Origin of the sequence: Deinococcus sp. Leaf326, assembly GCF_001424185.1 — a bacterium.
GTDB lineage: Bacteria > Deinococcota > Deinococci > Deinococcales > Deinococcaceae > Deinococcus.
Genome location: NZ_LMOM01000054.1, coordinates 1 through 56,633, shown reverse-complemented (window position 1 = coordinate 56,633; position 56,633 = coordinate 1). Strand labels below are relative to the sequence as shown.

At 69.7% G+C, this 56,633-nt stretch carries 53 protein-coding genes (1 of these 53 running past the window's edge); 30 read left to right on the top strand and 23 right to left on the bottom strand.

Annotated elements, in window-relative coordinates; all coding sequences use genetic code 11:
• From uvrA to ASF71_RS15665, 4 genes are all read left to right on the top strand, one after another.
• A protein-coding gene (uvrA, locus tag ASF71_RS15680) for an excinuclease ABC subunit UvrA (RefSeq protein ID WP_056302059.1) crosses the window boundary here: on the top strand, positions 1–2,109 show its 3' portion. Its footprint begins 942 nt before the window's first position; the window shows 2,109 of its 3,051 coding nt (coding positions 943–3,051); the start codon falls outside the window, past its left edge; it ends in the stop codon at positions 2,107–2,109.
• Positions 2,106–2,927, top strand: a complete 822-nt coding sequence (locus ASF71_RS15675) for a hypothetical protein (protein WP_056302055.1) — start codon at positions 2,106–2,108, stop codon at positions 2,925–2,927. Before uvrA ends, ASF71_RS15675 begins: the two co-directional genes overlap by 4 nt.
• Positions 2,928–3,032: 105 nt before the next feature.
• A complete protein-coding gene (locus tag ASF71_RS15670) occupies positions 3,033–3,746 on the top strand; it encodes a thioredoxin domain-containing protein (RefSeq protein WP_056302276.1) in 714 nt (237 codons plus the stop codon).
• Positions 3,747–3,753: 7 nt separating this feature from the next.
• Positions 3,754–4,218 (top strand): disulfide bond formation protein B, encoded by a 465-nt coding sequence (locus ASF71_RS15665; protein WP_056302053.1) that lies wholly within the window; start codon positions 3,754–3,756, stop codon positions 4,216–4,218.
• Between the two features lie 109 nt (positions 4,219–4,327).
• On the opposite strand, the gene ASF71_RS15660 is transcribed toward ASF71_RS15665, so the two are convergent.
• The gene (locus ASF71_RS15660) at positions 4,328–5,107 is read right to left on the bottom strand and encodes an SDR family NAD(P)-dependent oxidoreductase (RefSeq protein WP_056302051.1); all 780 of its coding nucleotides are present in this window, start codon (positions 5,105–5,107) and stop codon (positions 4,328–4,330) included.
• 107 nt (positions 5,108–5,214) lie between these two features.
• On the opposite strand from ASF71_RS15660, the gene ASF71_RS15655 reads away from it, so the two are divergent.
• A complete protein-coding gene (locus ASF71_RS15655) occupies positions 5,215–6,126 on the top strand; it encodes a carbohydrate kinase (RefSeq protein WP_056302049.1) in 912 nt (303 codons plus the stop codon).
• Here ASF71_RS15655 and ASF71_RS15650 read toward each other — a convergent pair.
• Positions 6,123–7,478 carry an HD-GYP domain-containing protein gene (locus ASF71_RS15650; RefSeq protein ID WP_369815007.1) on the bottom strand — a complete coding sequence of 452 codons (1,356 nt, stop codon included), beginning with the start codon at positions 7,476–7,478 and terminating at the stop codon, positions 6,123–6,125. The two genes, ASF71_RS15655 and ASF71_RS15650, sit on opposite strands and share 4 nt — an antisense overlap.
• 193 nt (positions 7,479–7,671) lie before the next feature.
• Positions 7,672–8,034 carry an aspartate 1-decarboxylase gene (panD, locus tag ASF71_RS15645; protein ID WP_156372873.1) on the bottom strand — a complete coding sequence of 121 codons (363 nt, stop codon included), beginning with the start codon at positions 8,032–8,034 and terminating at the stop codon, positions 7,672–7,674.
• A gap of 102 nt (positions 8,035–8,136) precedes the next feature.
• Here panD and ASF71_RS15640 point away from each other — a divergent pair, with 102 nt between their 5' ends.
• The 5 genes from ASF71_RS15640 (at position 8,137) to ASF71_RS15620 (ending at position 13,888) form a co-directional block, all read left to right on the top strand.
• Positions 8,137–10,704, top strand: coding sequence for a U32 family peptidase (locus ASF71_RS15640; RefSeq protein ID WP_235514534.1), 2,568 nt, complete (start codon positions 8,137–8,139; stop codon positions 10,702–10,704).
• An 88-nt stretch (positions 10,705–10,792) separates the two neighbouring features.
• A complete protein-coding gene (gene map, locus ASF71_RS15635) occupies positions 10,793–11,554 on the top strand; it encodes a type I methionyl aminopeptidase (protein WP_056302048.1) in 762 nt (253 codons plus the stop codon).
• 81 nt (positions 11,555–11,635) lie between these two features.
• The gene (locus ASF71_RS15630) at positions 11,636–12,061 is read left to right on the top strand and encodes a hypothetical protein (RefSeq protein ID WP_056302047.1); all 426 of its coding nucleotides are present in this window, start codon (positions 11,636–11,638) and stop codon (positions 12,059–12,061) included.
• 157 nt (positions 12,062–12,218) lie between these two features.
• A complete protein-coding gene (locus tag ASF71_RS15625) occupies positions 12,219–12,623 on the top strand; it encodes a MarR family winged helix-turn-helix transcriptional regulator (RefSeq protein WP_156372872.1) in 405 nt (134 codons plus the stop codon).
• Entirely contained in the window at positions 12,623–13,888 is a 1,266-nt protein-coding gene (locus ASF71_RS15620; protein WP_056302043.1) for a cytochrome P450, read from the top strand. The genes ASF71_RS15625 and ASF71_RS15620 overlap by 1 nt, the downstream gene beginning before the upstream one ends.
• A gap of 54 nt (positions 13,889–13,942) precedes the next feature.
• Here ASF71_RS15620 and ASF71_RS15615 read toward each other — a convergent pair whose 3' ends face one another.
• Positions 13,943–14,470, bottom strand: coding sequence for a hypothetical protein (locus ASF71_RS15615; RefSeq protein WP_056302041.1), 528 nt, complete (start codon positions 14,468–14,470; stop codon positions 13,943–13,945).
• A gap of 212 nt (positions 14,471–14,682) precedes the next feature.
• Between ASF71_RS15615 and ASF71_RS15610 the strand changes: the two genes are divergently transcribed.
• The 5 genes from ASF71_RS15610 to ASF71_RS15590 all read left to right on the top strand — a co-directional run bounded on the left by ASF71_RS15610 (position 14,683) and on the right by ASF71_RS15590 (position 19,489).
• Complete coding sequence (locus ASF71_RS15610; protein WP_235514533.1) at positions 14,683–15,792, top strand: ABC transporter ATP-binding protein; 1,110 nt, start codon at positions 14,683–14,685, stop codon at positions 15,790–15,792.
• Entirely contained in the window at positions 15,789–16,613 is an 825-nt protein-coding gene (locus ASF71_RS15605; protein ID WP_056302037.1) for an ABC transporter permease, read from the top strand. Before ASF71_RS15610 ends, ASF71_RS15605 begins: the two co-directional genes overlap by 4 nt.
• On the top strand, positions 16,610–17,422 hold the full coding sequence (locus ASF71_RS15600; RefSeq protein ID WP_156372871.1) for an ABC transporter permease: 813 nt from the start codon (positions 16,610–16,612) through the stop codon (positions 17,420–17,422). Before ASF71_RS15605 ends, ASF71_RS15600 begins: the two co-directional genes overlap by 4 nt.
• On the top strand, positions 17,419–18,525 hold the full coding sequence (locus tag ASF71_RS15595) for a spermidine/putrescine ABC transporter substrate-binding protein (protein ID WP_056302035.1): 1,107 nt from the start codon (positions 17,419–17,421) through the stop codon (positions 18,523–18,525). Before ASF71_RS15600 ends, ASF71_RS15595 begins: the two co-directional genes overlap by 4 nt.
• A gap of 232 nt (positions 18,526–18,757) precedes the next feature.
• Entirely contained in the window at positions 18,758–19,489 is a 732-nt protein-coding gene (locus tag ASF71_RS15590; protein WP_056302033.1) for a CHAD domain-containing protein, read from the top strand.
• A 51-nt stretch (positions 19,490–19,540) separates the two neighbouring features.
• Here the strand turns inward: ASF71_RS15590 and ASF71_RS15585 are convergent, their stop codons facing one another.
• On the bottom strand, positions 19,541–19,897 hold the full coding sequence (locus ASF71_RS15585; RefSeq protein WP_235514532.1) for a hypothetical protein: 357 nt from the start codon (positions 19,895–19,897) through the stop codon (positions 19,541–19,543).
• Positions 19,894–21,588 (bottom strand): PhoX family phosphatase, encoded by a 1,695-nt coding sequence (locus tag ASF71_RS15580; protein WP_235514531.1) that lies wholly within the window; start codon positions 21,586–21,588, stop codon positions 19,894–19,896. Before ASF71_RS15580 ends, ASF71_RS15585 begins: the two co-directional genes overlap by 4 nt.
• A gap of 233 nt (positions 21,589–21,821) precedes the next feature.
• Between ASF71_RS15580 and ASF71_RS15575 the strand changes: the two genes are divergently transcribed.
• Both ASF71_RS15575 and ASF71_RS15570 read left to right on the top strand, forming a co-directional pair.
• Entirely contained in the window at positions 21,822–22,136 is a 315-nt protein-coding gene (locus ASF71_RS15575) for a stage V sporulation protein S (RefSeq protein ID WP_056302029.1), read from the top strand.
• Positions 22,137–22,304: 168 nt separating this feature from the next.
• Positions 22,305–22,988 (top strand): zinc metallopeptidase, encoded by a 684-nt coding sequence (locus ASF71_RS15570; RefSeq protein ID WP_056302026.1) that lies wholly within the window; start codon positions 22,305–22,307, stop codon positions 22,986–22,988.
• 66 nt (positions 22,989–23,054) lie between these two features.
• Here ASF71_RS15570 and ASF71_RS15565 read toward each other — a convergent pair whose 3' ends face one another.
• Positions 23,055–23,396, bottom strand: a complete 342-nt coding sequence (locus ASF71_RS15565; RefSeq protein WP_056302025.1) for an FUN14 domain-containing protein — start codon at positions 23,394–23,396, stop codon at positions 23,055–23,057.
• Between the two features lie 103 nt (positions 23,397–23,499).
• Between ASF71_RS15565 and ASF71_RS15560 the strand changes: the two genes are divergently transcribed.
• Complete coding sequence (locus ASF71_RS15560; RefSeq protein ID WP_056302023.1) at positions 23,500–24,120, top strand: RNA polymerase sigma factor; 621 nt, start codon at positions 23,500–23,502, stop codon at positions 24,118–24,120.
• Positions 24,121–24,196: 76 nt separating this feature from the next.
• On the opposite strand, the gene ASF71_RS15555 is transcribed toward ASF71_RS15560, so the two are convergent.
• Positions 24,197–25,480 carry a sensor histidine kinase KdpD gene (locus ASF71_RS15555; protein ID WP_235514530.1) on the bottom strand — a complete coding sequence of 428 codons (1,284 nt, stop codon included), beginning with the start codon at positions 25,478–25,480 and terminating at the stop codon, positions 24,197–24,199.
• Positions 25,481–25,493: 13 nt separating this feature from the next.
• Positions 25,494–26,072: a hypothetical protein gene (locus tag ASF71_RS15550; RefSeq protein ID WP_235514529.1), complete on the bottom strand. Its 579-nt coding sequence runs from the start codon at positions 26,070–26,072 to the stop codon at positions 25,494–25,496.
• Between the two features lie 129 nt (positions 26,073–26,201).
• On the opposite strand from ASF71_RS15550, the gene ASF71_RS15545 reads away from it, so the two are divergent.
• Positions 26,202–27,086, top strand: coding sequence for a DUF4384 domain-containing protein (locus ASF71_RS15545; RefSeq protein WP_056302268.1), 885 nt, complete (start codon positions 26,202–26,204; stop codon positions 27,084–27,086).
• Positions 27,087–27,168: 82 nt separating this feature from the next.
• Here ASF71_RS15545 and ASF71_RS15540 read toward each other — a convergent pair whose 3' ends face one another.
• The 5 genes from ASF71_RS15540 to ASF71_RS15520 all read right to left on the bottom strand — a co-directional run bounded on the left by ASF71_RS15540 (position 27,169) and on the right by ASF71_RS15520 (position 31,316).
• Entirely contained in the window at positions 27,169–28,194 is a 1,026-nt protein-coding gene (locus ASF71_RS15540; RefSeq protein WP_200939728.1) for a PIG-L deacetylase family protein, read from the bottom strand.
• A 234-nt stretch (positions 28,195–28,428) separates the two neighbouring features.
• A complete protein-coding gene (tsaD, locus tag ASF71_RS15535) occupies positions 28,429–29,436 on the bottom strand; it encodes a tRNA (adenosine(37)-N6)-threonylcarbamoyltransferase complex transferase subunit TsaD (protein ID WP_056302020.1) in 1,008 nt (335 codons plus the stop codon).
• 63 nt (positions 29,437–29,499) lie between these two features.
• A complete protein-coding gene (locus tag ASF71_RS15530) occupies positions 29,500–29,898 on the bottom strand; it encodes a barstar family protein (protein ID WP_056302018.1) in 399 nt (132 codons plus the stop codon).
• The gene (locus ASF71_RS15525) at positions 29,895–30,401 is read right to left on the bottom strand and encodes a ribonuclease domain-containing protein (RefSeq protein ID WP_082506099.1); all 507 of its coding nucleotides are present in this window, start codon (positions 30,399–30,401) and stop codon (positions 29,895–29,897) included. The genes ASF71_RS15530 and ASF71_RS15525 overlap by 4 nt, the downstream gene beginning before the upstream one ends.
• A gap of 90 nt (positions 30,402–30,491) precedes the next feature.
• Positions 30,492–31,316, bottom strand: a complete 825-nt coding sequence (locus ASF71_RS15520; RefSeq protein ID WP_056302016.1) for an undecaprenyl-diphosphate phosphatase — start codon at positions 31,314–31,316, stop codon at positions 30,492–30,494.
• 67 nt (positions 31,317–31,383) lie between these two features.
• On the opposite strand from ASF71_RS15520, the gene ASF71_RS15515 reads away from it, so the two are divergent.
• Both ASF71_RS15515 and ASF71_RS15510 read left to right on the top strand, forming a co-directional pair.
• Positions 31,384–32,172, top strand: a complete 789-nt coding sequence (locus tag ASF71_RS15515; protein ID WP_056302014.1) for an aminoglycoside phosphotransferase family protein — start codon at positions 31,384–31,386, stop codon at positions 32,170–32,172.
• Between the two features lie 304 nt (positions 32,173–32,476).
• Complete coding sequence (locus tag ASF71_RS15510; RefSeq protein ID WP_056302012.1) at positions 32,477–35,617, top strand: DEAD/DEAH box helicase; 3,141 nt, start codon at positions 32,477–32,479, stop codon at positions 35,615–35,617.
• Between the two features lie 25 nt (positions 35,618–35,642).
• On the opposite strand, the gene ASF71_RS15505 is transcribed toward ASF71_RS15510, so the two are convergent.
• The 5 genes from ASF71_RS15505 to ASF71_RS15485 form a co-directional block, all read right to left on the bottom strand.
• Positions 35,643–36,155 carry a hypothetical protein gene (locus ASF71_RS15505; RefSeq protein WP_056302010.1) on the bottom strand — a complete coding sequence of 171 codons (513 nt, stop codon included), beginning with the start codon at positions 36,153–36,155 and terminating at the stop codon, positions 35,643–35,645.
• A gap of 58 nt (positions 36,156–36,213) precedes the next feature.
• Positions 36,214–36,705, bottom strand: coding sequence for a hypothetical protein (locus ASF71_RS15500; protein WP_056302008.1), 492 nt, complete (start codon positions 36,703–36,705; stop codon positions 36,214–36,216).
• 64 nt (positions 36,706–36,769) lie between these two features.
• Positions 36,770–37,561: a hypothetical protein gene (locus ASF71_RS15495; protein ID WP_056302007.1), complete on the bottom strand. Its 792-nt coding sequence runs from the start codon at positions 37,559–37,561 to the stop codon at positions 36,770–36,772.
• Between the two features lie 94 nt (positions 37,562–37,655).
• Positions 37,656–38,201 carry a ribonuclease HI gene (rnhA, locus tag ASF71_RS15490; protein ID WP_056302005.1) on the bottom strand — a complete coding sequence of 182 codons (546 nt, stop codon included), beginning with the start codon at positions 38,199–38,201 and terminating at the stop codon, positions 37,656–37,658.
• A 60-nt stretch (positions 38,202–38,261) separates the two neighbouring features.
• Positions 38,262–40,595, bottom strand: coding sequence for a transglycosylase domain-containing protein (locus ASF71_RS15485; protein ID WP_082506110.1), 2,334 nt, complete (start codon positions 40,593–40,595; stop codon positions 38,262–38,264).
• 309 nt (positions 40,596–40,904) lie between these two features.
• On the opposite strand from ASF71_RS15485, the gene ttcA reads away from it, so the two are divergent.
• Positions 40,905–41,825 carry a tRNA 2-thiocytidine(32) synthetase TtcA gene (gene ttcA / locus ASF71_RS15480; protein WP_056302002.1) on the top strand — a complete coding sequence of 307 codons (921 nt, stop codon included), beginning with the start codon at positions 40,905–40,907 and terminating at the stop codon, positions 41,823–41,825.
• A 77-nt stretch (positions 41,826–41,902) separates the two neighbouring features.
• Here the strand turns inward: ttcA and ASF71_RS15475 are convergent, their stop codons facing one another.
• From ASF71_RS15475 to ASF71_RS15460, 4 genes are all read right to left on the bottom strand, one after another.
• Positions 41,903–42,745, bottom strand: a complete 843-nt coding sequence (locus ASF71_RS15475; RefSeq protein WP_056302000.1) for a carbohydrate ABC transporter permease — start codon at positions 42,743–42,745, stop codon at positions 41,903–41,905.
• Positions 42,742–43,866, bottom strand: a complete 1,125-nt coding sequence (locus ASF71_RS15470; RefSeq protein WP_056301997.1) for a carbohydrate ABC transporter permease — start codon at positions 43,864–43,866, stop codon at positions 42,742–42,744. The genes ASF71_RS15475 and ASF71_RS15470 overlap by 4 nt, the downstream gene beginning before the upstream one ends.
• A gap of 213 nt (positions 43,867–44,079) precedes the next feature.
• Positions 44,080–45,300 carry an ABC transporter substrate-binding protein gene (locus ASF71_RS15465; protein ID WP_056301995.1) on the bottom strand — a complete coding sequence of 407 codons (1,221 nt, stop codon included), beginning with the start codon at positions 45,298–45,300 and terminating at the stop codon, positions 44,080–44,082.
• A gap of 110 nt (positions 45,301–45,410) precedes the next feature.
• Positions 45,411–46,853: an ROK family transcriptional regulator gene (locus ASF71_RS15460; protein ID WP_235514527.1), complete on the bottom strand. Its 1,443-nt coding sequence runs from the start codon at positions 46,851–46,853 to the stop codon at positions 45,411–45,413.
• Positions 46,854–47,186: 333 nt separating this feature from the next.
• Here ASF71_RS15460 and glcF point away from each other — a divergent pair, with 333 nt between their 5' ends.
• From glcF to ASF71_RS15425, 8 genes are all read left to right on the top strand, one after another.
• Positions 47,187–48,464 carry a glycolate oxidase subunit GlcF gene (gene glcF, locus ASF71_RS15455; RefSeq protein WP_056301993.1) on the top strand — a complete coding sequence of 426 codons (1,278 nt, stop codon included), beginning with the start codon at positions 47,187–47,189 and terminating at the stop codon, positions 48,462–48,464.
• A gap of 113 nt (positions 48,465–48,577) precedes the next feature.
• Positions 48,578–49,954 carry an FAD-binding oxidoreductase gene (locus ASF71_RS15450; RefSeq protein WP_235514544.1) on the top strand — a complete coding sequence of 459 codons (1,377 nt, stop codon included), beginning with the start codon at positions 48,578–48,580 and terminating at the stop codon, positions 49,952–49,954.
• The gene (locus ASF71_RS15445) at positions 49,941–50,609 is read left to right on the top strand and encodes a DUF5639 domain-containing protein (protein ID WP_056301991.1); all 669 of its coding nucleotides are present in this window, start codon (positions 49,941–49,943) and stop codon (positions 50,607–50,609) included. The genes ASF71_RS15450 and ASF71_RS15445 overlap by 14 nt, the downstream gene beginning before the upstream one ends.
• A gap of 40 nt (positions 50,610–50,649) precedes the next feature.
• Complete coding sequence (locus tag ASF71_RS15440; RefSeq protein WP_056301989.1) at positions 50,650–51,915, top strand: alpha-hydroxy-acid oxidizing protein; 1,266 nt, start codon at positions 50,650–50,652, stop codon at positions 51,913–51,915.
• A 71-nt stretch (positions 51,916–51,986) separates the two neighbouring features.
• Complete coding sequence (gene cpdB / locus ASF71_RS15435; protein ID WP_056302263.1) at positions 51,987–53,879, top strand: 2',3'-cyclic-nucleotide 2'-phosphodiesterase; 1,893 nt, start codon at positions 51,987–51,989, stop codon at positions 53,877–53,879.
• An 806-nt stretch (positions 53,880–54,685) separates the two neighbouring features.
• Positions 54,686–54,874: a helix-turn-helix domain-containing protein gene (locus tag ASF71_RS23035; RefSeq protein ID WP_082506097.1), complete on the top strand. Its 189-nt coding sequence runs from the start codon at positions 54,686–54,688 to the stop codon at positions 54,872–54,874.
• Entirely contained in the window at positions 54,871–55,428 is a 558-nt protein-coding gene (locus ASF71_RS15430) for a DNA-primase RepB domain-containing protein (protein ID WP_056301987.1), read from the top strand. The genes ASF71_RS23035 and ASF71_RS15430 overlap by 4 nt, the downstream gene beginning before the upstream one ends.
• Before the next feature lie 300 nt (positions 55,429–55,728).
• The coding region (locus ASF71_RS15425; protein ID WP_056302262.1) for an IS4 family transposase at positions 55,729–56,633 on the top strand (905 nt) is incomplete at its 3' end.

Sequence of the window (56,633 nt, the reverse complement as noted above, 5' to 3'; positions counted from 1 at the left end):
GGGGCCATCCTTCCGTGGACCAAGAAGGGCGCCGACGCGGGCGTGTACTACTGGGACAAGTTGCAGGCCCTGGCCGAGCACCTGGACTTCGACCTCAAGGCGCCCTGGCATGAACTGCCCGTGAAGGCGCAAAAGGCCGTGCTGTACGGTCCCGGTGAGCCTTTCGAGGTCGTGTACCGACGGGGCGGCAAGGAAACCATGCGGTTCATGACCGAGTTCGAGGGCGTGATGACCAACCTGGAGCGGCGCTTCGCCGACACCGAGTCGGAGTTCATGCGCGAGAAGCTCGAGGAAATGATGGAACTGCGCCCCTGCCCCACCTGCGGCGGCACCCGCTACAAGCCCGAGATTCTGGCGGTGAGGGTCGGCGGCCTGAACATCGCCCAGGCGAGCGGCATGAGCGTCCTGGAAGCCGACGCCTTCTTCGGAGAGTTGCAGGACGGCGCGCTGGACCACGCCCGCATCGAGCCCTTCCTGAAGGAGCACCTGGGCGGGGCAGCGCGGGCCCACGGACCGCTGCACTACGCCTACACCCTGGGCGGCTTCGGCGCGGCGGTCGCGGCCCCAGTCCTGCGGGCCATCCGCACGCGGCTGAAGTTCCTGGTGGACGTGGGCCTGGATTACCTCTCGCTGGACCGCACCGCCAATACGCTCTCGGGCGGCGAGGCCCAGCGCATCCGGCTGGCGACGCAGGTCGGCTCGGGCCTCACCGGCGTGCTGTACGTGCTCGACGAACCGTCCATCGGCCTGCATCCCAAGGACAACGGCCGCCTCATCGGCACGCTGAAGAACCTGCGCGACCTGGGCAACACCCTTATCGTGGTCGAGCACGACGAGGACACCATGATCGAGGCCGACTACCTCGTGGACATGGGGCCGGGCGCGGGCGTACACGGTGGGCAGGTCATCGCGGTGGGCACGCCCGCCGAGGTCCGCGACAATCCCGAGAGCCTGACTGGCAAGTACCTGCGCGGCGAACTGAAGATCGAGGTGCCCGAGCAGCGCCGCCGGGGAAACGGCAAGCACCTCAAGGTCTTCGGCGCGCGCGAGCACAACCTCCAGAACGTGGATCTCGACCTGCCGCTGGGGGCCATGACGGTCGTCACCGGGCCCTCGGGCAGCGGCAAGAGCACGTTGATCCACGACATCCTGCACGCCTCGCTGGCGCGCGAGCTGAACGGCGCCAAGACGAATCCTGGCAGGTTCGACCGCATCGAGGGCATGGAGCATCTCGACAAGGTCATCGAGATCGACCAGTCGCCCATCGGCCGCACGCCGCGCAGCAACCCGGCCACCTACACCGGCATCTTCACCGAGATCCGCGACCTGTTCACCCGCACCCCCGAGGCGCGGCGGCGCGGCTACCTCGCCGGGCGCTTCTCGTTCAACGTCAAGGGCGGGCGCTGCGAGCACTGCAAGGGCGACGGGGTCATGAAGATCGAGATGAACTTCCTGCCCGACATCTACGTGCCGTGCGAGGTGTGTAAGGGCGCGCGCTACAACCGCGAGACCCTGGAAGTGAAGTACAACGCCAGGAGTATCGCCGACGTACTGGACATGACGGTCGAGGACGCGCGGAACTTCTTCGAGGCGATTCCAGCCATCGAGCGCAAGCTCAGCCTGCTGTGCGACGTGGGCCTGGGCTACATGCGCGTCGGGCAGCCCAGCACCACGCTGTCGGGCGGCGAGGCGCAGCGCATCAAGCTGGCGACCGAGCTGAGCAAGCGCGCGACCGGCAAGACCATCTACATCCTCGACGAGCCGACGACGGGCCTGCACTTCGAGGACGTGCGCCGCCTGATGGAAGTCCTCGACCGCCTGACCGACGGGGGCAACACCCTGGTCGTGATCGAGCACAACCTCGACGTGATGAAGCGCGCCGACTGGATCGTGGACCTGGGGCCCGAGGGCGGCGTGCGCGGCGGAACCATCGTGGCGACCGGCACCCCCGAACAGGTCGCCGCCCACCCCACGAGCTACACGGGCGAGTACCTGCGCAAACTGCCGGGCATCACGCCTGCGGCCGCGGCCGAGCCCGAGCCGGTCCTGGCCTCCCCCACCCGGAGCGGGCGTTCTCAGAAGGGGCGTGCTAAAACGGGAGCAGCATGACCGCCGCTTCCCTGCCGCCCCGCCGACGCCCTGCCCGCGCGGGTCTATGGACTGCCCTGCGCCTGCTCGCGGGGCTGGTCCTGCTCGCGGCACTGGCCTACTTCATGTGGACCCCCGGTGACTGGCCCACGCGCCTCTTCGCCTGGGTGCTCCTGACCATCCTGGCCGACGAATGTGCCGGCTGGTTCGGGTACACGGGGCTGGCGCTGGGCGCGCTGGCCTTCTTCGCGCCCTCGGCCCCGCCCGAACAGTGGACCCTCATCGTGCCGCTCGTCGGCGGAGTCCTGTTCGCGCTGCTGCTGCTCAAGCATTCGGGGGGGCCGTTCGTGCTGCCCTTCGCCGCCGTGATCTTCGCCGGGGCGCTGTACGCCACCGGCCGCTTTGGCCTGAAGATCGACCCGGCCCTCACGCTGCCCGCCAACACCACGTTTCAGCGCAGCGCGGTCGTTCCGATGCTGCTGGGCCTAGGCTTCAGCTTCGTGCGGCAGCTCGTCGGCAACGCCCTACGCTTCGCGGCGCGGCGGCGGGCGGGGCGTGCAGCGGCCCCCGTAGTCATGGTCGATCCGGCCGTGGCGGCTCCCGAAGTCAGTGTCCCCGAACCCCATGTGTCCGAGGTCGAGGTTACCTCGCCTGCGGGCGAGCCCGTGCTGGTGGCCCCGGCCGCCGCGCCTGTCCCCCAGGGGTCGGCAGGTCCGGTCCTCACCAAGCCGGCGGCCGCGCCCCAGCTGAGCAAGGCCGACCTGGGCACCGTCGACTTAAGCGCGGCCGACTCGAACACCGAGGCGAGTCCCCCGGCCCCCTCCCGCTCAGGTCAGTAACTTCCTTGCCTTCCGGCCGCGCGGCTCCTCCCCCAGTTGGAGGGGCCGCGTTCTCATGAGGCGTGAACGCGACGTATGAAAGCGCACGTTACACTTGACCTCAAGATGACCCGACTGTCCGGAAACAACCAGAACCGCTCCGTGCTGCTCATCGGCACGGTCATTGCCGTCGTTCTCATCGCGCTGGCCCTGTTCGCGGTGCGTGGCCGTCCGGCAGGCGGCGCGGCGAACACGAACGCCGTGAACTTCAACTACGCCTCGCTGCCCTTCGCCGGCCAGGAAAGTGCCCCCGTGAATGTCGTCGTCGTCGAGGACTTCAAGTGCCCTGTGTGCAAGCAGTTCGAGGAGACGGTCGCCCCCGAGCTGCGCACCAAGTACGTGGACAGCGGTCAGGCCAAGATGTACGCCCTCGTGTGGCCCTTCCTGGCGCAGGTCGTGGGTCTGCCCACCGACGACAGCAAGCTCGCCGCACAGGCCGGCAAGTGCGTATACGACCAGCGCGGCAACGACGGCTTCGGCGCCTACAAGTCGATCCTGTTCCGCGCGCAGGGCGACGAGCGCACCGTGTGGGCCACCAAGGACCGCCTCAAGGAACTGGCACAGAACGTCGAGGGCCTCGACCAGACCGCCTTCGCCACCTGCCTCGACACCGACGCCACCGCCGCGCGCGTGGACGCCGACGAGAAGCAGGCCACCGACGCGAACGTGACCGGCACGCCCACCGTGTTCGTCAACGGCAAGGTCGTGACCGGCAGCAACGGCCAGGGCAGCTGGCAGCTCGCCGACATCACCGCCGCCATCGACGCCGCCAAGCAGTGAGCCTCAGGTGAGCCGAGACAACCGCCTATACCTTGCCTGGGTCGTGGCCCTGGTCGCCACGCTGGGCAGCCTGTACTTCAGCGAGGTGCGGGGGTTCAACCCCTGCATCCTGTGCTGGTACCAGCGCATCTGCATGTACCCGCTCGCGGCGGTGCTGGGTATCGCGGCCTTCCGGGGTGACCTGAATATCCGCATCTACGCCCTGCCGCTGGCCGCCGTCGGCTGGCTGACCGCGCTGTACCAGAACGCGGAAACCTGGGGCTGGGTGCCGGTCCTCAAGGCCTGCACCACCAACCCCGCCGCCTCGTGCGGAACGCCCTGGCCGGTATGGGGCGCAGGCAACGACGCCCTGAACACCACCATCACCATTCCGGTCCTGAGCATGATCGCCTTCACCCTCATCATCGCTCTGCTGAGCTGGCGCCGCGTCGCCCGCACGGCCGGCGATCAGACGGTCACTGCGCAGGCGTAAGCGGTAAACGTGAGGGGCGGCTTCCTTTGCAGAAGCCGCCCCTCACGTTTACTTGTGCCGAGCCACCTTCCTCCGCGCGCAAGCATGGGGGAAAGCCCGGGCGGCCGGATCAGACCGGGCGGCCCGCCATCATGAAGCTCGCGGTCATGCCGCCGTCCACCGGCACGATGGTCCCGGTCAGGAAACTGGCCTCGGCGCTGCCGAGAAAGTACACGACCTGGGCAGCCTCACGCGGAGTGCCCATGCGGCGCAGGGCGTGCAGGTCCTCGTAGTCGCGCCGGGTCTGCTCGGGGTCGTCGCTGCCAGCGATGGCCTCCAGCACGCCCTCGGTACTGATGGCCCCCGGCGCGATGGCATTGACCCGGACCCCGTGCGACGCGAGGTCGAGCGCCATCGCCCGCGTGAGGTTCACGAGGCCGCCCTTGCTGGCGTTGTAGGCGGCGTTGTTCTGCTCAGCAAAGAGGCCCTGCACACTGGCGACGTTCACGACCGCCGCGCCGTGGGGCATCAGCCCGATCAGTTCACGCGTCAGCAGCAGCGGCGCGGTGAGATTCACGCCCAGGGTCCGGGCCCAGCCGCGCTCGCTGACCTCCAGCACGCTGCCGTGGGCACCCTGGTAGGCGGCGTTGTTCACCAGCACGTGCACCGCTCCCAGTTCGTGGGCGGCGCGGACCAGTCGGGTGCGCCCGGCAGCGGTCGAGACGTCGGCCTTGAGCCGGGGATGCCTGCCGCGCCCACCCCCCGCCAGCACCGGCGGCAGGTTCAGGTCGGCGCTCAGGACGTGGTGGCCGCGCTCGGCATACAGCTCGGCGATGGCCCGGCCGATCCCGCGCGCCGCGCCGGTCACGACAACGTTCAGGGGGCCACTGGAAGGGGCGTCGGTGGTCATGAGGTCAGTGTGCCCGCTGACCCCCGCGCCGGCCCCGGTCCCTCAAGGACGCCTCAAGGCAGGCAGCCCGGCGCTGTTCCCACATCCGGCTTGCTACGCTCGGGGACATGGACCGCCCGCTGCCCCTGATCGTGAGTGCCGGAGAAGCCCTGACCGACCTCGTCACCGCCGGGGGCAACACCTGGGAGGCCCACCCTGGCGGCGCCGGCTGGAACGTGGCGCGCGCCTGCGCCCGGCTGGGGGTGCCCAGCGCCTTTGCGGGCGCGGTGGGGCAGGACAATTTCGGCGACGAGCTGCTGAGCGGGTCCCTGGACGCGGGCCTCGACCCCCGCTTCCTCCAGCGGGCCATCGCACCGACGCTGCTCGCGGTGGTCTACAGCAAGTCGCCGCCCGCCTACCGCTTTCTGGGTGAGAACAGCGCCGACCTGCACTTCGACCCTGCGTTGTTGCCAGAGGGCTGGCTGGGCGCGGCGCGCTGGCTGCACCTGGGCGGCATCAGCCTCGCGCGCTGGCCGCTGGCCGACACGCTGCTGGGCGTACTGGCCCAGGCCCGGGCGGCGGGCGTGAAAATCAGTTTCGACCCCAACGCACGCATCACGCACCATCACCCCGACTACCGCGCCGTGTTCACGAAGGTCGTCCGGCAGTCGGACCTCCTGAAATTCAGCGACGAGGACCTCGTGTTCTTCTTTCCCGGCCGCAGCGAGGAAGACGCCCTGCGCGACCTGCGCGGTATGAACGCCCAGGCACCCATCGTGATTACGCGTGGGGCGGCAGGCGCCAGTTTGTACCACGCGGCGGGCCGCGCCGACCTGCCGACTGTGCCCGTCGCGGTGGCCGACACGGTCGGGGCTGGGGACGCCCTGTGCGCCGGGCTACTCGTCAGTGCCACCGAGCGCCCCGAGGCCCGCTGGACCGAGCACCTCGCGCTGGGACTGCGCGCCGCCGCCGTGGCCTGCTCGCACGCCGGGGCCTACGCCCCCACCCGTGAGGACGTGGCGCGGCTGGGGGCGAGTTAGCGCACCAGCCGGGTGTCATCGCGCGAGCGGACGAGGCGCACGAACGCCTCGACGTACTGCGGGTCGAACTGCCGCCCAGCCTGATCGACGATCTCGTCGAGGGCCTGTTCGGCCGGCCACGCCGTCTTGTAGGGCCGCGGGTAGGTCAGGGCGTCGTAGACGTCTACGATGGCGAAGAGCCGCGCGGTGTCTGGAATGTTGTGACCGCGCAGCCCCGCCGGGTAGCCTCCGCCGTCCCAGCGCTCATGGTGGTAGCGCACGAGGTCGAGGGTCTCGGCCGGCAGGAAATGCAGGTCCTGGAGAATGTCGTATCCCACCATAGGGTGGCGCTGCACGGCGCGCCTCTCCTCCTCGTCGAGAGGACCGGGCTTATGCAGGATGCGGTCGGGCACGGCGATCTTGCCCAGGTCGTGCAGATAGGCGCCCCAGCGCAGGGCCTTGATCTGGGTCTCGCTCCAGCCCAGTTTCCGCGCGAGGCGCACGCTCAGGGTGGTCACGCGCTGGGTATGACCGCCGGTCTCGTCGTCGCGGCGCTCCAGCGCGGCGCCCAGGGCGCGCAGGGTCAGCTCGTTGGCGTCGCGCAGCTCGCCGATGGCCTGCCCCTGCCCCAGGTGGGCGCCGAGCAGCTGCGCGAAGGCCCCGACGACCTCCTTCTCACTCTGGCGGAAGGCCGTCTCGCCTGGCCGGGCTAGGAGCAGCAACCCCAGCGGCGCGCCCGCCTCGCCCTCAATGGGCGCGACGTGGTACTGGCGGCGCTCGGCGCGGGGCAGCAGCGCCAGCCCCTGCTCGGCGACCCAGTGGTCGGCCTGCACGCTGCGGCTGTCGTTGTCGCTGGGCTGGAGGGGGCGGTCCATGTGCGTGCGGAACTGCCCCGAGGACGCCAGGATGTACGGCGCGCCGTCTCGGTAGGCCACGAAGGCCACATGCGGCGCGGTCTGGAGCTGCTCCATGATCTCGGTGCCCGCGCGCATGATCGCCTCGGGGGTGTGTGCACTGGCCAGGCGCTCGGAGCAGCCGCGCAGCGCCCGCACCACCCGCGCCTGCCAGTGCCGGTCCTCGTAGGCGGCCTGCTGCGTCACGGTCAGGTAGCCCAGCCCCAGGACCGCCAGCAGCGCGCCCGCGAGGTCGTCGAGGGACAGCCGCGCCCCCGGCAGGGCCAGAGAAAACAAGAAGGCGGCCGGATAGAGCACCAGCGACGCCCAGCGCAGCGCGCCGCCCAGATTCCAGCTCGCCAGCGCGAACACTAGAGATGCCCCGATGAGTAGCCCGCCCGCCTGCCGGTAGGTCGCGTAGGCCACCATTCCGGTCATGACCAGCAGAAGAAACACGATCAGGGGCTGGGGGCGAAGCACGGCCGCACTTTAGCACCAGGAAGAAAGCCCAAAAGCATAGGCTGCCCAGCGCCGGGACACCAGCCCCGAGTCTGCTCCGGGTCCAAGGTGTCTAGATAGGCTGGGGGGCCGGAACCTGGGGTGCCCGCTCTGCTGCGCGGAGTGATTTAGCCTTTCTAGGCGCCCGCAGGTGTCCGGGCAAATCGGACAGTGTTCAGACTGGCGCCAGCTCCAGCAGGCGGTTGTGGGCGTCCACCAGCACCACCTTGGGCTCTAGGGTGCGGGCCTCTTCCTCGCTGAAGTTGCCGAACGCCGCGATGATCACGAGGTCGCCCGGCCCGACGAGATGCGCCGCCGCGCCGTTGATCCCGATGACCCCGCTGCCGCGCGGGCCGCTCAGGGCGTAGGTGTGCAGGCGGTTGCCGTTGGTGATGTTCCAGATGTCCACCTTCTCGCCCACCAGGATGTCGGCGGCGTCGAGAAGGTCCTGGTCGACCGTTACGCTGCCCACGTAATCCAGGTCGGCCTGGGTCACGGTCGCGCGGTGAATCTTGGCCCTGAACATGATGCGTTCCACGAGCGGGCATTGTAGACCCTGACCCGGCTGCGGCGACCCGCCAGCGCACTTTGGGCTTCCGGTCACGTGGTTCCAGATGAAGGTGCGGTAAACTGTCCCGTTATGCCGCGTCCCCGTATCAAGCCCGAAGTCATGAGTCCCGTCGGCGGTCTGCCGCAACTGCGCGCCGCCGTGGAGGCGGGGGCCGACGCGGTGTTCTTCGGCGTCAACCCGGTCAGCGGAGAGGGCCGGCAGGACGGCGCGGGCTTCCACGCGCGCGCCAAGGTCGGTTTCGAGGCCGAGGCCCTGCCCGAGATCATGCGGGGGCTGCACGCGCGCGGGGTCCAGGGCTTCGTGACCTTCAACGTGCTCGTGTTCGACCGCGAACTGCGCGACGCCGAGCGCCAGCTCATCTGGCTGGCCGAGTCGGGGGTGGACGCGATCATCGTGCAGGACCACGGCGTCGCCCGGCTGGCGCACGAGATCTGCCCCGACCTGCCCATTCACGGCAGCACGCAGATGAGCATCACCTCGGCCGAGGGCGCCGAACTCGCGCGGCGGTTCGGGGCTTCGCGGGTGGTGCTCGGGCGCGAGCTGTCGCTGCGCGACATCGGGCGTATCGCCGCGCAGACCGACATCGAGCTGGAGACCTTCGTGCACGGCGCGCTGTGCGTGAGCTACTCGGGCCAGTGCTTCTCCTCGGAGGCCTGGGGCGGGCGCAGCGCCAACCGGGGCCAGTGCGCCCAGGCGTGCCGGCTACCCTACGACCTGTTCGTGGACGGAATTCAGCGCGACCTGGGCGACGCGCGCTACCTGCTGTCGCCGGGCGACCTGTACGCCCTGCACCAGGTGCCCGACCTCGTGGAACTGGGCGTGAACTGCCTGAAGATCGAGGGGCGCTACAAGGACGCCGAGTTCGTCGCCCTGACCACCTCCGCCTACCGCAAGGCCGTGGACGAAGCCTGGGCCGGGCTGCCCCTGAGCGTGAGCCCCCAGGAGGAACAGGACCTGGAACAGGTGTACTCGCGCGGGCTGGGGCCGCACTTCATAGCGGGCACCAACCACCAGACCGTCGTGCGCGGGCGGGCCCCTCGGCACCGGGGTGTGCGCGTGGGCACGGTGCGCGGCGTCACCGAGCGCGGCGTGCTCGCCGAGCTGACCGAGGCCCTCAAGCCCGGCGACGGCCTCGTGTTCGACCCGGCCAACTGGCGCAAGCCCGAGGGCCGCGAGGAGGGCGGCTTTCTGTACGGCCTGTGGCAGGACGGGCAGCAGGTCGAGGACATCCGTGCGGGCGGGACCTACGAACTGCGCTTCGGACGCGGCGCGGTGGACGGCCGCCGCGTGCGTGAGGGTGACCCGGTGTGGCGCACCCAGGACCCCACCCTGGCCGCCCGCGTGCGCCCGCTCGTCGAGGCGGCCGACCCGGTCTACACTCGCCCCGTCACCGCGCAGTTCGTGGGCCGGGTGGGCGAGGCGCCCACGCTGACCCTGGACGACGGCCAGGGCCACCGCGTCACCGCTACTGCGCCCAAGCCGCTTTCGCCTGCCCGCAACCGCGCGCTGGACGAGGCGGGACTGGAGGGCGCGCTGGGCAAGCTGGGGGGCACCGGCTACCACCTCGCCGGGCTGACGGCCGAACTTCAGGGTGCGGGCTTCCTGCCCGTCTCGGCGCTCAATGCCCTGCGCCGCGAGGCCGCCGACGCCCTCACCGCGGCGCGTGCCCAGACCCCCGAGCGGATCGCCCGCCCCCGGCTGGACGACGTGCTGCCGGAACTCCAGGCCCTCACGCCGCCCCGGACCACCCGCCCGGCCGACCCCCGGCTGCACGTTCTGGTCCGCACGCCCGAGCAGCTCGCGGCGGCGATCGAGGAACGTCCCGATTCCATCACGCTCGACTACCTGGAGCTGTACGGCCTGGGCCCGAGCGTGGAGCAGGTCAGGGCCGCCGGGATTGAGGTGCGGGTCGCCAGTCCCCGGATTCTCAAGCCCACCGAGCAGAACCTCCAGAAGTTCCTGCTGGGGCTGGGCGCGGGCATCCTGGTGCGTTCGGGCGGGCTGCTCGAAGGCCTGCAGGGTCAGGCCGGCGACACGCCGCTGACCGGCGACTTCTCGCTCAACGCCGCGAACCTGCTTACCACGCGGGCGCTGCTGGACCTGGGCCTTACGCGCCTGACCCCCACCTACGACCTCAACGCCCGCCAGATCACCGAACTGGCCGCCCTGGTGGGGGGGGAACGACTGGAGGCGGTCGCCTACGGCCACCTGCCGGTGTTCCATACCGAGCACTGCGTGTTCTGCCGCTTCCTGTCGGACGGCACCGACTACACCAACTGCGGCCACCCGTGCGAGTCGCACCGCCTGGCCCTGCGTGACGAGCGCGGCGTGGCCCATCCCGTGATGGCCGACGTGGGCTGCCGCAACACGGTATTCGAGGGCCGCCCGCAGATCGCCGCCGCGCACCTGAGCGACTGGCTGGGCGCCGGCCTGCGCGACTTCCGGCTGGAGTTCGTCCACGAGACCCCCGAGCAGGTCCGCGCTGTCGTCGCGGCCCACCGCGACTTTCTGGCGGGCACGTGCACGGCGGCGGACCTCGGAGCCCGCCTGCGCGATCAGGCCGACCAGGGCACGACCGAGGGCAGCCTCTTCGTGCCGCAGGGCTTCGGGGAACTGGCGCTGCTGCCGATGCTATAGGAGGGGGCAGTAGGGCGCGGTCCGGGCACCTGGCCCGCATGACTTCCGTCCCACTGTGCCCAGGCCAGGGGTGCTAGCCTGATCCGTTATGAGCCGCATTGCCCTGAAATCCGCCCGCGAGATCGAAGTCATGCGCCGCGCCGGGGGGCTGGTCGCGGAAACCTTCCGGGTGCTAGAGCCCTTCGTCAAGCCGGGCGTGACACTCAAGGAACTCGACCGTCTGGCCGAGGAACATATCCGGAAGGCCGGGGCCACCCCTGCCTATCTGGGCTACGGGCCGCGCAACAATCCCTTTCCCGGTACCATCTGCGCGAGCGTGAACGAGGTCATCTGCCACGGCATCCCCGACGGGCGCGAGCTACAGGACGGCGACATCCTGGGGATGGACATCGGCGTGCTGCTGGACGGCTACTACGGCGACGCCTGCTACACCTACACGGTCGGTGAGGTCAGCGCCGAGGTGCGGGGTCTGGTGGACACGACCCGCGCGTGCCTTCAGGCAGGGCTGGACGTGGTGAAGCCCGGCGCCCGGACCGGCGACATCGGGCACGCCATCCAGACGCTGGCCGAATCGCGCGGCTACGGTGTGGTGCGCGAGTACACCGGCCACGGCGTGGGCAAGCGCCTGCACGAGGAACCGACCATCTACCACTGGGGCGCGCGCTACACTGGCCTCAAGCTGCAACCGGGCATGGTCTTCACCATCGAGCCGATGATCAATCTGGGGACGCCCGAGACGCGGCTGCTGCCCGACGGCTGGACGGTCGTCACGGCCGACCAGCGTCCCAGCGCGCAGTTCGAGCACACCCTGGTCGTGACGCCGCGGGGCTACGACGTCCTGACGCTGTAACCCTGGAGCAGGCCTTCGGCGCGGCTTGAGCCGGTCTTCAGATTCAGGCGCGGGAACGCTGGGCCGGGTCTACCCTGCCGCATGACCCTGCCCGACGCCTCCCCGACCACCCCCGCCCAGAACGCTGCCCGGATTCTTCTCGGCTCGGCGCTGATCTTCGCGGGGGCAGGGCACCTGTCCTTCGCGCGCGCAGATTTCCAGGCGCAGGTTCCCGACCTGCTGCCAGTCGACAAGGACCAGATCGTGCTGGCCTCGGGCGTCGCGGAGATCGCCCTGGGAGCGGCCTTGATCGGCGTGCCGGCCCGTTACCGCCGGACAGTCGGAGCCGTCGCGGCCGGCTTTTTCGTGGCGGTCTTTCCGGGCAACATCTCGCAGTACCTCGACCGGGAAACGGCCTTCGGGCTGGATACCGACACCAAGCGGCTCGTCCGGCTCGCGGGCCAGCCGCTCTTGGTCGCCTGGGCAATGTGGGCCACCGGGCTGATTGGTGCCCGCAGGAACCGCTGAGCCCGGTGTCGACCTCTCTACCAGTTCCTTATTGCACTTTGCAATTCCTCACCTGCGAATGTGGCAGAGTCCGGACGTGACCAACGCGTGGCCTGATCAGAACTCTGCCCCAGGCCCTGCCGCCCCGGCGGCGCCAGACAGTCCCGAGCTGCGGTTTATGACCGGGCTATGGACCGTCTGGCAGAAGCTGAGCGAGCGCGGCGAGCAGGCCCTGCGCGAGCAGCACGGCCTGGGGCTGCGCGCCTTCATCGCGCTGTCGCACATCCAGGCGGCGCCCACCTACCCGGCGCCGCTCGCCCTGGCCCTGGGGGTCCCCCGCTACGAGATCAGCCGCGTGCTGGGCGAGCTCGAGGCGCGGGGGGCCGTGGTCCGCATGGCTCAGGCGGACCGGGCCGGCCGCGTCGTGGTGAGCGCCACCCCCCTGGGCCGGACGCTGTGGCAGGCGGCGCTGATCACGCTGGAGGGCGTGACGGCCCCGGCGCTGGCCGCTCTCGGTCCCGAACGTGAACACCTGACCTCTTTGCTCGGCCGGGTCGCCCAGGCGGCCCACGGAGACTCCTGATGACCACCGACCCCATGAACCCCGCCGGACGTTGCCCCTTTCACGCCGCTTCTCCTGACGGCGCGTCACTGACCCGTCAGGACAAACTCGCGCCCCAGCCGGGCGAGCCTGGCCCGGGTCAGGCCGTCCCCAACGAGCGCGGCCTGTACCGCGTCTACGACTTCCAGGCGGCGCGGGACATCCTGCGTTCGGACGCGGTCCGGCAGGCCGGGTTCATGGCCGAGGCGGCCACCCGCGCGCCCGGCCTGGGCCGCGCGCCGGTCCTCTTTGCCGAGGGCGAGGCGCACCATGAGATGCGGCGCTCGACCGCGCGCTACTTCACGCCGACGCAGGTGGCGCACTACGAGCCGATGATCGCGGCGCTCGCCGACGACCTGATCGGCAAGCTGGCGCAGGACGGCGAGGCGAATCTCGACGACCTGAGCCTGAAACTGGCCGTGGAAGTCGCCGCCCAGGTCGTCGGCATCACCGACAGCGCCGTGCCGGGCCTGGAGCGGCGCGTGATGGCCTTCGTCGAACACGGCTCGGACAGTGAGCCAGGCGCGCCCCAGCCGCGGGGCCGGGGCGGCAAGCTCGGCGCGCTGTGGCGGCAGCGCCAGTTGCTCGCGTTCTTCCTGCTGGACGTCAAACCATCCATCGCCGCGCGCCGCCGGGAGCGCCGGGACGACCTCATCAGCCACCTGCTCGACCGGGACTACACCGACACCGAGATTCTGACCGAGTGCCTGACCTACGGCACCGCCGGGATGGTCACGACCCGCGAGTTCATTACTGTGGCGGCGTGGCACCTGCTCACGCAGCCGGAACTGCGCGCCGACTATGTCCACGGCACCGAGAAGGAGCGCCACGCCATCCTGCACGAGATCCTGCGGCTCGAGCCCGTGGTCAAGGTGCTGTACCGCCGCGCCCTGGAGGACATCCGGACGGGCGACACCTTCATTCCGCAGGGCAGCGTGGTGGCCCTGAGCGTGCAGGAGACGAACACCGACCCCGGCACGGTGGGCGAGGACCCCGCGCAGCTGTGCCCCGCCCGCCCCCTGCCGCGCGGCGTGCAGGCCCCGGTGCTGTCGTTCGGCGACGGCTCGCACCGCTGCCCCGGCGCCTTCCTGGCGATCAAGGAGAGCGACCTGTTCCTGCGCCGCCTGCTCATCTGGAACGACCTGCGCCTGATCTCGCCGCCCGAGGTGGGCTTCAACGAGACGGTCAAAGGCTACGAACTGCGCGGTCTGCGGGTCGGCCTGGGCGGGGGTCCGGCGCACGCCTGAGCCTGGACACTCAGGGACGCGGGAGACGGTCTCCCGCGTCCCTTTTTGCGGCCCTCAGCCGCGCCGGACCGATTCGCGCACCGGGAACACCTCACCCAGAAAGTGCCCCTGCGTGAGCAGCCGCGCGGCCGAGACCGGATCGCGTCGCAGCGCGTCCTCGACCCCCTGCGCCACGAGTTCGAGCTGCGAGCGCAGCAGCACTTCGGGGTCGTGGCCCCCGGCGCGCAGTTCGGCGCGGGCACCGAGCGTCAGGTTCAGGTAGGCGCGCAGGGTGTCCGGCAGGTACTCGGCGCGGGCCTGCCGCACGAGATAGGCGCTCTGCGGGTCGAGGTCGTGCAGCGGCGCGTCTTCCAGGCGGCACAGCAGCGCCAGCGCGTACAGGCGGTGTGGCTCGGGCAGGCGCAGGGCCAGCGCGGGGGCGGGGTCCCCGGCCGGCGCCTCCACCTCCGGCAGCGCTGGGTCCGGCAGGGCCGCCGGCGCACGCAGTCGCTCCATCGCGTGGCGGTGGATCATAGCGCGCCGGGCCAGCGGAAAGCCGAACAGGGCAGCAAAAAACATCAGCGGGACAAGCACATCTTCCACAGCAGTTCCTCCAGTGTCCGGCACTGTAGGCCGAGCCGGTGAGAAGGCGCGTCCGTCCAAAGGCGCAGACACCCGGTCCCGGGTCTGATCCGGCAGGGACAGGCGGCGTCTACACTTGACCGCGTGAAGACTTCAGTGCAGGGGGCCGGCCGATAACCGGGGCCGTCCGGGGCAAGCGCGCCCGTGAACTCTCGCCCGACGCGGCGATCAGCGTGGTGGACGTGTACAAGAGCTACAAAGGCGCGGGCGGTCAGACCACGCCGGTGCTCGACGACGTGGACCTCGACATCCGCCGGGGCGAGTTCTTCAGTCTGCTGGGGCCGTCGGGCTGCGGCAAGACCACGCTGCTGCGTATCCTGGCGGGCTTCGAGCAGGCCGACGCGGGCGCGGTGGTCATCGGCGGGCGCGACATGACCGGCGTGCCCGCGCACCAGCGCCCGGTGAACACGGTGTTCCAGAGCTACGCCCTTTTTCCGCACCTGAGCGTGGCCGACAACGTGGCCTTCGGGCTACGCCAAAAGGGCCTACGCGGCCCGCAACTCCGCGACCGCGTGAACCGCGCGCTGGAGACGGTCCGCATTCAGGATTTCGGTGCGCGGCGGCCCGACCAGCTTTCCGGCGGGCAGCGCCAGCGGGTTGCCCTGGCCCGCGCGATCGTGAACGAGCCGGAGGTGCTGCTCCTCGACGAGCCGCTCTCGGCGCTGGACCTCAAGCTGCGCAAGGAGCTTCAGGTCGAACTCTCGAACCTCCAGGAGACGCTGGGCATCACCTTCGTGTTCGTGACCCACGACCAGGAAGAGGCGCTCGTCATGAGCGACCGTATCGCCGTGATGAACCGGGGCCGCATTGAGCAGCTCGGGCGCGCCGAGGACCTGTACGAGCGCCCGCGCACGGCCTTCGTGGCGAACTTCCTGGGCAGCAGCAACCTCATCCCCGGCACGGTCGCCGAGCTGACGCCGGAGGGCGGCGCGGTCGTGCGCACCGTCCACGGCCCCCTGCTGACGCTGCACGGCGCGGGCCTGCGCGTGGGCCAGGACGTGACCCTGAGCATCCGCCCCGAGAAGCTGCGCATGGAGCGCGACGACGAGACGGAGGGCAACGAGGTGCGCGCCCGCGTGGACGACATCGTATACACGGGCGCCGAGAACCAGTACCTGCTGGAAGCGGGCGGCCAGCGCCTGATGGCCTTCCAGCTCAACACCGACATTGGGGCCGACGAGGACTTCGACTACGACGAGGAGGTGGCGCTGTACCTGCCGCCGGCGAGCCTGGTCGTGCTGGAGGACGGCGTGGAGGCGGCTCCCGGCCGCGCCGCGCCGTGAACCCGCGCCGCTTCTTCTCGACCCTGGGGCCCGGCGTGCTGTGGCTGGCAGCCTTTTTGATCGTGCCCTCGCTCATCATGCTGGGCTACTCGCTGCTCACACGGACCGACCTGGCGCAGGTGGGGCCGCCCTGGACGCTGGAGAACTGGCAACGGGTCTTCGGCTACGACGCCCTGTTCCGCGAGTGGGTGCCCGACAACCTGCGGGTGCTGTGGCGCTCGCTGGTCATCGCGGGCCTCAGCACACTGCTGTGCGTGGTCATGGGCTACCCGCTGGCCTTCTACATCGCGCGGCAGGAGGACCGGCGTAAGCAGATGCTGCTGCTGCTGCTCGTCATTCCCTTCTGGATCAACTTCCTGATCCGGGTCTACGCCTGGATTCTGATTCTGCGGCCCTTCGGGCTCTACCCCAGCACGGCCGCCACCTTTCTGGGCATGGTGTACGCGCTGCTGCCCTTCTTCGTGCTGCCGGTATACGCCAGCGTCGAAAAGGTCGACTGGCGGCTGCTGGAGGCCGCGCAGGACCTCGGGGCCTCGCCCGCGCGCGCCTTTCTGGCGGGCGTGGTGCCGCAGACCCTGCCGGGGCTGATCGCGGGCGTGCTGCTCACCTTCATTCCGGCGCTGGGCATGTTCGTGGTGTCGGACATCCTGGGCGGCGCCAAGACGGCCCTCATCGGCAACCTCATCCAGAACCAGTTCGGGCAGGCGGGCGACTGGCCCTACGGCTCGGCGCTGAGCTTCCTCTTGATGGGCGTGGTGCTGCTGGGCCTATGGCTCTACGCCCGCGCCGCCGGGCAGAAGGGCCTGGAGGAACTCCTGTGAGGCCGCGCACCTCTCCCCTGCTCGCGGGCTGGGCGTGGCTCGTCTACGCCTTCCTGTACCTGCCGATGCTGGTCCTCATCGTGTTCTCGTTCAACGACTCTCGCTTCGGGGCCACCTGGGAGGGCTTCACGACGCGCTGGTACGGCGTGCTGTTCGCCCGCAGCGACGTGCGCGAGGCGCTGACGAACACGCTGCTCGTGGCGGTCTCCAGCACCCTCATCAGTACGGTGCTGGGCACGCTGGTGGGCTTCGCGCTGTGGCGCTACACCCTGCGCTGGCGCACCCCGCTGACCTTTTTGCTCGTCATGCCCATCGTGATTCCCGACGTGGTCATGGGCGTGATGCTGCTCATGTTCTACGCGCTTGTGCGCGGCGGCCTGGAACGGGCAGGCTGGACCTTCGAGAACGGCTTCTGGACGGTGATGTTCGCGCACGTCACCTTCCAGATCAGTTACGTGACCCTCACGGTGCGCTCGCGGCTGGCGGGCTACGGCCAGGACCTCATGGAAGCTGCCGCCGACTTGGGGGCGAACACCTTCCAGGCCTTCCGGCAGGTCATCTTGCCCCTGGCGCTGCCGGGCGTGCTGTCGGGCGCGCTGCTGGCCTTCACGCTGTCGCTCGACGACTTCGTGGTCACGTACTTCACGAGCGGCTCGGGGTTCCGCACGTTGCCGGTGCTCATCTACACCTCGGTCAAGCGCGGGGTCACGCCCGACATCAACGCGCTCAGTACCCTGCTGATCGTCTTCACGGCCGCCGTCATCGTGGCGGGAAGTCTGCTGCTGCGTCCCCGGCGGGGGCGGGCGTGAGGCGCGCGGCCTGGCTGCTCGCCGGACTGCTGCTGACCGGCTGCCACCGCGTCGAGCGGGCCGACCCGGCCAGCGAGGGCAACGGCACGACCACGCCGCCGCCGGTGTCCCGCGACGGTGGGCAGACCCTGCGTGTCTTCATGTGGTCGGACTACATCGACCCCGAGGTGGTCCGGGACTTCGAGAAACGCGAGGGCGTACGGGTGGTGATCGACACCTTCGAGAGCAACGAGAACATGCTCGCCAAGCTCCAGGGCGGCGGCGCGAGCTACGACCTCGCCACGCCGAGCAACTACGTCGTGCAGACGATGGTGCGCGCGCAGCTGCTTCAGCCGATGGACAAGGCAAAACTCAGCAACTTTGGGAACGTGGCCGCCGGGTTCCTGAACCCCAACTTCGATCCTGGCAACACTTATACGGTGCCCTACCAGTTCGCGGCGACGGGGCTGGCCTACAACTCGGGCCGCTACGTGCCCCCGGCGGAAAGCTGGCGCCTCATCTTCGGGCCCGAGGACCGCGTGCGCTTCGCCCTGCTCGACGACCCGCGCGAGGTGATCGGCGCGGCCCTGAAATACCTGGGCCACAGCGTGAACAGCACGGACGTCGAGGAACTGCGCGCGGCCCGCGACCTCCTGCGGCGCACGGTGCGCAAGCGCGGCTTCGAGTCCTTCTCGGGCGGGCCGGAGACGCGCAACAAGCTGCTGGCGGGCCAGATCGACCTCGGGCAGATCTACGTGGGCGACCTGCTTCAGGGGGCGGCCGAGGACAAGCGCCTGAAGGTCTTCCTGCCCCGTGAGGGCACCACCATCAGCACCGACACCCTCGTGCTGCTGCGCGGCAGTCCGAACCCCGCGCTGGCCCGGCGCTTCGTGGACTACGTGCTGGAGCCGGAAGTCAGCGCCGCCATCAGCAACTACACCTACTACGGCAACCCCAACCGGGCCGCCCAGCCGCTGCTCGACCCCTTCCTGCGCTCCCAGAAGGCCTTTTCGCCCAGCCCCGAGGACTTCTCGTCGGGCCGGGTCGAATTCATCAACGAGCTGCCGCGCGGCGTAGCCCCCCGGCTCTACGACCGTATCTGGACGGAACTCAAGAGCCGATGACGGCGGGCGCGGAGGAGCAGGCCGCCCCTCCCGCGCCCGGCTGAATGAACCTGCGCACCCCAGCGGCACGTTCCGCTCGTCCCACACGGTCTTCTCAGGGCCGGACGCATAAAGTTGACTGGGGCTGCATCCGGCGCTATAGTTCTCTTATCACCGTCCGAGAGGGCGGAATTTTTGTTTTGCCTTCAGAAAGGTCAGGGGCGTCTGAGCGGCCGTGTTACGGTGGCAGGTGATGTCCAGAACGCCCAACCGCCTTCTCGAAGCCCTCTGGCCGGCGCTGACGCAGGGCGACCCGGCCGCCGTGCACGAAGCGCGCAAGCTGACCCGCAAGGTCGCCGCCGAGCTCAAGCTGGGCGGCGCCCCAAAAAAGACGCGGCGGGCCTGGCGCGACCTGCGCCGCGCGGTCGCCCCGCTGCGGGACCGGGACGTGGCCTTCGGGCACATCGGCGCCGCGCTGGACGAACTGGGGCAGGAGGGGGCGGGCCGCGAGGCCTTTGCCACCGACTGGGGGCGCCAGCGCGCCGAGGCGGTCGCGGCCCTGAAGCTGCCGAAGGTGCCCGGCGACGCCCCGCGCCCGAAACACCTGAAGCGCCGCGCCCGCGCCGCCCTGACCGAGCAGGCGGGCGAGCTGCTGGCCTCCGCCCCCAGCGTCCTGAAGGCCCGGCGTCCCGACACCTGGCACGAGTGGCGCAAGGCCCTGAAGAACTACCGCTACACCCTCGAACTCCTGCGCGAGCCGCCCGACGCCCTGAAAGACGTGCTGGACAGCCTGGGCCGCCTGCAGGACGCCGAGGTGGTGCTGGACATCTTGGAGCACGAGCCGTGGCTCAAAGGCGCCCGCGCTGACCTCATCGCCCGCGAGCGCCGGATTCGCCTGGACAGCCGCAGGCAGGTGCGCGCGCAGTGGCCGGCCCTCGAAGCCCACCTGAAGCGGGTGCAGGACACGGACGGCCGGAAGGACTGAGCCCCAACCGCCAGGGCGGAGTCCTCTCAGCTCTCTGCCCTGCACTGCGTCTCAGTCCGGGCGGTTGACCGGGCGCGCCGCATCCAGCCAGCCCCAGTCGCGCAGGTACGCGCGGAAGTCGAGGAGCAGTTCGTCGGCGTCGGCCTGGTCCCCGGCGTTCAGAGTGCGCCGCCACGCCTCGCCGGTCGCGCGGGTGTAGGCCAGCAGCGGTGCGGGCGCGCCCAGGAAGCTGTCCAGCGAGTCGAGCAGGTCCTCGTAGCGGGCACGTCGCCACGGCTTCTGGCGGGCCGTCTCGCTCAGGAAGTCGTCGGCGGCATGTTCAAGCAGCGCCGTGCGGCCCACGATCCAGGGCGCCTTGATGGGCGGCAGGCCGGGCGTAGGGGGCGTAGAGGGCACCGCGCCCGTCATGCGCGCCAGCCCGGAAAGCCCTCGATGGCGACCAGCGTGGGGCGCGGAATGCGCGAGCCGGGTTTGGCCCCGAAGGTGCTCGTGAGCTTGTCGAGGCTCTCGCTGTCCTCGCCGGGGTGCTGGATGGACACGAACAGCGTCTTGCCGTCGGGCGACCACACCGGGCCGGTCATCTCGGCGTCCACCGGGCCGATGGCGAAGCGGTGGGCCTTGCCCGCGTTGGGGCCTTCGGTGGCGAAGAAGAACATGGCGTTGTTGCCGTGGTAGGCCTTGATGGGGTTGGTCGAGAGGTCGGAGTTGTCCGTGACCATCCACAGGTTGCCGTAGGGATCGAACACGAGGTTGTCGGGGCTCGCGAAGCCGCTCTGGGGACCGCCCACCGCGAAGACCTCCCACAAGAAGGTCTGGGCGGTCCAGTCGTCCCCGGTCTCGCGGAACTTGATGATCTGGCCGAAGTAGTTGCCGTGCTTGGCGTTGTTGGTCAGCGCAGCGTAGACCTCGCCCGTGCGCGGATGAATCTCGATGTCCTCGGGACGGTCGACCGGGGTCCCGCCCACCGCGAGGGCCGAAGCGCGGGCGTCAGCCAGCACGTCGGCCTGGTTGGCAAACAGCGCCTTGCCGTCGGCGGCGCGGGCTTCCTGGAGCTTCTTGTTCCTGGCGTAGTCGAGCAGCACCCACGACCCGTTGCCGAAGTTGGCAACGTATAGATCGCCATCGGCCAGCAGGTCGCGGTTGGCCGCGCGGTTGGCGGGGTCGTACTTGCCCCGGCTCACAAACTTGTAGATGCAGGCGTCCTGCATGTCGTCGCCCATGTACACGACCATGCGGCCGTCCTTGGCGACCGTCACGGCGGCGTTCTCATGGCGGAACCGGCCCATCGCGGTCCGCTTCTTGGGCATCCAGGCGGGGTCGAAGGGGTCGATCTCGGTCACCCAGCCCTGGTGCATGGCGTCGTAGCCGCTGCCGGCCCACGCCTTGGTGTAGCCGTCCACGTTTTCCTCACAGGTCAGCAGCGTGCCCCAGGGCGTCTGGCCGCCCGAGCAGTTGCCGACGGTGCCGCGCACGGTCGTCGCGCCCTTGACGGCGGCGCTGCCCCGCGCGGGCCCGGTCAGTTCGATCTCGGTCAGGGCGTCGATCCGGCGGTTGCGTTCGTCGGGCACGACGCGCCACTCACGGCCTTCTCTACGCACACGCACCACGCTCACGCCCACCGCCCGCATTTCGGCGTCGATCTGGGCCTTGGTACGCTCCTTGGTGTCGCCGCCCACGAACAGGGCATTGACGTACTCGTGGTTGATGGTCAGCAGAGCGTCGGTGCTGCTCGTCCCGCCGCCGAGCATGTCGACAGGAAAAAACCCGATGTAGTCGTGATTGAAGCCGATCTCGCGGCCGTCCGCCGTGAAGACTTCGCCCCAGGGGGTGAGCAGCTGGTAGCGGTAGCCCTGGGGCAGTGTCAGGGCGTCGGCCTGCCCCGCCGGAACGGGCCGGAAGGGCGGCAGGCTGCGCGGCGTGATCTTCTGGGGGTCCACGGTGGCGGGGCCGCCGTTATTCACGGCCTGCGCGTCCGAGAGGGTCAGGGGCAGCGTGGCGGCGGCCGTGGCGAGCGCCGCCGAGCCGAGGGCGCCCCGGCGGGTCAGGCGGGTGTCGAGCAGACGGTGCCAGAAGCTCGGCTGGACGGGGGAAGGGGACACTTCAGGAGGATTCACGGTCATCACATTGCCCTCTCCGTGTCACTGCGGTTTCAGAGGAACTTCAGGCCATGGTCAGGACAGTGGTGGGCGGCGACTCCAGCGTGTCAGCGCCAGGTCAGGGGCAGTCGCCGGGGGCGTCGTTGCCGCCGGGTCGCCGCGCCGCTTAGACTGAACTGCTGAAAGCGGCCCCGCCCCAGGTGCGGCCCCCGTCTCAGCGGAGGAGAACCAGACCCTTGTCGCCCGAACAACTGCGCGTTTCCGGCCAGTCCCGCCCCAATGCGGTCGCGGGGGCCATCGCGGCGTTGCTACGCAGTCAGGGCCAGGTCGAGGTCCAGGCCATCGGCCCGGCCGCCGTGAATCAGGCCGTCAAGGCCATCGCCATCGCGCGCGGCTACCTTGCCGGCAATCACCTCGACCTGACTGTGCAACCGGCCTTCGTCAAGCTCGACCCGGCCGCCGTTCCGGGCACGCCGGCGCCCGCCGCGCCCGTGACCGAAGAACGCACCGCCCTGTGCCTGATGGTCTTCGCCTACCGCACCGACACCTGAACAGCGCTTCACGTTCTGCTTCCCCTGTCCCGAGCAGGGGTTGTTCCGGTGCTCGGTAGGCGGCAGCGTCAGGTCCGCAGGCCGGACGTCCATAAACACCTTTTGCTCGCTGCCTCATGGAACCTGAGTCTCCTCCGCTAAGATATAGCTGGAGGTTTCTCGACTGCCATGGATATTTTCGGTCCCTATACCCCACTGATCCTGCTGATCTTCGTCGCCTCGATGCTCATTCAGGCGGCCCTGACCCGCTCGTACCGTAAGTGGAGTGGGGTGCGCAACGCCCAGAACCTGACGGGCGCCGAGGTGGCGCGCCGGATGCTCGACGAGAACGGCCTGAGCCATGTGCCGGTCAACGCCGTACCGGGCAACCTGTCGGACCACTACGACCCGCTGCGCAAGACCGTGAACCTGTCGGAAGGCGTGTACGGGGTGCCGAGCGTCGCCGCGATGGCCATCGCGGCCCACGAGGTCGGCCACGCCGTGCAGGACAAGGTGCGGATGCCCGCGCTCGTGCTGCGCGGCAAGATGGCCGTACCGCTGAGCCTGGGCATGAACCTCGCGCCGTTCATGGTCATGCTGGGGGCCGTGTTGCAGTTCAGCGGCCTGCTGTGGCTGGGCGTGGTGCTGTTCGGCGCCGCCCTCGTCTTTCACCTCGTGACCCTGCCGGTCGAGTTCGACGCCAGTCGCCGTGCGCTGGCCTACCTGAACGGCCGGGGTCTAAGCGGCGGCGGCGAGGGCCAGAAGGGCGCCCAGGGCGTGCTGACCGCCGCCGCCCTGACCTATGTCGCCGGTTTCGCGATGGCGCTCGCCCAGCTCCTGAACGTGCTGAGCATCGCCCGCAACAACGACTGAGTCGGCCGGACGCTGGAGGGGGGAAGTGGGGCCTCTGCCCACTTCCCCCTTCCCTGGTTCTGTCTCCTACCGCCGCAGCCGCAACCCCACCAACAGACCTACCCCGAAGGCCCCCGCGAACGGCAGGCGGTCGGTGAGCACATGCAGCAGTTCCCGCCACACTTCCGGGGCAGCCCGGAACCACGGCCCGGACAGCATTTCGAGGCGCAGCCAGTCCACCGTGACGATCCCGGCCCAGGCCAGCAGCTGCACGGCGATGAACAGCAGCCCCACACTGACGAGCAGCGCCCGGGCGGCGACCCGCAGCGCCAGTCCGCAGGCCAGTCCCAGCACGGCGCCCAGACTCAGGTCGGGCAGCGCGGCCTGCAGGGGCACGGCGAGAGAGGAAGGCGCGGCGGGACCCGTCACGGCCGCATGCTACTCCGGGGAGCCCCGGCGGCGGCGGGCGCTTCGTGCCCTGTGCCACGTTTGCCCCGCTGCCCCCGGCTGCGGACGGTATGTTAGGCAGGACGTGGATATCCCGACAGGCCTCCCCTCTCCTCCTGATCCCGGTGCCGCTGCGCCGGTCGCCGACGTGCTGAACGCCGAGGCACATGGGCAGCTGGCGGCCGGCGACGAGGCAGCGTGGCACGCGTTCATCACCGCCTACGAGGGCCGCATGTACGGCTACCTCTACCGCCTGGAAGGCAACAGCGAGGACGCGCTGGACCTGACCCAGGAGGTGTTCTACCGTGCGTGGCGCTCGATTCAGACCTTCCGGCCCGGCGAGCGGGTGCTGCCCTGGCTGTATCAGGTGGCGCGCAACACCCAGATCGAGTCGCACCGCCGCAAGCAGCTTCAGCGTTTTTCGCTGGAGGAGGCGCGCGAGGACATCGGCTTCGAGGTGCCCAGCGCCGCGCGCACGCCCGTCCAGGCCGCCGAGAGCGAGCAGGCCCAGGACCGCGTGCAGCGCGCGCTGATGCGCCTGCCGGACGAGTACCGCGAGGCCGTGGTGCTGCGCTTCGTCGAGGACCTGCCCTATGAGGAGATCGCCCGCATTCAGGGGGTGGCGACCGGCACGGCCAAGAGCCGCGTCTTCCGGGCCAAGGAACAGCTCGCCGACCTGCTCTCGGACGTGAACGACCTGCACTGACACCTGGACTACTGCGACTGACACCTGGACTGAGGCCGGCGCTGCACCGGTACGGCTCTCAAGTGGACCTGCAAGCTCAGAAGGGAGTCGGGGGAATCCCCAGGGTCAGGCGCGCGAGGGTCCCGCCGCCCTCCGCGTCTTCGAGGGTCACGTCGCCGCCGTGGGCCCGGGCATAGCGCCTCACCAGCGACAGGCCCAGACCGTCACCATTGATCAGGCCCTGGGGACCGCGCTCGTAGGCCAGGAAGGCCCGCGCACGCATCTCGGGGCTCATGCCCTCTCCGTGGTCACGCACCAGGATCTGCGGGCGGCCCTCCACAGAGCGCAGCGATACCTCGACCGGCCCGTCGGTGTACTTCAGGGCATTTTCGACGAGATTCTCGACCGTCTGGCGCAGGCGGTTGGCGTCCACTAGCCAGGTCAGCGGTGCAGGCGGCACCTCGACCGCCACCCGTATGCCGGCGAAGGCGCGCAGCAGCGGGCCCAGGTCGCGCGGGGCGAGTTGCAGGTTCACGTCCAGGTACAGCTCGTTGAGCCGGGTCAGGTCGGCGCGGCTGGCGAGCTGGGTCACGCTGTCCTCGACCAGGGCCAGCAGCTGCTGGCGCTCGGCGACCGTGCCCGCCTGACGCAGCAGGTCGGTGGCGAGCAGCAGCTGTTGCAGGGGCCGGCGCAGTTCGTGGCTGGCGAGCCGCAGGGCCTCGCGCTGCCGGGCCTCGCGGGCGGCGAGGCGGTCGCGTTCCTGCTGCCACAGCCACAGGGCCCGCACGATGAGCAGTACGCTGAGCAGTCCTGTCAGGACGGCCGTCCAGATCAGGGCCTGACGCAACACCGTGACCACTTGGACGTTCTGGGTGCTCAGTGACGACGCGTACATGGTCGCCTGCACGTTGAGCCCGATGGCCTCGGTGGCCGCCGCCGCCACCGCCGCGTCGGTTCCCCGCCGCAGCAGGGCGTCCACGTGGGCCAGCCGCGCTTCGCCGAAACTTTGCACCGAATCCAGGAGCCGGAACTGGTCCTGGTTGGCCGAACTCGACAGCGCCCGGTCGCGGATGTCGTCGCGCTCGCCGGGACTCAGGCCGGGTTGCAGCCGCGCCACCTGGTAGGCCTGCACGTCCTGCGCCAACCCCTGATAGGGATAGGTCCACTGGCGCGCCCCGAACCGTTCGGGCCGGAAGGACGGCAGACTGACGAGCACCAGCAGCGCGGCCGTGAGCATGAGCGGCAGCGCGGCGAGCAGCGCCTCGCGCAGCAGCGCCTCGCGCGACACCCGGAACCGCAGCAGCTGCCTGGGCGCCGCGAACACGCGCGGCCCAGAAGCCCGGCCAGCCGCGCTGTCCTGACCGGGCTTAGCGCGACTCACGGGCGGCGGCGGGTCACTTGCCGCCCTGGGGCCCGGGCGGGGCCGGAGTCACGCGGTTGACATACCAGACCCAGGCCGTCGTGTAGGCCGGGGTCCGGTAGCGCGCCGGCTCGGGAGGCAGCACGACTGTGAGGGGCCCCTTGTCGAGCACCGTGATGGCGTGTCCGTCGGCCTCGTAGGCCACCATGATGGGTGACTTCAGGTAGTCCCTGGCCCGGATCAGGGTGAGGTACCCGTTGCTGGCGTAGAGCCGCAGGTCCTGCCCGCCGAAACCGCCGGCCACGGCCAGGTCGCGCAGCGTCGCCCCCCGGTAGACGAAGCTACGCCCGAGCTGGGGGTGCCGGACCTCGTAGGTCACGCTGGGCAGAGCCCGGAGCTGCGCCAGGCCCAGGACCCGCTGCGAGGCTCCGGTGCCCAGGGTCAGGGTGGGCGCGGGACGGGATACGGCGGCGGCCGCCGGGGCCGGCGGGCGCCCCTGCGGCGTCTGCGCCAGGCCGCCGGCCAGAGCGGCCGTCAGGCTGCCCAGCAGCAGCGCCGCGCTCAGGCCCCGCATTCCCCACCCGGACCCCTTGCCGGCGACACGTCCCTTCACGCCGCGCAGTCTACCGTTCGGCGGGTCATTCGAAAACGGCGCGCCGCCTGACGGTGAAATGAGAAAAGGCCTACAGTGCCTGAGCCGAAGCGTCAGGCCCAGGTCAAGCGCGGGCGTCATGCTACGGCCATGAAAAAGCTCCTGCCCCTGACCCTCGTCACTGCGGCCCTGGCCGCCACCGCCGGCGCCGCGCCGATCATCAGTGCCCAGAGCATCATCGTCAATCCGGTGCAGACCGCCGTGAACGTCCGCGTGTGGACCGACCGCGACAGCAGCGGCAACCAGACCCCCAACTACGTGCCCGGCGAGCGCATCCGGCTCTACACCAGCGTCAATCAGGATGCCTACGTGTACCTGTTCAACGTGGACCCCCAGGGTCAGGTGGATCTGATCCTGCCCAACCGCTATGCGGGCGGCGCCAACTTCCTGAAGGCCAACACGACCAAGGTCTTCCCCGACGCCCAGGACGGCTTCACTTTCGACATCGCCGCGCCCTACGGCCTGAACAAGGTCCTGGCGGTCGCCAGCCGCACTCCACTGAACCTCGACCAGATCGCCACCTTCAAGTCGGGCCAGAACAGCTTCGCCACCGTGAACGTGCAGGGCCAGCAGCAGCTCGCCCAGGCGCTGAGCATCGTGGTCAACCCGGTGCCCCAGGAAAGCTGGACCTCGGACACGGCCTACTACAACGTGGCCCAGCCGGCCGTCGCCACCCCCGTGCGGCCGGTGCCGGTGCAGCCCGTGCGTCCGGCCCCGGTACGCCCCGTCCCTACGCAGCCCAGCCTGCCCTGGCTCAATGACCGCAACTGGAACTACGAGTTCCAGCGCAGCGACTCGCTGGCCCAGGTCCACGAGACCTACGCCGCCCAGCTGCGCTCACAGGGTTACCAGCTCGTGAACATCCGCCAGAAGGGCAACGAGATCCGCAGCGACTGGCGCCGGGGCCGCGACACGGCCCGCCTGGAAGTCAAGCAGCGCGGCGGACGTTTCGCGGTTGAGATCGAGCGCCGCTGAGCCCACCCGCTCCAAAGGGGGCGCAGGACCCTGTACGGTCCTGCGCCCCCTTCGCCTTTGCCCCGTCCATGGGCGCCCCCGCTCAGGGGACGGGTGAGAAGTCCGGGCCCGGCGGCTCGGTGGCGGCGGCCTCGCCCGCCGGGCCGGGCAGAGGTTGGGGCGAAACCAGTTCGTTGCCGCGCACGAAAGCGTGCATGAAGCGCCCGAGGATGCGGGTCTGGCTGCGGTGGGCATCCATGGCGCGCCGCTTGACCTCCTCCTCCTGGGGGGTCAGGTCCACGCGTTCCCAGGGGAGCCGGGTCGCCAGGGGCGGCACCGTAAGAGGCAGGCCGGGATGCAGCCCCTTGGGCAGCGGCCACTCCAGCCCGCCGTGAATGACCCAGAAGCGCAGGCGGTCACTCTGGCCCCGCTCAGCCATCAGGCGCAGGGCGATGTACGACAGGGTGTGGTGATCGGTGTGGAAGTCCTGCGGCGCGGGCACCAGCACCACGTCCGGCTTCACGCGGTCGAGGACCCGCCGCAGGTCAGCCTCCAGGGCCTGTCCGGTATAGGGCGCGCCGGGCGTCAGGGCGCCGCGCACGTACACGGCCGAGGCCCCGGTATGCACCGAGGTGTAGGGCGTGACGTAGTTGGTGGTGTACAGCCGCAGCAACCCGCCGTCGGGGTAGCCGAGCATGAAGGTATGGTCGGCCGGGATTCCCAGCACGCCCGCCGCCGCCCGCGCCTCGGCCAGGCGCTGCTGGCCCAGATTCCTCATGCTCGCGCCGCGGGGGCGCAGGGCGTGTTCGGTGAGCACGCCGTCGAGTTCGAAACCGTCGCCGGGCGTGATCCAGGCGACGTACACCTGCCCCCCCGCCGCGCGGGCCTGTTGCAGGATGCCGCCGCAGCACAGCGACTCGTCATCGGGATGGGGCGAGAGCAGGAGCAGGCGCTGCCCGGCCCCGACGAGGGGTCCGGCGGCGGGCAGCGTGGCGACCCGCACGGCGCTGCGCGAGAACACCCGGCCGAAGGTCGGCAGATTGATCCAGGCCGAGAGCGCCACGATGGCCGCCAGGGCCACCCAGATCAGGACGCGGTTGCGGCGCGGGCGGGAAGTGAGTGTCGTCAAGAACCGTCCTCCAGAGGGACAGGCCAGGGTCGGCCCGGAACAGCACTCAGCCTACGAGGCGGCCGGGTTCCCGGTCACCTCAGATGACCCTGCACCCGGTTCAGCGTGGCTGGGCCGAATCAGGCCCATATGAAGGCGCTCACCTCCGAGGAGCTGGTGGAGAGCGCACGGCGCGCGTCTCCGTCCCGCTTCTGGCCCTTCCCCCTTCGCTCCGGCCGCGCCGCGTGCCGCCGGTCAGAGGGCCGGAGGGGTCGCCAGCGGCGCATAGGCCTCGGCGCCGACGCTCAGCGGACTGGGCTCGCGGCCGGCCGTGATGGCGGCGGCCCCCGACAGGGCAATCATGGCCCCGTTGTCGGTGTTCAGCCCCGGCCCCGGAAACACCACGCGCAGGCCGGTGCGGCCGAAGGCCTCCCGCAGCGCGCGGTTGGCCGCCACACCCCCCGACACGACGACCGTCGGGCGGTCCGTCGCGTGAGCGGCGCGCACGGTCGTCTCGACCAGGGTGCGCACGGCCGCCTGCTGGAAACTCGCGGCGAGGTCGTCAGGCTTCGCGCCGGCGCGGTGCGCGAGCAGGGCGGCCGTCTTGAGACCGCTGAAGCTGAAGTCGAACCCGCTCTGACCCCGCAGCGGCGGCTTGAAAGGCACCGCGTCCGGGTCGCCGCGCAGGGCCGCCTCGCCGATGGCAGGGCCGCCGGGGTACCCCAGCCCCGCGAGCCGCGCGACCTTGTCAAAAGCCTCGCCCGCCGCGTCGTCGCGCGTGGCGCCCACCAGCCAGTAGTCACCCGGCGCGGCCACGTCGAACAGGTGGGTGTGCCCACCCGAGACGACGAGCGCGAGGTAGGGAGCAACCAACTCTGCCTCGGCGGCGGCCGCGAAGATGTGGCCTTCGAGGTGATGCGCGGCGTAGAAGGGCACCCCGAGTGCCTGCGCCAGCCCCTTGCCGTACATCAGCCCGACGAGCAGCGCGCCCACCAGGCCGGGGCCGGAGGTCGCCGCGACCGCGTGCAGATCGCCCAACGTGAGGCCCGCGTCGTCCAGGGCGCCTTCCAGTACGGTGTCAATACGCTCGACATGTTCGCGGCTGGCGAGTTCGGGCATCACGCCGCCGTACTGGGCATGGACGGTCTGCGACCAGACCCGGTTGGCCCGGACCTGCACCCCGCCGCCGGGCAGAAGTTCCACGATGCCGACGCCCGTGTCGTCGCAGGAGGTGTCGATGCCCAGGATGTAGCGCGCGTTCATGCGCTCCGGAGCATAGCAAGGCGGGAGAGGCGGGCGCCGGGACCTCCGGCCACGCGCCCCTGCCTACCAGTGGCCCGTGTCGCTCTCGGGTTCCTCGGCCAGCAGCCACAGAGAACGCCCCTGCCCGGCAGCCTCGTTCTGGGCGTCGAACAGCACGGCCTCCAGCTCACGGGCCAGAGCGGCGGCGCGGCGGCGAAAGCGGGCGTAGTCGCACAGCATCAGGGCGAAGCGGGCCGGGCGCTGCGACGGGTCGGTGAGCACGTCGTACAGCGCGTCCCAGTTGCGCCCGAAGTTCTGGGTCAGACCCAGACCCGCCAGAAAGGCGAGCATCAGGGTGTCCTTGTCGCGCACGGCCCCGAAATCCACCTCGCGCACCGCCACCTGGTACCCGGCCGCCACCAGCCGGACGTCGTGCGGCGCCGGCTGCACGCCCTGCGGCTGATCGGAAAAGGGGTTGATCATGGCCGGATCCTGCGGAACGAGGCGTAGTGGTCGGCGGTGTAGTAGCACTCGGCGGTGCTCGTTTCGGGCTGGCCGCCGCACACGATGCGCCGCGTGCCCCGGTCGCTCTCGCCAGGGGTGCGGACCGTGTATTCGCGGTAGTAACCCCGCGTCTGCCGGGGCAAGACGCCCTCGCGGTTGCCGAAGGTCACGCCGTCCCTGCTGTAGCGGAAGGGACCGCCGCGCGCCACCGTCTCCAGCAGCGTCTGACCCTCGCGGGGCAGGGCACTCACCGCCACCCACGCCAGCCCACTCTCGGGATCGCGGGCGGCGCCAGAGGTCTGACGCGGCGCAGAGGTCTGAGTGTTCCGGACCGGACCGGGCTGGGTCTGGCTGGTTCGTGGCGAGCTGGTCTGGGTCTGACTCGTCTGAGCCTGACTCGTCTGGGCCTGACCGGGCGAATCGCACCCGGCGAGCAGGCCGGCGGCCAGCAGCAGGGGCAGCAGGGTGCGCTTGAAGGTCACGCCCCCAGTCTAGGCGCGCGGCCCGGCCCCGGCATGAAAAAGGCCGGCAAGGCCCCTGGGGGTCCCTTCCGGCCACGGTGAATGCCGGGCCTACGCCAGCGAGCCGTTGGTCATGACGCCCGTGGCGATCAGCACCAGGATGAGAGCGCCGACCACCACGCGGTACACGGCGAAGCCCTTGAAGTTGTTCGTCGAGACGAAGCGCAGCAGCCAGCCGATGGCGATATATGCGACCACGAAGCTCACGGCCGCGCCCAGCACGACGTTCAGGACGCCGATCTGGCCCAGGATCTCGCGGCTCTTGATGAAGTCCAGCAGCGCCGCGCCGCCCAGCGTGGGCACCCCCAGGTAGAAGCTGAACTTGGTGGCGGTGGGGCGGTCCAGGCCCAGCACCATGCCGCCCAGGATGCTGCTCGCGCTGCGCGAGAAGCCCGGCCACAGCAGGGCGAGGCACTGCAGGGCGCCGATGAGCAGCGAGCGGCCCACCCCGATGGTCTCGATGTCGTGAACCTTGGGGGTGACGCGGCGGCTCTCGACGAGCCAGATGACGACCCCGCCCACGATGAGGGCCCAGGCAACCACGCTGGGCCGGAACAGGTTCGCCTTGATCGTGTCTCCGAACAGCAGGCCCAGCACCACGGCCGGGATGCAGGCCACGACCACGCCCAGCCACAGCCGCTGCTGGCCGCGGTCGTGCCCGATGTGCCGGATCTTGAGAAAGTCGCGCCAGTAGTACGCCAGCACCGCGAGAATCGCGCCGCCCTGAATGACCACCTCGAAGGTGTCCTTGACTTCCTTGGGCCAGGGCACGCCCATGAGGTTACCCGCGAGAATGAGGTGACCGGTGGAGCTGATGGGCAAAAACTCGGTGATGCCCTCCACGATCCCGTATACGATGGCGTAGAACCAGTCCATAATCTCCGCCGAGTGTAACCCGCCCCACGCTGTGTCCCGCGTCCTCCGAAAGGTGCACACTGGGCGCATGTTCACGCCGTGGCTGGGCCGGTGGGCGTTGACCCCGGACGGCGACCCCATCCAGACCCGGAGCAGCGACCTGCTGCCGGTCCGGTTTCGGGGGACCGCTGCCATGCTCAAGGTCGCCCGCACCGCGGAGGAACAGACCGGGCACCGCCTGATGGTCTGGCTGGACGGCGCCGGCGCGGCGCGGGTCTACGCCTACGAAGGCCCCGCCCTGCTGATGGAACGCCTGCCGGGAGGAGACCTGACCCTCCTTCCTCCCCGCGGCCACGACGACGAGGCGACCCGCGTGCTGTGCAGCGTCGCCGCGCACATCCACCAGCCCCGTCCCCGGCCCTGGCCGGAGCTGACTCCCCTGCGCGTGTGGTTCCGAAGTCTGGAAGCCGCCGCGCCGCGGGGTGGGCTGTACGCGCGCGCGTGGACGCAGGCCCGCGCGCTGCTGGACGACCCCCAGGACCGGCGGCCCCTGCACGGCGACCTGCACCACGGCAACGTGCGGCTCGGGGCCGGGGGCGAGTGGCGCGTCATCGACCCCAAGGGGCTGCTCGGCGAGCGGGGATTCGATTACGCCAACATCTTCTGCAATCCCACGCTGGACTTCGCCGCGCAGCCCGGCCGCCTCGCCCGGCAGGCGGCACGGGCGGCCGAACTCGCCGGACTGGACCACCGCCGCCTGCTGGCCTGGATCACGAGTTACGCTGCCCTCTCGGCAGCGTGGCATCTGGAGGACGGCGACGAGGCGGCGGCCGAGCGGACGCTGGGCCTCGCGGCGCTGGCCGAACACCTCGGCTGAGACCCGCCCCACCGCCGTCCCCCCTGACGGGGGAGGCGCCCCCCGCCCCCGCATCCCCGAAACTACGCCCATGAACGACAAGACCCGCCTCTGGCTGCGGCGCTGGCTTCCTCTGGTCCTCTTCCTGGTGATCGGCCTGCTGACCTTCGCCCAGGCGTGGTTGAGCCTGCACCCCGGCTGAGCCGCGCTTCCCCCTTCTTGGCGGCGGCGGAGCCGCGCCTGCCACCCCACTTCTTCAAAACGGTGAAGGCCGACCGTCGCGCCCCTCTCTGTCTCATTTGAATGGCCCGCGTACAATCCCAGGGTGACGGTCGCCGCGCCCAACCTTGCCAAACTTCTGCCCGCAGCTCCGGCGGGCAACCTGCTGCAACTGCCGCAGGTCGCCCGCGCCGCGCTGTTCGCGGCCTTTCCCGGTCCCGCCGTGCTGCTGTGTACGCCCGAGCGCGCGGCGACCTACGCCTCGGCCGGCGCGCTCGGCGCTCCCGTGAGCGTGAATCCAGGTCTGCGCGACTGGGATGCCCGGCACGACCACGTCGTGCTGGACGTGAACACGGCGCTCGACCTCTTTCCTGCGCGCCCCGAGGACCACGCCCTGACGCTGGCGGTGGGCCGCAGCCTGCCCCGCGAGGACCTGCTGACGCGCCTGGAACGCCTGGGCTACGAGCGCGGCGAGGAACCCGGCTTCGAGCTGCGCGGCGACACGCTGGAACTGCGCCTGGCCCCCGGTGCCGGGCTGCCCCAGAGCGCCGAGGACGGCCTGTGGATCCGCGCCGAGTTCTTCGGCGACGAGGTCGACACCCTGCGCCAGCTCGCGCCCGGCGAGCTGACCGGCGAGAAGATCGAGCGCTTCACGCTGGAGCCCACCGCCGACTACCTCAGCGAGGTGAAGTGGGACGCCACCCGGCTGGACCTGCTGCCGGGGCGCGTATTTCTTGATGCCCCGGAGTTCTTCGCGTCGGCGCTGGGCGTCCTGACCGACACGCTCTGGCCCCGGCTCTCGGGCCGCGAGGTCACGGTATTCGGCCGCTCGCCGCTGGAACTGCCCGACCTCGATACCGGCCTCCAGCCCCTGCCCTTCTACCGCGCCCGCCTGACCGACCTGGACCGCGACGTGACCGAGTGGCGCGGCGCGGGCTACCGCGTGCTGATCCTGGTGCGCCACGACCGCACCGCTGCCTACCTGGCCGACAAACTGCTCAATACCCCGGATATTCCCTGGCTGAGCGTGCCGCGTGTGCCGGAGGGCGGGCTGGGCTTTCTGCGCGCAGGCGGTGAGGGCGGTTTCGTCATTCCCGAACACCGCACGGTGGTGCTCACCGAGGACCTGATCTACGGTTTCCAGGGCGGTTCGGCGCTGCGCGGCAAGAAACTGGCGGGCAAGCCGGTCACCGACGCGCTGGGCCTCCAGGTCAACGACTACCTCATCCACCCTGAACACGGCATCGGGCAGTTTCAGGGCCTGGAGACCCGCAAGGTGCTGGGCGTCACGCGCGATTACCTCAACCTCGAATACAGGGGCGGCGCGCGCCTGAGCGTACCTATCGAGCAACTGCCGGTGCTGCGGCGCCACCCCGGCACCACCGACGACCCGCCCGTCCTGAGCAGTTTCGACAAGAAGGACTGGGCCAAGGCCAAGGACAAGGCGCGCAAGAACGCCGAGGCGGTCGCCGCCAAGCTGCTCGTGCAGTACGCCGCGCGGCAGGTGACGCCGGGCAACAGCTTTGGGCCACAGCCCGAGTGGGATACGCAGATTGAGGAGAATTTCGCCTTCGAGCTGACGGCCGACCAGCGCACCGCCCTCAAGGAGACCTTCAAGGACCTGGAGGCCTCCAACCCCGCCGACCGCCTGATCTCGGGCGACGTGGGCTTCGGCAAGACCGAGGTGGCGTTGCGGGCCGCGCACCGCGTGGTTGGGCACGGCAAGCAGGTCGCCATCCTGGTGCCGACCACGCTACTGGCCGAGCAGCATACCTCGACCTTTGTCGAGCGCTTCAAGGGGCTGCCGGTGCGCGTCGAGGGCCTGTCGCGCTTCACGAGCGACAAGCAGGCGCGTGCCATCCTGGGCGACCTCGCCCAGGGCAAGGTGGACATTCTGATCGGCACGCACCGCCTGCTCTCGGGCGACATCACCTTCAAGGACCTGGGCCTCATCATCGTGGACGAGGAACACCGCTTCGGGGTGTCGCAGAAGGAGAAACTGCGTGCTCTGCGTGGCCTGCCCGACACCGGGGGTGGCAAGATTGACGTGCCCGAGGGCGTGACGGCCGTGGACACACTGGCGCTCTCGGCCACGCCCATTCCGCGCACGCTGTACATGAGCATGGTGGGCCTGCGCGACATGAGCAGCATCCAGACGCCGCCCAAGGGCCGCCGGCCCATCCAGACGGTCCTGACGCCCTTCGACCCCGTGACCGTGCGCGACGCGATCATGACCGAGATCGAGCGCGGCGGCAAAGTCTTCTACATCCACGACCGCATCGCCTCCATCGGGGCCCGCAGCCTGTACCTGCGGACCCTCGTCCCCGAGGCGCGTATCGGCGTGGCCCACGGCCGCATGAACGAGGAGGAGCTCGAGGAGATCATGATGGGGTTCGAGCAGGGCGCCTTCGACGTGCTGCTCTCGACGACCATCGTCGAAACGGGCCTGGACATCCCGGAGGCGAACACCATCCTGATCGAGCGCGCCGACCGTCTGGGCCTCGCGCAGCTCTACCAGCTCCGGGGGCGTGTGGGGCGCCGGGCGCAGACCGCCTACGCCTACCTGTTCTACCCGCCGCGCATGACCGAAAACGCGCAGCGCCGGCTGTGGGCCATCGCGGACCTGCAAGACCTCGGCAGCGGGCACCTGCTGGCCGAGAAGGACATGGAGATTCGCGGCGTCGGCAACATCCTGGGCGAGGAGCAGCACGGACACGTGCAGGCCGTGAGCATCGACGTGTATACCGAACTGCTCGCCGAGGCGGTCGCGCGGCTCAAGGGCGAGCCCGTGCAGGCGCCTCCCAGCGTGTCCATCAACCTGCCGGTGGACGCGCGGCTCTCGCCCGAATACTTTGCCGGGCCGGGTGGCCGCGAGGACGAGGAGGCGCGCATCGCCACCTACGGCCGGCTCTCGGAGGCACGGACCCTCCAGGCCGTCTCGCGCGTCGAGCGCGACCTGCGCAAGAAGTACGGCCCGCCCACCCCCGAGGTCCAGAACTTCATCGACCTCGCCAAGCTGCGCATGACAGCCGTCGCCCGGCGCGTGCTAGAGATCGGCGAGACGATGACCCACCTCCAGATCACCTTCGCGTACAAGAAGCTCGACTACGACGCCGCGGGCCTGCGGAACTTCCCGCACCGGACCGAAGTGGCGACCTTTCCACCCTCGGTGAAGCTGGAGAAGCGCGGCATCAAGCCCGACGCGTACGCGCGCACCCTGATTGATCTGCTGGGGTATTTCGGGTGAGGGGCAGGCCCACCGCCTGAGCGGCTTACCGTACCGTCACCCGCACCGGCTGGGCGGGCACCTTCACCCGCAGGTCGTCGGCAAAGCCCGCGAGCCAGCCCTCGACCATGTATTCGCCGGCCGGCAGGTCCAGAGTGCGGGTGTAGGTCAGCGTCTCGCCGGCACCCAGCGTGTCGCTGCGCAGGTCCTGGGCGCATAGCCTCGGCTCGGCGCCGAGCGGCGGATACACGACCTCGCGGGTGCCCACCCGCAGCACGCGCACGGTCGGGGCGGTGACACAGTTCTGGTCGTTGTCGCGCGGCACGCTCAGGGCCACCGCGACCGCGCGGCTGCTCTTCAGGGTCAGGGTCAGACTCAGGGGGCCAGTGCCCGAGCGGGGCGCGCTCAGGGTGGCGCGGACACCGTCCAGCGCGGCGGGGGCGGCCTGCACGGGTCCGGCGACCGGTTCCGTGACCGGCGAGAGGGGCGGCAATTCCTGCGCCACGGCAGGAAGCAGGGTTCCCAGGGCCAGGGCCAGAGCGAGGACACGGTGTGACATACCTCAGCCTAGGAGAACGGGGTGACGTGAGTCTGAGGAACCAGGGGAACCGGCTGCCTCAGCTCCCGGGCTTCAGCTCCAGGGTCACCACGCCCCAGGGCACCGGCTTCTGGGGTGCTCCCCCGAGAGGCCAGTTCAGGTAGTAGCCCACAGCGTCGGCATTCAGGGGCTTGTCCTGGTAGGTCGCGGGCGCCCAGCGTGCCTCGCCCGCGTCGGCATCGGCGAAGGCCATCAGGCCGCCCTGACCCAGCAGATCGGCGAGCCTGGCCTTGGGGGCGTAGCCGTCCGAACACCGGAAGGTGACGGTATAGCCCGCCGCCGCCAGCCGCTCCAGATCGGCGACGTTGCGCCCGAGCACATCGTCGAGGCGGTAGGCGCGCACCCGCACGTCACGTTTGTAGAGCTGGTCGGCCGGGAAGATGCCTTCGACCACGGGCACCCCGCGCAGGGTCTCGGTGCTCAGGACGACCGAGAGACTGGGGGCGGCCTGGGCGGCAGCGACACTGGCGAGGCTCAGGGTGGGCAGCAGAAGCAGGGCGAGGCGGCGCATAGGAAGCATTGTGCCCCGAGCGTGGGCCGCACGGAGACGATTTTGCGCCGGTAGGGTGGGTTGGCTACTCTTCCGGTTCGCCCTCATACTTGCCGCGCAGGTAGGCGCCGTGGGCACCCAGCATCCGGCGGCGCTGCGCCGCGCGGCGGCTGCCCACCTCCTGCACGCGGGCCTCGATCAGCCCGAGCTGTTCGAGCAGTTGTTCGTCCGAGGCGCGGCTGGGGGGCACGGCGCGGTAGGCGGCCATGAGCTCGGGCAGGTCCTCGCGCGCGGCCTGCTGCACGTCGTAGGTGTCGCGCGAGAGGGTCGGCTCATTCTCTGCGAGACGCAGCGCGTCGCGGGTGGCGACCACCGTGCGGTGAAAGGCGCTACGGGCCGGCGCACCCAGCGCGCCCTCATGCTGGCGCAACAGTTGCAGCAACCCCGCCTCGTCGGCCCCCGCGGGCAGGGCCGCGGCGCGGTCGGCCCCCGCCGGCAGGTCTTCTGTGGCCCGCAGCAGATTCAGGGCACGCCGGCCGGTCCAGAAGGTGCCCAGCAGGCCCAACAGCAGCGTGAACCCGAGCAGCCACCCCGCAACCGTGCTGCCCGCCGCCGCCCCGATGCCCAGGAGCACGGCCACCGTGCCCACCACCGACGCGCCCAGCAGCGCCAGCACGAGAAGCATGACCAAGCCGAGACCGCGCCGGGCCACGTTCGCGCCGCGCCGCAACCGGGCCTGGGGCCGGGCTTCGAGCCAGGGATCACGTCCCGTGGCCGAGAGGTCGAGGACGGGGTGACGTGCCGGGCGGATCAGGTAGCGCACCACTCCTGCGCCGGCGCGCGCCACGGTCAGAACGGTGGTGACATGCGGAGCCATACGCTTTCAGGGTACGCGGCCGGGGTGAGCCGGGTTCCCGCCGAAGGGCAAGCGGCGTTTACCTTTCGCGGCCAGCCGAGCGCACCCGCCGCACCTACTTCGCGCGCAGCTTCTTGCGTTCCTGTACGGCCAGCACGTCCACGCGCTCATTCTCGCTGTGCCCGGCATGTCCCTTGACCCAGACGAAGGTCAGGGCATGTTTGCCCGCCTGCGCGATCAGTTCGTCCCACAGGTCGCGGTTCTTGACCGGGTCGCCGCCCGCCGTCTTCCAGCCGTTGCGCTGCCACTTGAGAATCCAGCCGTCGGTGAAGGCCTTTCTGAGGTACTGGCTGTCCGTGACCACCCGCACCTGACAGGGCCGCTTGAGGGTCCGCAGGCCTTCGAGCAGGCCGCGCAACTCCATGCGGTTGTTGGTGGTGTCCTCCTCGTTGCCGCTTAGCACGAGTTCGCGCTCGCCGTAACGCAGGATGGTCGCCCAGCCGCCGTGCCCCTTGGTGGTGTCGCAGGCCCCGTCGCTGTACAGCTCGATCTCCTCGCCCGCGATGGGCACGGCGGGCTGGATGCCGGCCTTGAGGGGCAGCAGGTCACGCGCCGCGTCCGTCTTCTTGCGGGCATAGGTGGGCTTGCTGGGGCGCGACATAGACCGGAAACTCTAGCCCATCCGCGCCGGAGCGGCAAGGCTGGAAGAAGGTGCGGGGGCCTACCGCACCGGGTCGAGTGCCGGCAGTTCGGGCAGCTGGTCCTCAGTGGGTGGGTCGCCCGAGACCTGTTCCCCCTCCTCCGGCGGAGTGGGCTGCTCCGGGGCGGGCGACACGGCGTCGCTCTGATCGTCGGTATCGCCCTGCTGGTCCAGGCCCGAGCTATCGGCCGGAACCGCGCCGGGCTGGTCAGACGCCCCCCCGTCGCTGCCCGGTACGTACTCGCTCGTCCACCCGCCCTCGGGCGCCGCCGGCACCGGGGCCAGGTCCTGCTGAACAGGCGCGGGCAGGTCCGTCTGCGGCTCCTGGGTGGACGGGGCCACCGGGACGGGCGACGCGGCCGACTCGGGAACCGGGCGGGCCACCTGAACCGGAGCGTTGCGGCGGCTGCCGTCGCGCTCCACCGGCTCCTGGTCGGCCTCGGCCTCGCGGAAGGCCATATTGACCTGCCGGACCACGCGGGAGGTGATGCCCGCGGGCTGGGCGAAGGTGGTGCGGCTGCGCCCCGCCAGCGTGCCCGCGACCGCCTGCTGCCACACCGGGGTGGGCACGTCGCCCGAGTAGGCCCAGGAGGGCAGCGACCCGCCCTCCTGGCGCCCGACCCACACGGCCCCCGCCACGCCGGGCGCGACCCCGGCGAACCACAGGTCCTTGATCTCGTTCGTGGTGCCGGTCTTGCCGCCGACCTCCCAGCCGGGAATCTGCGCCTTGGTCGCCAGCCCGCCCTGGTACGGGGTCAGGTCGTTCACCACGCCGCGCAGCATGTCCAGGCCCAGCCAAGCGGTCTGGGCGTCCCATACCCGCACGCCGGCCGGTGCGGGACGCGCGTAGACGACGGCGCCGCTCTTGTCCTCGAATCGGCGCACCAGACTGGGCGCGTAGTACACCCCCCCGTTGGCGAAGGCGGCGTAGGCGGCCGCCATCTGGAGGGGACTGGCCTCCAGCGTGCCGATGCTCAGGCTCAGGCCACCCTGGGCCGGCGGCGTGAGCCCGAGCTGCCGCAGCTTGGCCTCGAAGGTGTCCATGCCGACCTCCTGTCCGATCCGCACGGTCGGCAGGTTGAGGCTGTGGTCCAGGGCGTAACGCATGGTCACGAAGCGGCCCGTCCAACGCCCGTCGTAGTTCTGCGGCTGGTAATCACCCCCGATGGGCGAGTCGAGAACGGTGTCGCTCTGTTTCCAGCCCTGCGACAGGGCCAGGGTGTATAGCAGGGGCTTGATGCTGCTGCCCACCTGCCGCCTGGCCTGCACCGCATTGTTCCAGTCGCCGGGGCGGTCGCCAGTCAGTTTCTGGCCCACGAGCGCCAGCGCCTCACCGTTGGCCGGGTTCACCAGGGCGATTCCCAGGGTGGCGTTGTCGGGCAGAGCCGCGTTCAGACTGGCACGCTCGGCCGACTGCTGCGCCTGGATGTCCATCCCCGTGAAGATCTTGCCGCCGCCGTACAGCGCCCGGCGCCCCACCCTGGGCAGCATCTCCTTCTCGACCGCCTGGAGGTACGACTGGTACTCGTAGCGGCTGGCGGTCCGCTGCTCGGTGGCCGCGAGGTTCTGGCGCAGGCGGTCGGGATTTTCCAGGACGGCGCTGCGCACGGTGCCGTCCGCGTTCCAGCCCAGACGCCAGCCGGCCGGGTAGATGGGCGTCTTCCAGGCCTCGTTGGCCTGCGCGCGGGTCACGCGGCCGTCTTCGACCATGCGGTCGAGGAGATTACGCATCAGTGGCCGGTACGCCGTGAAGTCGCGGTAACGGCTGTTGGGCGCCGGAATAAGGACGGCGAGGTACGCACTCTCGGCCAGGCTCAGCTGTGCGGCGTCCTTGCGGAAGTAGGCGCGCGCCGCGCTCTGAATACCCACGATGTCGCGCGGACCGCCGTCGCCCCAGTACACGATATTGAGATAGGCGTTCAGGATCTTGCTCTTGTCGAAGTCGCGGTCGAGCTGGTAGGCCAGCAGCGCCTCCTTGAACTTGCGCTCCGGAGTGCGCGCCTGGTTGTAGTCCGCGAGCAGCGTGTTCTTGACCACCTGCTGGGTGATGGAACTGCCGCCCTCCAGGTCGTTGCGCAGCAGCCCCTTGAGCAGCCCGCGCGCGATGCCCTTGTAGTCCACACCGTGGTGCTCGTAGAAACGCCGGTCCTCACTGGTCACGACCGCCTTGCGCAGAGGCTGGCTGATCTGCGACAGCGGGATCAGGTCGCGGTTCACGCTGTTGCCGCTGCTGAGGCTGGGGGTCAGCGTGCCGATAAGCCCGCCGGTGCGGTCGTATACCCGCGTCTGGCCGCTGTATTCCAGCACGTCGAGGTCGGCCACGCTGGGCAGGTCGCGGCCCCAGGCGTAGTACATGCCCCCGGCCGTCGCCGCCCCCAGCAGCAGCAGCGCGCCGGCTCCCCGGAACACCCAGGCGAGGCACCCCGCCGGCCGGCGGGGCGGCCTGGGCGAGGCGCGTTTCGCGGCGCGCGTGGTCCCGGCGCGGCCCGCCCCCTTGGACCCCGGTGTAGGGGCGGCCGGCGTGCGGGAAACCGGGCGGGAACGGCGACTCATATCCCCCAGAATAAGCGCCGCTCCGGTGAGGAATCGTCACCCAATGGGTGGACGGCCCGCCCGGGGGCGCTAGCATGGCCCCAGCGCCGGGCCCCGTCCCCGCTTTACGCCATGACCCACGACCCTGTCCTGCCCTCCCCCGCCGCTGCCCCCCAGCCGCTCCCCGCCTCGCCTGCGGAACGCAGCCGGCTGCTCGCGCCGGTCGCCCGTCTCGCGGGGCAGGCGATCAGCGACTACGGCATGATCGAGGAGGGCGACCTCGTAATGGTCTGCCTTTCGGGCGGCAAGGACAGCTACGCGCTGCTGGACGTGTTGCTCCACCTGCAGCGCCGCGCGCCGGTCCGCTTCGGGCTCGTGGCCCTGAACCTCGATCAGGGGCAGCCGGGCTTTCCGAAGGACGTGCTGCCGCGCTACCTCGCGGACCTGGGGGTGGCGCACGAACTCGTGTATCAGGACACCTACAGCGTCGTGAAGGCCAAGACACCTGTGGGCAAGACCACCTGCGCGCTGTGCAGCCGCCTGCGCCGGGGCGCGCTGTACGCCCACGCCCGGCGGCTGGGGGCCACCAAGATCGCGCTGGGGCACCACCGCGAGGACATCCTCGAAACCCTGTTCATGAACCTGTTCTTCGGCGCGCGGCTCAAGGCCATGCCGCCCAAGCTGCAGTCGGACGACTGCAGCAACGTGGTCATCCGGCCGCTGGCCTACGTGCCCGAGGCCGACATCGTGCGCTACGCGCAGGCCGCCCGCTTTCCCATCATTCCCTGCGACCTGTGCGGCGCTCAGGCGAATCTGCAGCGCGAAGTCGTGGGGCGGATGCTTCAGGACTGGGAACGCGAGCACCCAGGGCGGTTGAACAACATCCTGCGCTCGCTCACCCGCGTGACCCCCAGCCACCTGCTCGACCGCGACCTGTACGACTTCACTGGGCTGGGCACCCCGCCGGCCGAGGGCGACCGCGCCTTCGACCCCGAGGACCTGCCGACGCGGGAATTCCTGACCGACCTGGGTGAACTCGAGCTGCTGGGCTGAAGCCACGGCAAAAACTCCCCCAGCCACATGGAGGGCTGGGGGAGTCGGGTAGAGCGGTGGAGACGGAAGGCGGGGACTCAGCCCTTGACGCTGCCGGCCAGCAGGCCACGCACGAAGTAGCGGCCCAGCAGGATATAGACGAGCAGGGTGGGCAGCGCGGCGAGGATGGCGCCGGCCATCGGGAGGTTCCACGAGACCGCCTGACCGCCCGAAAGCTGCGACAGGGCGTAGGTCACGGGCTGCGAGGTCGTGTTCGTCAGCGTGGCAGCGAACAGGAACTCGTTCCAGACCTGGGTGAATTCCCAGATGATGACCACCACGAAGCCCGGAATGCTGATCGGGAAGATCACGCGGCTGTAGATCTGCCAGAAGCCCGCGCCGTCGATGGTCGCGGCCTCGACGAGCGCGTCGGGCACGTCCGCGTAGAAGTTGCGGAAGATCAGCGTGGTGATGGGCAGGCCGTACACGACGTGCGCCAGGATCAGGCCCCACACACTGCCGTACAGTCCCAGAGCCTTGATGAACTGGAACAGCGGGATCAGGATCGCCTGATACGGGATGAACATGCCGAAGAGCATCAGGGCGAAGAGGGTGTTGGCGCCCTTGAACTTCCACTTGGCGAGCGCGTAGCCGTTCAGGCTGCCCAGCAGGGCGGCGAGCAGCGTGGACACCACGGCGAGGAACAGGCTGTTGCCCATGTTCCCGCCGATCTTGGACCAGGCGTCGGAGAAGCTCGCCCAGTTCAGGGCCGAGGGCCAGTGCCACGCGGTCGCCAGATTGATGGCGTCGGGGCTCTTGAAGGCAGTAGCGAACAGCAGGTAGACCGGCACCAGGAAGAACAGGGCGGCGATGACGAGCAGCAGGTACATGCCTGCGCGGCCCAGGCCGGGACGGTCGGTGGAGGATGCGGGGGCGCTCATGCGTGGCCCTCCTCGGCGCGGAAGGAACTGCTCAGGTACGGCACGATCACGAAGGCCACCAGGATCAGCAAGATGGTGCCGATGGCTGCGCCGAGCGCGAACTGGTTCTGGCGGAAGCTCGTGAGGTACATGTTCAGCGCCGGCACACTGGTGAAGGTGTTGTCGGGGCCGGCCATCGCGTACACGAGATCAAAGATCTTGAGGCTGATGTGCCCCAGGATGATCATGGCCGAGAGGCTGATGGGCGCGAGCAGCGGGAAGATCACGCGGCCGTACATCTGCCACTCGGTCGCGCCGTCCACCCGCGCCGCCTCGCGCAGCTCTTCAGGAATACCGCGCAGGCCCGCGAGGTACAGCGCCATGGTGTAGCCGCTCATCTGCCACACGGCCGCGATCACGATGCCGATCAGGGCGAGGTTGAAGCCGTGCAGCTCGGGCGCGGCGAGCATCTTCACGTTCGGCCCGACGAACAGCGCCCAGATGAAGAGCAGCGCGGCGCAGGCGGCCGCGACGAGGCCGCGCGTGCGCTGCGCCGAGGAGAAGGCCCGGAAGGCGATGACTGCCAGCACGACCCCCACGACCGCCGCCGTGATGAGCGGCAGCTTGTTCCAGTCGAACTTCCAGATGGCGTCGGTGCTGCTCAGCCACCCGAAAGTGGACGGCTGGGCACCGAACAGGGTCGGCACCTGGTTCACCCCGCCCTGCGGCTGCAGCATCCAGCGCCAGATGGTGCCGGTCACGATGAAGCTCAGGCTCATGGGAAAGAGGAAGATGGTGCGCCACAGGCCCTCGCCCTTGGGGTTGCGGTCGAGCACGAGCGCGAGGCCCAGACCCAGACCCAGGCAGCCCAGAATGAAAAAGAGCGTGAAAAAGACGGTACTGACGAGTTCCTGCCGGAAACGGCCCTGCAAGAATCCGGTGAACAGTTCGCGGTAGTTGTCCAGCCCCGTCCAGCGGATGATCGGGTTGGTGGCGAGGGCCTGCGCGGGGTCGTTGCCCCAGTCGGTCATGCTCACGTACACCGTGCGGCCGATGAAGCCGTACACGAATACCCCGACCAGAATCAGGCTGGGAAGCAGCACGGCCAGGGCCCACAGGCGGTCTTTGGTCAAACCTTTCAAAAGGGGCCTCCTCGAGACGGCAGTTTCTGGGAAAAAGGGTTCCGGCCGGAAGGCAGGGCGGCGGCGCAGTCCAGGCATGGCCGGAAGGCTGGAGCCGCTTCCAGACGCACGCGGCGAAGCGGTACGTGCGGCGCGGGACTCACTGCCCGTACCTCACGTACCGCGCCGGCCCGCCGCCCACCCGGGGGGCGGGCGGTTGGGCCGGAAGGAGACTTACTTGCCGATGCCGGCCTTGTCGGCGAGCTGCTGGGCCGCGGCGGCGGCGCCCTGGGCGTTCTTGCTCGCCACGAACTGGTCGATCACGGCCCCGAAGGCGCTCGTGAAGCTCTCGGGAGCCACAGCCCCGTGCGCCATGCTGCCCACGATCTTGTTCTTCTTCCAGTCGGCGGCGGCGCTCTTGGAGTAAGTGTTGTACTTGCTCAGGTCGCTGTCGAGGCGGGCGGCGATGCTGCCCTTGAGGGGGTTGAAGGTGTCCTGGCCCTGCTTGCTGCCCAGTACCTTGAGCCAGTTCAGCGCCTCGGCGCGGTCCTTGGCGCCCTTGGGCAGACCGAAGGCGTCGGCGAGCATCACGAAGGTGCCGCTCGTGCCGGGGGCCGTCGTCCAGCCGAAGCCGGTATTGGGAGCCAGCTTCTTGGTCGTGGTGAAGTAGCCGGCGGCCCAGTCGCCCATGATGTTGAACGCGCTCGTGCCGTCGACGATGCGGTCACTGGCCTGCTGCCAGCTCAGACCCGAGGCGTCCTTGTTCGCGCAGTCCATGACCTTGCCGAAGGTCGTGAACGCCGCGACCACCTTGGGATCGGTGAACTTGGTCTTGCCGCTCCACAGGTTCTGCCAGCCGGCGGCGCCCAGGCTGCCGACCATCACGTTCTCCCAGAGGTGCTGCTGGGTCCAGTTCTCACCCACGACGAGCGGCGCGGCGACGCCCTTGGCCTTGAGGGTGTTACAGGTCGTCAGGAACTCGGTCCAGGTCTTGGGAGCGGTGACGCCCCAGGCCTTGAGTTTGGCGGGGTTGTACCACATGACGTTGGAGCGGTGAACGTTCACCGGCACGCTCCAGATACCGCCCTTGCTGGAGACCAGCGAGATCACGTCGGCGGGGAAGGCCTTGGCCCAGCCCTCGGACTTGAACAGGCTGCTGAGGTCCTCCATGCGGTTGGCGACGACCCAGGTGCCGATGAGTTCCTGGCCGGCGTGGGCCTGGAACGAGTCGGGGGGCGTGCCGCCCAGCATGCGGGTCTTGAGCACGGCCTTGGCGTTCGTGCCGGCGCCGCCCGACACGGTCGCGTTGTCCACGGTCACGCTGGGGTACTTCTGCTTGTACAGCTTGACGAGCGCGTCGAGGGCGGGACCTTCGTCGCCGGACCACCAGGAGAAGATTTCGAGCTTGCCGGCCGCCGAGGCGCTCGACACGGTGGCGAGGGCGAGGGCCAGCATCAGGGCTTTTTTGGGGGTACGCACGGTGGAGCCTCCAGAAACAGTAGGGAATGAGAGGGCGGGGGGTCACGGGGCAGCACGAGAGGACGGATATGAAACGGGATGGAGGGTCAGGAAGAAACCGCCGGGGGCGGAGCCGGTCCGGCCAGAGCGCCCGTACCTGGGGGCCCGGTGGACCGCGAAGCGGGCGAGGTCGCGGGGCCGGCGACCAGCAGGGTCCCCAGCGCCACCGACGCCGCGAGGACCGGGGCAGCCGCGCCGATCTTCGCGGCCAGGCCAGGCTGAACCGAGGCGCGCAGCGCAGAGACGGCGTACAGGTGGGGCAGCCCGGCCGGAGTCAGCAGGTGCCCGAGCAGCATGGCCCCGGCGCCCAGCACGCCTACATTTTCGCCCAGCGTAGTCAGACTCAGGCGCACGTCCCCGGCGTTGATGCGTAGGGTGCGGGCCAGGGCACTGCCGCGCACGGCGTCCAGAAACACCTCGCCCGCCAGGGCGAGCCGCCCACCGATCACGACGGCCGATGGGTTGAACAAGTTGAGCACCGTGCTGATCGCCACGCCGACGTGGTGCCCGGCCGTCTGCCAGACCTCGCGGGCCACGGCGTCGCTGGCCGAGAGCCGGGTCAGGTCGGCCAGGGTGGGGACCGCGGGCAGGGCGCTCTCGCGGCCCACGCGCAACTCGGTGGCCAGGACGGTGAGCACCTGTGCGGCGGCGTAGCTCTCCAGACTGCCGGGGTTGCCGCTGCGGCCCACCGGTCCGCGCTCGTTGATGCTGATATGCCCGATCTCGCCGGCCCCGCCGCGCATGCCCCGGTGTAGCCGGCCGCCCAGCAGGATGCCTGCGCCGATGCCCGTGGCCGCCTTGACATAGATCAGGTCGCTCGCGCCCCGGTGGGCCCCGAAGCGGGCCTCGGCCAGCGCGCCCAGGTTGGCGTCGTTGTCCACGAGGACGCCGTACCCCAGGGCCGTGCGCAGGGCCTCGCCGACATTCTCGCCGTCCCAGCCGGGCATGTTGGGCGGCTGCACGACCCGGCCCGTGGCGTAGTCCACCGGGCCCGGCACGCCCACCCCGACGAGCGCGACCTCGCTGCCGGCCACGCCCGCCTCGGCCAGCACCAGGCCGCACAGCCGCGCCAGCAGGCCGTAGGTGGCGGCCGGGCCGCTCAAGATGTCGTGCGGCACGGTGCGGGTCGCGAGGGTGCGGCAGCGCAGGTCCAGCAGGTCCACGCGGGCGTGGCTGGCGCCCAGGTCCACGGCGAGCAGCGCGGCGGCGCGGGCGTTGAGGGTCAGCATGGTCGCCCGGCGGCCCGAGCGGCTGCCGCTGCGGGTGCCCAGTTCCTGCACCAGTCCGACCGCCAGGAGTTCCGAGACGATGGAGCTGATGGCGCTGCGCGACAGTCCCAGTTCCTGCGCGAGGTCCACCCGTGCCCGGTCCCCTTCCCACAGCCGGCGCAGCAGCAGCGCCGTGTGCCGCGCGCGGATGGCCGCGAGATCCAGGGTCGCGGGCCGCTCCGGAGCGGTGAGGTGGTGCAGGGGATCGGATTCGGGCAACATGGGCAGGCTCCGGACAACAGATAGAGGACGTGGCGATCGGCTCGGGGCGGCGCTGACACACGCCGCGGCGGGCGGGTGGAGCGGCGAGGTGTCCCGGCAGACCAGGACGGGGGTAAGTGAGTTGGTCTTATGCTGCTCTTCATTTCATTGGTTTGTCAAGCGAACGAACGAATGGAACCGCTTCCTCTCTGCGGCTTCCGGGGGGGGGTCCGTGGGGGCAGTGCGCGGGTCACTTTCGGCGGTCGCGGCGGCCCCTACCGCGCCGCCGTTTCTAGCTCTGCTTCCTTTTGCGCTGTTGCCCGCGCCTATCCTGTCGGGCATGAAGGTCAGGGCATGAACAACGACATTCCGGTGCGCGCGATCGGGCCGCAGGGCGAGGTCATGGCGCACGCGGTCGACGCCTGCGTCCACTGTGGCTTCTGTCTGCCCGCCTGCCCCACCTACGCGCTGCTGGGCGACGAGATGGACAGTCCGCGCGGGCGCATCGTGCTGATGAAGGAGGTTCTCGAAGGCGGGCTGGAGCTGGAACTGGCCGCGCCGCACCTTGACCGCTGCCTGGGCTGTCAGGCCTGCGTGACCGCCTGCCCCAGCGGCGTGCCCTACGGCGAACTCATCACCAGTTTCCGGGGCTGGAGCGAGCCGCAGCGCCGCCGTACGCCGCTGGACCGGGCCAAACGCTTCGCCATCCTCAAGGCCCTGCCCGCGCCGAAGCTGTTCAGCGTGGCCGCGCGGGCCGGGCAATACGCCAAACCGCTGGCGCCCGCGCTGCCCGCCGCCCTGCGGTCGCCGCTGGACCTGCTGCCCGAGCACGTCCCGGCGATGCAGCCCAGCGCAGAGTTCACGCCCGCGCGGGGCCAGCGGCGGGGCCGGGTGGCCTTTCTGGTCGGCTGCGCGCAGCAGGCGCTGGCGCCGAACTTCAACGCGGCGACGCTGCGGGTGCTAAGCCGCAACGGCATTGAGGTCGTGATTCCGCAGGGACAAGGCTGCTGCGGGGCCGCCGCGCTGCACACGGGCGCGCGGGACGAGGCGCTGCGGCTGGTGCGCGCCAACCTCGCGGCCTTCGACCCGGCCGAGTACGACGCCGTCCTCAGTAACGCGGCGGGCTGCGGCGCGGGCCTCAAGGAGTATCCGGCGGTGCTGCACGGCCTGCCCGACGAGGCGCAGGCGAGGGCCTTCGCGGCCAAGGTGCGCGACGTGTCGGAGTACCTCGCCGAACTGCTGGCCTCGGGCGACCTCGAGCCGCCGCTGCCGGCCTCGCGGCCCCTGACGGTCGCGTACCACGACGCCTGTCACCTCGCCCACGCGCAGGGCGTACGCCTCGCCCCCCGGCAACTGCTGCGGGCCATTCCGGGCGTCACGGTGCTCGAAGTGCCCGAGGGTGACCTGTGCTGCGGGTCGGCGGGCACCTACAACCTCGAACAGCCGGAACTGGCCGGGCAGCTCGGCGCGCGCAAGGCCAAGAACATCCTCTCGACCACGCCCGACCTCATCGCCAGTGGGAACATCGGCTGCCATACCCAGATCCAGAGCCACGTGCGCCGCGCGGGCAGCCCCGTACCGGTGATGCACACCGTCGAGGTGCTGGACCTCGCGTACCGGGGGGAACTGTGAGTCTCAAGCTGCCCAGGCTGCCCGAAAAGTGGGCCCTGACCACCAACTCGCGCGCCCGCAAGCCCGCCTCGCCGGGCACGCCCGACAACGCGCTGGCGGCCGAGCTGACCCGGATGTTGGGCAGCCGCAAGGTCCTGAGCAGCCTGCCCGAGCGGCGCAACTACCGCTACGACGCCATCGCGTTCGGTGAGACGCCGCTGGCAGTCGTGCTGCCCGAGAGCACCGCCGACGTGGTGTCGGCCGTCCGGGCGGCGCGCGCGGCGGGCGTGCCCATCGTGGGGCGCGGCGCGGCCAGCGGCCTGAGCGGCGGCGTGGTGCCGCTGCGCGAGGGGCTGGTCATTTCGTTCACGCGCATGACGCGGCTCGACATTTTCCCCGAGCGGCGCGAGGCGCGGGCGCAGGCCGGGGTGGTCACGCTGAAGGTCACCGAGGCCGCACGCCCACACGGGCTGGTGTATCCGCCCGACCCGGCCAGTTTCCGGACGAGCACCATCGGCGGCAACCTGGGCGAGAACGCTGGGGGGCCGACCTGTTTCAAGTACGGCGTGACCGGCGACTACGTGCAGGGCCTGGAATTCGTGGACGAGGCCGGCGAGGTCCATGAGCTGACGCGCGGGGCCTACGACCTCGCCGGGCTGCTGATCGGCTCGGAGGGCACGCTGGGCCTAATCACCGAGGCGACGCTGCGCCTCACGCCCCCGCCCCGGCACGTGCGCACCCTGATGGCCCATTTCGCGGAGGTCGGGCAGGCCGCCGAAGCGGTGAGCCGCGCCATCGCGGCGGGCGCGGTGCCCAGCAAACTGGAATTCATGGACACGGCCTGCGTGGGCGCGGTCGAGGATTACCTGCACCTGGGGCTGCCGCGTGAGGCGGGCGCCGTGCTGCTGGTGGACACCGACGGCGACGACCTGGAGACCGTGGAAGCCGAGCGCGCGCTGGTCGAGGCCGCCTGCCTGGGGGCCGGGGGCGAGGTGCGCCGCGCAGCCACCGACGCCGAGAGCGACGCCCTGTGGCGCGCCCGGCGAAGCGTCTCCCCCGCCCTGGGGCGCATCCGGCCGCAGCGGATGAACGAGGACATTGTGGTGCCGCGCAGCGCCCTGCCCGACGTGGTCCGTGAGATCCGGGCGCTGGGCGACGCCAGCCCCTTTCCGGTCGTGCAGTTCGGGCACATCGGAGACGGCAACCTGCACCCCAACATCCTGTTCGACCCGCGCACCGAGTCGGCCGAGGCCGTCCACCACCTCGCCCACCAGATCGCGCTCGTCGCCATCCGGCACGGCGGCGTGCTGAGCGGCGAGCACGGCATCGGCAGCATGAAACGCGACTTCATGCGCGACGCGGTGGACCCCGAATCGCTGGACGTGCTGCGCAGCGTCAAGCGGGCGCTCGATCCGCAGGGCTGCCTCAACCCCGGCAAGATTCTGCCCGACGAGTTGGAGAACGCCGCGACTGAACCTACCAAGACGGAGACCCCCCATGCCCATCCTTGACCTCTCGCCGGGCGACCAGACCCTGACCCTGACCGGCGACGTGACGCTCGCCGAGGTCTACGCGGCGCTGCCGCCGGGCCTGTACCCCCCCTTCGCGCCGGTCGAGCTGCCGGGCGGGGTGGGCGGGCTGGTTTCGCGCGGGGGTTTCGGGCAGACTTTCTTCTTCGGGGCGGAGGTGCTGGGCGTGGTGCTGCGTACCCGCTCGGGCCGCGTGGTACGTGCGGGTGGCCGCACCGTGAAGAACGTGCAGGGCTACGACCTCACGCGGCCCTTCGTGGGCAGTTTCGGAGCGCTGGGCGAGCCGCTCGAACTGACCCTGCGCCTGCGCCCTGGCCTGAGTGCGCGCCACGTCGCCGGCCCCGGCCGCCTGGACGACCTGCCAGCCCACATGCCGCGCTTTGCCTGGGAGCAGGGCGGCGAGCTGCACCTATGGCACTTCGGGCACCCGCGCGAGGTCGAGGCCCTGACCGGCGAACTGCTGGCCCGGCCCGGCGCGCGGGTCGTGGAGGGTATGGGCGACCTCTCGCCGCTGTTTCCCGGCGGGCTGGGTGTAGGCGAGGGCGGCCCGGCGCGCGACCGGCGCTTCGGGTGGGTGGCGGGCGGGGCCGCGCCCCCGGTGCCGGCCCTGTTCGAGCGGCTGGCGGCGTCGCTGTAGACCCGGCCGGAGCGCGCGGCGGGGCCGCTATGCTGCGCGCATGACCCCCCCCCTGCGCTCGCCCGGCCGCGCCCGGCAGACCGCCGTGTACGTGGACGGCCTGAGCGGCCGCGCGCCGCTGGTGCCGACCGGCCCCGACACCCTCGAAGCGGCGGCGCACGCCCACCTGAGCGCCGCCGCCTTCGCCTACGTGGCCGGCGGAGCGGGAGCCGAGCGCACGGTGCGCTTCAACCGTGAGGCTTTCGACCGGGTGCGGCTGCTGCCCCGCCAGCTGGTGGGCAGCGCCACGCGCGACCTGAGCACCGAGCTGCTGGGGCACACCTACCCGTCGCCGCTGCTGCTGGCCCCGGTGGGGGCGCTGGACCTCGTACACCCCGGCGCCGATCTCGCGGTGGGGCGGGCCGCCGCCTCGCTGGGTCTACCATTCGTCTTCAGTACGCAGGCGGCGGTGCCGATGGAGGAGGTTGCGGCGGCGATGGGGGACGCGCCGCGCTGGTATCAGCTGTACTGGGGCACCGACGACGGCGTGACCCGCTCCTTGGTGGAGCGCGCCGAGGCCTGCGGCGCCCAGGCCATCGTGGTGACGCTGGACACCACCCTGCTGGGCTGGCGACCCCGCGACCTCGACCTGGGGCACCTGCCCTTCCTGCGCGGGCTGGGGCTGGGACAGTACCTCAGCGACCCGGTCTTCCGCTCGCGGCTCGCGCTGCCGGTGGGCGGCCCACCGCCCTCGCCCCGGCCGTCGCTGGAGCTGCTGAAGACCGGGGCCGAGCTGCTGCGCCGGGGCCGCCCCTACGGGCTGAACCTGGAGCAGATGCGCGCGGCGACCACCCGCTTCGTCGCCACCTACACCAACCCCGACCTCGGCTGGGACGACCTGTCGCGCCTGCGCGAGTGGACCCGGCTGCCCATCGTCCTCAAGAGCGTGCTGCACCCGGACGACGCCCGCGAGGCGGCGGCACGCGGCGTGGACGCCCTGATCGTGAGCAACCATGGGGGGCGTCAGATCGACGGCGAGGTCGGCGCGCTCGACTGTCTGCCGGGCGTGGTCGCGGCGGCGGGCGGGCTGCCGGTGCTGTTCGACAGCGGCGTGCGCACCGGGGCCGACATCGCCAAGGCGCTGTCGCTGGGGGCGCGGGCGGTGCTGATCGGGCGGCCCTACGTGTACGGCCTGGGTATCGCGGGCGAGGACGGGGTGCGCGAGGTCCTGGGCAACCTGCTGGCCGAGTTCGACCTGACGCTGGGGCTGCTCGGGGCGCGCGCGGCGCGCGACCTGGGGCCGGGCCACCTCGTCCCGGCGCCCTGAACGGCGCGGCCTGTTTCACAGACAGGAGGACGGGCAGGCGGCGTATCCTGCGGGGCGTGAAGAAAACCCTCATGCTGATGACGGCTCTCCTGGCGGGCGCCGCCGGGGCCCAGACCGTCGACCTGCGCATCCTGGAAACGACTGACCTGCACACGAACGCGCTGGGCTACGACTACTACCAGGACAAGCCGACCGGCGAGTTCGGCTTCGAATACACCGCCACCCTGATCCAGAACGCGCGCAAGGAAAAGCGCAACACGCTGCTGTACGACAACGGCGACCTCATCCAGGGCACGCCGCTCGGCGACTACGTGGCCAAGGTGCGGCCCCTCCAGCCGGGGCAGCTGCACCCCATGCACGCCGCCATGAAGCTGCTGAAGTACGACGCCGGCAACCTGGGCAACCACGAGTTCAACTACGGCCTGCCCTTCCTGCAGCAGATCGTGGCCGACGCGCCGATGCCCATCGTGAGTGCCAACACCTACAAGGACAACGGCAGCGGCCAGCCGGGCGACAATGCGTTCACGCCCTACCTGATCCAGCGACGGGTGGTCTACGACACCCAGGGCCGCCCCTACGTCATCAACGTGGGCGTGATCGGCCTGCTGCCCCCGCAGATCGTGGAGTGGGACAAGGCCAACCTCGACGGCAAGATCGTGACGGCCGACATCCTGGAGACCGCCCGCAAGTTCGTGCCCCAGATGAAAGCCCAGGGCGCCGACATCATCGTGGCGGTAGCGCACAGCGGTATCAACGCCGACTACAAGCCCGGCCAGGAAAACGTGGCGACCGAGCTCACCAAGGTACCGGGCATCGACGTGGTCCTCAGCGGCCACAGCCACCAGGAATTCCCCGGGCCGGTCTACAAGGACATTCCCGGCGCGGACATCAAGAACGGCACCATCAACGGCAAGCCGGTCGTGATGGCGGGCTTCTGGGGCAACGACCTCGGCATCGTGGACCTGAAGCTGAACTATGACCGCAAGGCCCAGAAGTGGGCCATCCAGACCGGCGAGGCGAGCATCCGGCCCATCTGGGACAAGACGGCCAAGAAGAACCTCGTCACGCCCGACCCCCGCATCGCCAACGCCGTCCGGACCGCCCACGAGGGCACCCTGGCCTACGTGCGCGGCAAGGTGGCCGACCTCTCGGCGCCCATCACCTCCTACTGGGCGCTCGTGCAGGACGATCCCAGCGTGCAACTCGTGAGCAACGCCCAGACCGACTACGTGAAGAAGGCCCTGGCGACCACGCCGTACAAGGACCTCCCGGTGCTCAGCGCCGCCGCACCCTTCAAGGCCGGGGGCCGCTCGGGCCCGAGCTACTACACCGACATTCCGGCAGGCACGCTGGCGATCAAGAACGTCGCCGACCTGTACGTGTACCCCAACACCGTGCAGGCCGTGCAGGTCACGGGCGCGCAGGTGCAGGAGTGGCTGGAGCGCTCGGCCGGGCAGTTCAATCAGATCGACCCTGCCAAGACCGAGCCGCAGGCCCTGGTCAACGAGGCCTTCCCGACCTACAACTTCGACATCATCGACGGTGTGAACTACGAGATCGACGTGACCCAGCCCAGCCGCTACAACACGGCCGGCGACCTCGTGAATGCGGACGCCCACCGCATCCGGAACCTGACCTATCAGGGCAAGCCGATTGACCCGGCGCAGCAGTTCGTGGTGGCGACCAACAACTACCGCGCCTCGGGCGGCGGCAAGTTCCCCGCGCTGACGGGCAAGAACATCGTGCTCCAGGCCCCCGACGAAACCCGTCAGGCCCTCATCGGCTTTTTCCAGGAGCAGAAGACGGTCAACCCGGCCGCCGACGGCAACTGGAAGCTCACGCCCATCCCCGGCGCGACCCTGCTGGTCACGAGCAGCCCGAACGCCCAGAAGGCGCTGCCGGCCGGCGCGGCGCTCGTGCGTACCCGTGACGACGGCTTCGCGGAGTACACGCTGAAGTTCTGAGACAGACAGGACCGGTCACTGGCCGGCACCGTCTTCTATAAGGGCAGACCAGGGTAGAAGCTCTGGCCTGCTCTCTTTCTGCGGCAGAACACAGGGAGCGAGCGCCGCCCCGAGCCGGGCCCTTCTGTAACCCGGCAGGACGAGCCCAAAGAGAAACCCCCGTTCAAGACGGGGGATTTCTGGTGGGTCGCCTCGGACTCGAACCGAGAACCCGCTGATTAAAAGTCTGGATTATGTTATTTGCGTAACACATAGCTCTGCCTTAGAGTTGTGCTGGACAACATTTTTCTCTGAATTGCACATTTCCGCGATCCTGACGTGAGCCCCAGTCTCTGTCAATTACACCGCTGATTTCACTCTTCACCTGGAGTACCTACCCCATCTGAAACGCCCAGTCAGGGTCCGCCCTGACCTTTTGCGTTTCACTTGCGGTGACGGGCCCAGGTGTCCTTTTTGCCCTGCTGCACTCAATTATTCACCTTGAACCGCAAAACCGTAAAGAACGGGGACCAAACCGTACCCCATCTCTAGAACCCCCACTAGAGCAATTTCCGCAGCTTCTATGCCTTTTTCGAGAAAAAACAGGCCATCTGAAAATCGGTCTTAGAGTAAACCCGAGGGTTCGGAAAGGAACCTGAAGGCCAGGAAAGGCACGTCTGAATGGGCTTTCGCTGAACAAGATCGGGACAAGTTGACGCTCTCCCCACGAGACCGCACGTCCAGCAGAGGCACTGCCCATTCAAGCCTAATCCCCGCCAACAGCCTTAGCGCTGCACACAACCCATTCCCCCTATTCGAGGAGGCTTATGTCTACTGTGCTTTTGAGTGTCAGAGAGGCGGCCAAGCGTCTTGCCGTCCACCCGAAAACCATTCGTGCCCTGATCCACACAGGTCAGCTCAGGGTCGTTCGTCCACTGGGCACCATCTTCCGCATCCCGGAGGAAGAGCTTGAGCGTTGGGTTCAGGCACAGATTTACGGAGACCGTAAAAGATGATCCCCACCGACCAGTCAGCCAGTGAGGACGCAACCACCCTCACTGTACTCAGTGATTCCACTGACGTACACGCCGCCGAGGGACCATCCACCGAAGATTTTCTGCGAGCCTTGGCTCCCGAAACCGCTCCCCGTGTCACAGTGCAGACCTTCAAGGAAGCACCCGAAGCCAAACGGCCGGACTTGATTCAGATCATTCACTTCGATGTTTCGGAATACGACGAGCACCTTCCTCGACTCCAAGAACTCAATCGTGCTGGGGCTGGCATCTTTGTCACAGTCAATGAGACGAATGGCGCTGGCCGCAAAGCGAAGGACGTTCAGACCTGCCGTGCCCAGATGCTCGACTTGGATGGAGCACCTTTGCCTACCAATTGGGCAATAGAGCCGTCTATCGTCGTCGAGAGCAGCCCAGCGAAATACCACGTCTACTGGCTACTCCGCGACGGTGACCTAGCTCGATTCACCGACATCCAGGAGAAGTTGGCTGCGCAATATGGCGGCGATCCCGCCGTCAAAGATGTAGCTCGCGTCATGCGGTTGCCTGCTCAGTAGAGGACAACTTCAGTTTTCCCTGTTCTGAACAGCCTCAACAGGTTTGGGGATCGCCAAAAATGACGAAAGGCGGTCTTCTGGAGGTGTGACCTCAGTAGAGGACAACTTCAGTTTTCCCTGTTCTGAACAGCCTCAACAGGTTTGGGGATCGCCAAAAATGACGAAAGGCGGTCTTCTGGAGGTGTGAACGCACCAGAATCCGCCTTCCATCAGGCTACCGCACTCACTCGCCACTTCAAAACCCAGGTTCCCCATCTGCGAATCGACACGCTTCAGCGTGTCGTCGATGTCCTCCTCGCTCTGATCACCGCCCAGAGTGTCAATCATCACGACCTGAGCAGCCACCTCCCTGGACTCAGTTCCCCAGCAGCAAAAAAGAGACGTGTCGAACGTGCGTTCCGAGATGATCAACTCACCCTGCACGTCTTCCTCTGCCTGTTGATTGCCCACCTGCCTCYCGGCAAGATCCTCATGAGTCTCGACCGCACAACCTGGGAACATGGCGAGTCACCCATCAATTTCCTTGTCCTRGGCGCGGTCATTGAGGGCTACACCATCCCACTCGTCTGGATGGCCCTCGATCACACCGGCAACAGTTCCACCCGAACCCGCATGTGGGTTGTTCTCAGCCTGCTCCGCTTGCTGCCAGCGAACCGCTGGCAGGGCCTCGTCGCCGATCGGGAGTTCATCGGGGCGGAGTGGTTCAGCTTTCTTCGTCACCAGGGGATTCGGCGAATCATCCGTCTGCGGCACAGCGACCTGATCGACGACTTGAGCGGAGAAGACTGGTTCAGCACCATCACGCCCGGGGTCTTCCGGGAGATCGGTGAGCGGGTCATCGTCTTTGGAGAACTCCTGCGGGTCGTGGCAACGAGGTCTCCCGCGGGAGACCTTGTGATCCTGGCGACGGACTTCGGCGTCAGACAGACCTGGAAGCTCTATGGACGCCGCTGGACGATCGAGTGCACCTTCAGCAGCTTCAAGGCGCGCGGCTTCGATCTGGAACGGACCGGGATCACCGATCCGGCGCGACTGGAACGGCTCTTTGGCCTGGTGACCCTGGCGTGGATGTCCTGTCTGAAACTCGGGGTCTGGCTCAGCCAGACCCGACCGATCCACATCCTGAAACATGGACGTCGAGCCGTCAGCACCGTTCGGCACGGCGCACAGCATTTGAACGATGCCCTGCGCTGGAAACCAGAACG

Excerpts from the sequence above, each read along its gene's own strand:
- ASF71_RS15675 (WP_056302055.1), top strand. The coding sequence starts at position 2,106 with ATGACCGCCGCTTCCCTGCCGCCCCGCCGACGCCCTGCCCGCGCGGGT.
- ASF71_RS15670 (WP_056302276.1), top strand. The coding sequence starts at position 3,033 with ATGACCCGACTGTCCGGAAACAACCAGAACCGCTCCGTGCTGCTCATC.
- ASF71_RS15660 (WP_056302051.1), bottom strand. The coding sequence starts at position 5,107 with ATGACCACCGACGCCCCTTCCAGTGGCCCCCTGAACGTTGTCGTGACC.
- ASF71_RS15655 (WP_056302049.1), top strand. The coding sequence starts at position 5,215 with ATGGACCGCCCGCTGCCCCTGATCGTGAGTGCCGGAGAAGCCCTGACC.
- ASF71_RS15640 (WP_235514534.1), top strand. The coding sequence starts at position 8,137 with ATGCCGCGTCCCCGTATCAAGCCCGAAGTCATGAGTCCCGTCGGCGGT.
- map (WP_056302048.1), top strand. The coding sequence starts at position 10,793 with ATGAGCCGCATTGCCCTGAAATCCGCCCGCGAGATCGAAGTCATGCGC.
- ASF71_RS15630 (WP_056302047.1), top strand. The coding sequence starts at position 11,636 with ATGACCCTGCCCGACGCCTCCCCGACCACCCCCGCCCAGAACGCTGCC.
- ASF71_RS15625 (WP_156372872.1), top strand. The coding sequence starts at position 12,219 with ATGACCGGGCTATGGACCGTCTGGCAGAAGCTGAGCGAGCGCGGCGAG.
- ASF71_RS15620 (WP_056302043.1), top strand. The coding sequence starts at position 12,623 with ATGACCACCGACCCCATGAACCCCGCCGGACGTTGCCCCTTTCACGCC.
- ASF71_RS15590 (WP_056302033.1), top strand. The coding sequence starts at position 18,758 with ATGTCCAGAACGCCCAACCGCCTTCTCGAAGCCCTCTGGCCGGCGCTG.
- ASF71_RS15585 (WP_235514532.1), bottom strand. The coding sequence starts at position 19,897 with ATGACGGGCGCGGTGCCCTCTACGCCCCCTACGCCCGGCCTGCCGCCC.
- ASF71_RS15570 (WP_056302026.1), top strand. The coding sequence starts at position 22,305 with ATGGATATTTTCGGTCCCTATACCCCACTGATCCTGCTGATCTTCGTC.
- ASF71_RS15545 (WP_056302268.1), top strand. The coding sequence starts at position 26,202 with ATGAAAAAGCTCCTGCCCCTGACCCTCGTCACTGCGGCCCTGGCCGCC.
- tsaD (WP_056302020.1), bottom strand. The coding sequence starts at position 29,436 with ATGAACGCGCGCTACATCCTGGGCATCGACACCTCCTGCGACGACACG.
- ASF71_RS15530 (WP_056302018.1), bottom strand. The coding sequence starts at position 29,898 with ATGATCAACCCCTTTTCCGATCAGCCGCAGGGCGTGCAGCCGGCGCCG.
- ASF71_RS15520 (WP_056302016.1), bottom strand. The coding sequence starts at position 31,316 with ATGGACTGGTTCTACGCCATCGTATACGGGATCGTGGAGGGCATCACC.
- ASF71_RS15515 (WP_056302014.1), top strand. The coding sequence starts at position 31,384 with ATGTTCACGCCGTGGCTGGGCCGGTGGGCGTTGACCCCGGACGGCGAC.
- ASF71_RS15505 (WP_056302010.1), bottom strand. The coding sequence starts at position 36,155 with ATGTCACACCGTGTCCTCGCTCTGGCCCTGGCCCTGGGAACCCTGCTT.
- ASF71_RS15500 (WP_056302008.1), bottom strand. The coding sequence starts at position 36,705 with ATGCGCCGCCTCGCCCTGCTTCTGCTGCCCACCCTGAGCCTCGCCAGT.
- ASF71_RS15495 (WP_056302007.1), bottom strand. The coding sequence starts at position 37,561 with ATGGCTCCGCATGTCACCACCGTTCTGACCGTGGCGCGCGCCGGCGCA.
- rnhA (WP_056302005.1), bottom strand. The coding sequence starts at position 38,201 with ATGTCGCGCCCCAGCAAGCCCACCTATGCCCGCAAGAAGACGGACGCG.
- ASF71_RS15485 (WP_082506110.1), bottom strand. The coding sequence starts at position 40,595 with ATGTACTACGCCTGGGGCCGCGACCTGCCCAGCGTGGCCGACCTCGAC.
- ttcA (WP_056302002.1), top strand. The coding sequence starts at position 40,905 with ATGACCCACGACCCTGTCCTGCCCTCCCCCGCCGCTGCCCCCCAGCCG.
- ASF71_RS15475 (WP_056302000.1), bottom strand. The coding sequence starts at position 42,745 with ATGAGCGCCCCCGCATCCTCCACCGACCGTCCCGGCCTGGGCCGCGCA.
- ASF71_RS15465 (WP_056301995.1), bottom strand. The coding sequence starts at position 45,300 with ATGCTGGCCCTCGCCCTCGCCACCGTGTCGAGCGCCTCGGCGGCCGGC.
- ASF71_RS15460 (WP_235514527.1), bottom strand. The coding sequence starts at position 46,853 with ATGTTGCCCGAATCCGATCCCCTGCACCACCTCACCGCTCCGGAGCGG.
- glcF (WP_056301993.1), top strand. The coding sequence starts at position 47,187 with ATGAACAACGACATTCCGGTGCGCGCGATCGGGCCGCAGGGCGAGGTC.
- ASF71_RS15450 (WP_235514544.1), top strand. The coding sequence starts at position 48,578 with ATGTTGGGCAGCCGCAAGGTCCTGAGCAGCCTGCCCGAGCGGCGCAAC.
- ASF71_RS15445 (WP_056301991.1), top strand. The coding sequence starts at position 49,941 with ATGCCCATCCTTGACCTCTCGCCGGGCGACCAGACCCTGACCCTGACC.
- ASF71_RS15440 (WP_056301989.1), top strand. The coding sequence starts at position 50,650 with ATGACCCCCCCCCTGCGCTCGCCCGGCCGCGCCCGGCAGACCGCCGTG.
- cpdB (WP_056302263.1), top strand. The coding sequence starts at position 51,987 with ATGCTGATGACGGCTCTCCTGGCGGGCGCCGCCGGGGCCCAGACCGTC.
- ASF71_RS23035 (WP_082506097.1), top strand. The coding sequence starts at position 54,686 with ATGTCTACTGTGCTTTTGAGTGTCAGAGAGGCGGCCAAGCGTCTTGCC.
- ASF71_RS15430 (WP_056301987.1), top strand. The coding sequence starts at position 54,871 with ATGATCCCCACCGACCAGTCAGCCAGTGAGGACGCAACCACCCTCACT.